The sequence below is a fragment of the Marinomonas foliarum genome, assembly GCF_003337275.1.
Classification (GTDB): Bacteria; Pseudomonadota; Gammaproteobacteria; order Pseudomonadales; family Marinomonadaceae; genus Marinomonas; species Marinomonas foliarum.
In genome coordinates this window covers 1-57,671 of record NZ_QPJQ01000008.1, presented here as the reverse complement: position 1 = coordinate 57,671, position 57,671 = coordinate 1, and the positions used below count along the sequence as shown (strand labels likewise).

Below are 57,671 nucleotides of genomic sequence, written 5' to 3'. Positions count from 1 at the left end.
TGCTGGCTTTTTACAGCCAGACTTTACCAGCCGCGCGAAAGACATCTACGCTGGGATTTTAGAAAGCCTGACAATGACGGTCACCTCGACCGTAGTGGGCATTTTGCTGTCATTGCCTTTTGGGGTGGGTGCAGCGCGTAATATTTCTCCTAAACCTGTGTACTTGTTCTGTCGCTCTTTCATCGCTTTGTCGCGCTCTATGCAAGAGATCATTGTGGCGATATTCCTTGTCGCCTTGTTTGGATTTGGTGCATTTGCCGGCTTCCTAACGCTGACTTATGCGACTATTGGCTTTCTTGGCAAGTTGCTGGCCGAAGAAATCGAAGGCATTGACCGCAAGCAGTTAGAAGCAATCAGCGCCACGGGCGCCTCTTGGTTACAGCGCGTTCACATGGCCATTTGGCCGCAAGTGATGCCACGTATGATTGGTTTGTCTTTTTATCGTTTTGATATCAACTTTCGCGAATCCGCGGTGATCGGTATTGTTGGCGCTGGCGGTATTGGCGCGACCTTAAATACAGCCATCGATCGCTACGAATACGATTCAGCTGGCGCCATTCTTCTTATCATTATTGTCATTGTTATGGCGTGCGAATACTTATCAGGATGGATTAGAAAATGGGTCAGTTAGATCAATCGACGCTTTGGCATAGCAATAATCGTCGCCACGCGCGGATCATCTGGGGGTTCTGGTTTATCACTGTGTTGCTAACGGTTTACTGCTGGCAGGTGATGAACGAAGAAACCATGTGGGTGTTTGTCTACGACGCTCCCGAACAAGGTGCAGATCTTCTAAGCAGGATGTTTCCGCCAAACTGGCTTTATATAAACCAGCTGTACGAAGCCTTGTGGGACACTCTCAACATCGCTACGTTAGGTACTTTGCTTGGAGTGATATTGGCGTTTCCGGTGGCCTTTTTAGCGGCCAGAAACACCACACCATCAACGAAGTTTGTTCGCCCTGTTGCGCTGTTCATCATTGCGGCATCGCGTTCTATCAACTCCTTGATCTGGGCATTGCTGTTGGTGTCTATCTTAGGGCCAGGGATCTTGGCTGGCATCATCGCCATCGGCTTACGTTCTATTGGTTTTGTCGCCAAGCTGCTTTATGAAAGCATAGAAGAAACCAATGGCACCAGTGTGGAAGCGATCGAATCCACTGGAGCATCACGCTTTCAGGTCATCAACTACGCAATCATCCCGCAGATATTGCCAGCCTTCTTGAGCATCGCGATATTTCGCTGGGATATTAATATTCGAGAATCGACGATTCTAGGACTCGTTGGCGCGGGCGGCATCGGCTTGTTCTTATCCTCGTCACTGAATACCTTGGCGTGGCCTCAAGTGACTCTGATCATCCTTGTGATCCTTGCCACCGTGGTCGTATCGGAATACTTCTCGGCAAAAGTACGTAGCCTGCTTATCTAAACCAAAAGCACCATTAGACCTCACGGCCTAATGGTGCAACTGGGTTCCTTCTTGTTGCTACGGTTTATTCATATCCCGGCGCAGTGCCTGTAGTTCGAGCTGCAATTGCTGCATTTGCTCCATTAACTGCTGCTGGGTGGCTTTTTCAGCGTCTAGCTCGTCTTTGTGTTCATCGTCATGCATGGTTTGTACGGCGTTGACGATGACGGCGATGAAGAGGTTGAGCATGGTGAAGGTAGCAATCAGAATGAATGGAACAAAAAACGCCCAAGCGTAAGGGAAGGCTTCCATAACAGGACGTGCGATGCCCATGGACCAGCTTTCTAAGGTCATCACTTGGAACAGGGTATACAAAGAAGCGCCTAGGCTGCCAAACCATTCAGGAAACGCCTCGCCAAATAATTTGGTCACCATGACCGCAGCCACGTAATACACCAGACCCAGCACCATAGCGATGGACAACATGCCATTCAGGGATTTGATCAAAGCACCGACTATTTTCTTCATCGATGGCACGAAAGTTAGCACGCGCAATACCCGCAAGACTCTGAGAGCACGCAGTACAGCGAAAGGCCCGCTGGCTGGTACTAAGGCAACCCCTACGACAATAAAATCGAACACATTCCAGCCGTCTTTGAAAAACGCTAAGCGATGCACAAACAAACGGATAGTGAGCTCAACCACAAACACCGCCAATATGGCTTTGTCCAAGGCAATTAAAAACGGACCAACGGCGGCCATTATATCTGATGAGGTTTCTAACCCTAGAATAACCGCATTAATTAAAATAAATGCCAGCAAAATACGCTGTACAGTGATGTTTTCAATAAACACCTTTAAGCGCTGACGAATGGAATTCTCAGGCACAACCAGTGTACTGGACATGTATCACCTCAATGTAAACAATCCCAAGTAGAGATTAAATGAAAGCCATTCTATGGCAAGACCAAATAAGATCAATCTATTTTGATGTAAAAAAATTGACCTATTAAAGGATTATAAAAACACACTGTTTGCTTGACCTTTTAATATGAAACACGCAAAAAATAACAGTAACTAGTAACAGAAATACCTGAATGATATATGATCAAAAAACATGTTTTACTAGGCTCTAAGTTGCGTCTGCCGAAGTCGCTCAACGATTGGCTGTACTGCCAAGGCCTTGTCCTAAGTTAAATCAAAATAGTGGATTACCCTTTACGAAGCTTTTTGTTACCCTGTAAAGACTCCAAACGAAAAAAGGTGTGAACATGAAGTTTCCATTATTAGTCATTGCGGTAACACTTGCATTAGCTGGCTGTGCAAATACTTGGGAAGGCGTGAAAGAAGACTCCTCAAAAGCCTACAACAGCACGAAAGAAACGATTCACGAAGCGACTGAATAAGTCGACTTTATAGGTCATGACAGTATTTTAAAGCCCACTTTTACGCCATGTAAAAGTGGGCTTTTTCACATACAAAGGTCCGCAGAAAACGCATTTTTACAAGCATCAAATAACCATTGGTAAGCTGGGCCGCGATTCGCGCCTTTTTTGGAGACCAAATCCACAGGAACGGACCAAGGCTTGTGGTCAAAAGTCACGTCGATTTTATGAATATCACCGGTTTCGATGAATGGTTGAACCAAGGATAAGGGCAAATACGCCCAACCTATTTTTTGTTGTATCAACTCTAAAACCGCGTAGTTACTTGTACACCACCATGCGTTTGGCGTCATGCTGATTAAGGCTTGCGACTCTTTTTTGAAAAAACCACGAACGGCTATTTGCCGATAGGGTGCAAGGTCTGATTCCGACAATAAGCTCAGTTCTGCCAAAGGAAAGTCGCGGTGGCATACGGCCATAAAGTCCACACCGCCCACGTAGCAGAAATCGACTTGTTTGTTCGCTTCCACCTCTGAAAACATAACCCCCATATCAATATTGCCATTCGCCACGGCTTCGGCAATATCGGGAGAAGCAAGGGATACTATGTCTAGCTGGACATAAGGAAATTGCTGAGCAAATAGCGCAAATATCGACGACACATGAGGGGCGATTAACGCATCATCAATGGCAATGGTGAGCGCACTTTCTTCGCGCCGATGAATGGATTCGGCAATTTTTTCAAACTCATGGGACTGGGCTAAAAGCGCTTTCGCACTGCGAATTAAGCGCTCCCCTTCTGATGTTAGCTTTGGACTGCGAGAGGTGCGATCAAACAGTTCAACCCCCAAGTCTATTTCTAAGCTGCTGATGCCGTGGCTCACGGCGGACTGCACCTTGCCTAGTTTTCTCGCGCACGCTGAAAAAGACCCTAATTCAGTGGATAACACCAGCATATTAATTTGTTCAAGACTTAACATATGAAAAATATCGATAGTTAATAACTTTTTATCATCATAAATATCGATACTATAAAAAGCAACTTCGCCCACATGAATGCGAATATTTTTAGTATGGAGTAATGGAAATGAGTTGGTTGTATTTGCTACTGGCAGGATTAACAGAAATCGGTTGGCCTGTTGGGCTAAAGATGGCGCAATCAGGAGGATCAAAACTGTTGGGAATTTCTATTGCCATTTTCTTTATGGCGGTCAGTGGTACCTTGCTTTGGTTGGCACAGAAAGAAATTCCGATGGGCACCGCCTATGCGGTTTGGACAGGAATCGGTGCATCTGGTACCTTTCTGCTAGGTATTTGGTTTTATGGCGATCCGACATCCTTGCTTCGCTACATGGGCGTACTGCTGATTATCCTTGGCGTGGTGGTGTTAAAGTTTGCCCATTAAGTTGGGCAATTTACCTTGCGTTATGGTGAGTAAAGCCGAAAAATAAGCTGACCACTCTTCAGCCTGTGAGCCTATCGAGATGATCTACCGTGTTAACCTAAATTTGTTGCGTTCCTTAAAGGTGTTGCTAGAGGAGCGCCATGTTAGCCACGCGGCCAATAAATTGAATCTAACGCAATCTGCGGTTAGCCGTCAGCTTAGCCAGCTTAGGTATTTATTTGCGGATCCATTGCTTATTCGCGAAGGCAATACTCTGATTCCCACACCTAAAGCGCTAATGCTGCAAACGAAGCTGACTCATTGGTTTCTAGAGTTGGATGATTTACTGGTAGAAGAGGCATTCGAACCAGCAAAATGGCATGGCGAGTTTGTGCTCTCATCCAGCGATTATGTGGCGCAGTATATTTTGCCTGATATTGTTGAGGCCTTGGCAGCACACGCGCCCAATGTATCAATGCAGTATCGTTTATGGCAGCCAGATTTATTGCCTCAGCTTGCCACCTCCGATATTCAATTGGCATCCAGCATGTCTCCGACTCAGCCAGAAGGCGTGTCTTCTGTTCAAATAGGTGAAGACTCCCCTGTTTGCGTGATGAGCCATGCTCACCCTTTGGCAAAACAAGACACTCTGAGCATTGACGATCTTCTCGCCTACGCTCATATTAAAGTGATCGGCGGTGGCGATAAAGACAGTTACGTGGATGAGGCGTTAGCCAAACTAGAAAAGCAACGCCGCTTTGCGCTGAAGGTGCCATTTTTCTATGCGGCAGCGCAATCGCTGTGTCAAAGTCAGCACCTTTTGGTGATTCCAGAACACATTGCTCGAAATTTAAAAAAACACTTCTCGCTGACCTATAAGCCCCTTCCCATCACCACACCTCGTCATAAGTACTGGCTCATTTGGCATGCAAAATACGACAACGATCCTTCTCACCTATGGGTAAGAAACCTGGTTTTGCAGACGATGTCAAAAGCGACTTATTCCATTGGCTATGATACAAAATCATAACCATAATGAGAAAATATGATTTCATATAATAATGAGGGCTTGCTAATCTGCTTCGATCATTAAGGAGCAAGCGTATGTCACTGTCTATTTGGTTTTCCCTGTTTACCATTTGTTTGCTTGGTGCTATCTCACCAGGCCCCAGTCTCGCGATGGTCATCAAACACAGTTTGGCGGGTGGTCGAGCAAACGGTTTGGCCACATCTTGGGCGCACGCAACAGGCATTGGCTTGTACGCGCTACTATCCATGCTTGGCTTGGCGGTGATTTTTCATCAGTTTCCTTTGCTATTTCATGCCATCAGTTACGCAGGGGCAGCGTATTTGGCTTACCTTGGTGTGAATGCTCTGCGTTCCAAAGGTGGCATTGCGGCCAAACTGGAATCCGGCACTCCCGTTAGCGTGTTTCAATCGGCAAAGGAAGGCTTTCTGGTGTCGATTTTAAGCCCCAAAATTGCTTTATTTTTTGCCGCGCTATTCAGCCCTTTCGTTGCCGAAGTTCATCAAATCAGTGGAAAAATGCTCATGGTAGCGACCCCTTGGCTGGTGGATGGTCTTTGGTACACCTTGATTGCGTGCCTGCTATCGAATGCGCGCTTTTTGGAAAAGTTGCGCAGCCAAGCCATGTGGATTGATCGCTTATCTGGCTTAGCATTAATTTTCTTAGCGCTGTATATTCTCACGACGATCTAAGCGAACCGTAACGGGCGCTCTGTCATTCCTTGCCCCAACGTTCAATCCGATATTGCCTTGGCGATTTCCCCAGCGCTTTTTTAAAGAAGGTGATGAAAGCGCTGACGGAGTCGTAGCCTAGCTCTTCGGAGATGGTTTGGATCGGCATGTTGATCGCTAGCTTTTGCAGAGCAAGAACAATGTGAAGCTGGCTTCGCCATTGGCCAAAAGTGAGTTGTACATGGCGCTTAATCATTCGTGCCAGTGTGCGTTCGCTCATGGCAAAGTCGCTGGCCCATTCGCCTAGAGTGCGTTTTTCGTTGGGTCTGGCAATCAGCTCAAGAGCGAGGCGATTTAGTGTCGGCTCGTCGGGAATGGGAAAATCAAACTCTTCTCGCTCAAGTTCAATAAGCTGGTCGATCAAGACATCAACCAGCCGATCTGTGGCAAGGTCGGTTTCTTCATAGCGTTGTTGCGAGTGCAGATGCAATATCAGTTCACGTACAAATGGCGTAACCGTCAAGGTACAAGCCACCTCTGGCAAAGGTAAATCACTACCATCGACAAACAACATACACACATCGGCATTGGGTGATATCTGATTGCGATGCATAACATTGCTGGGAATCCAAACCGCGCAACGTGGCGGTACAAGCCACATTTTGTCGTCGATAAAGCTGGTGACAACACCTGTTAGCGGTAAAACCAGTTGGCCTTTTTGATGTTTGTGCCAAGGCGTTTCCTCACTATGTGGTACCGATTGCGAGCGCAATACGAGAACGCGATGTGGATAATGATCCGCAAAACAAAGGTCGGTCAGTGTCTCAAAAATGCTTTTGTCTGTATTTCGCAATTTATTGTCCAAGTCGCTTAATTCAGCAAGCAGAGTAACCCATATAATAGCGAATCGACAATATCTCCCGAAAACCTCTTTTTCGAAATGGACGCCATGAAACGATTACTTAAATTAGCGCAACACGACGCGGCCTTTTTACTCTTGTTTATCTTTTTGGTAGCACTGAGTTTGCGTGGTCCCGTGACAGGTTTGCCACCCTTGTTAGATCGAATCAGTACAGATCTGCATTTAAGCAGCTCGCAATCCGGTTTGCTTACTAGCTTGCCACTGTTGGCGTTTGGCTTTTTTGCGCCTGTGGCATCTTGGTTAACTCGCCACTTTCGTATTGAGCGCATTTTGGCGTCGGGCGTGGGTTTGATTGCCATTGGTATGATTATTCGTACTTTTGGTTCGATAAGTACCTTGTATATCGGTGCGATATTTATTGGCGCCGGAATTGCCATTGGTAATGTCTTGCTGCCAAGTTTACTGAAACGCGAGTTTCCGCATTACGTGGTTCAGCTCACGGCGATTTATGTGCTGATGATGAGCATCGGCGGCTTTTTGATGTCGAGCCTTGCGGTGCCATTGAGTTTATATGCCGAACAGCCAAGCTTTGACCTGCCAATGAGTGGTTGGTCGTTTGCTCTGGCGTGTCAAAGTGTGTTGATTCTGTTGCCTTTGGTGGTGTGGTTCAGTTGCAAAATAACCCAGCATCAACCGCCGCAAACCGGTAACGTTGAAATATCTACTTCCGTTTGGCGATCCGTAACCGCATGGCAAGTAGCAGGATTTCTAGCTGTAAACTCGCTAGTGAATTATGTGGTCGTCGCTTGGGTTCCGGCTATTTTAATGAGCAACGGTTACACCGATTCAACGGCCGGCTTGTATCAAGGTTATTTGCAATTGGCTGGCGCAGTTCCTTCGTTGATTTTAGCGCCGTTTATTAATCGCTTAGGCAGCCATAGACGTTTGTGCTTGTTTGCCACAGGACTCACTACTTTGAGTCTAGTTGGCTTTTTATTCATTCCAAGTTGGTCTGGTGTTTGGTCGGTGTCTTTTGGTTTTGGCGTCAGTATGGGCTTTATTTTAGGCTTGTCTTTTGTCAGTTTACGGACCAACAGCCCAAAACAAGCGGCCGCCCTGTCTGGCATGGCACAGTTAATTGGTTATACCCTTGCAGCCATTGGCCCTGTGTTAATTGGTGCGCTTTATGATTGGCACCAATCGTGGACTGCGCCGCTTTATGTCATGCTGAGCATCGGCGTAATTTGGATGACATTAGGCTGGATGGCAAGCCCTAAGCCTAACCATTAGATTGCTCGCGAGATCGTAGACTAAGACTCTTCTTCTACGATCTTTTGCTGCAAGGGAATCGTTAACGTGAAAGTCGTTCCTACACCTACTTCTGACTTCACTTCAACCCTTCCTTGCATAAGTTTATTTACCCATTGGCTAACTAAATGAAGCCCCAGCCCTGTATGTTTTTTTGATCTTCCTGTCGTGGCAAAAGGTTCAAAGATGCGTTTCTGCATTTCAGGAGCAATTCCTCTACCATTATCACTAAGCACCAACTCTAAGTTGCCATTTTTCTCTGTCGCCTCCAGCTTTATTTCACCCTTATCAAGACGTTGAAAGCCATGCTCCAAGGCATTATCTATCAGGTTTTGAAAGATTTGTGAGAGTATGCCTGGGTAGCCTAACATTTGGATATTATCCGGAACCTCTAGCTTTAACATAATATCAGAGCGTTTTTTTAAAGCCGGCTTATAGGTAAAAGCAATATCGTTGGCGACGTCATGAAGATAGAAAGTCTGCATTTCATGAGCGGTACGATCCGACACAATACGTTTAAAACTAGATACAACATCCAATGCGCGAGAAAGGTTCTTTTCTGCAATCGCTAATGAATTAAACACTCCCTCATTCGTTTTCTGAGAAAGCGAGCTGGCTTCTTCATCCAGCCAGACTTTACAAGAAGACAAGGCCATTCTGACACCACCTAATGGCGTATGCATTTCATGCGCTAGCCCTGCAACCATCAGACCTAAGGAAGACAGCTTGCTGGTTTCTACCAGTTCATCTTGTAGATCAATTAACTTCTGGTTAGCCACGTTCAGACTTTGATTCATTTGCTCTGCTTGGTCTTTTTCTTGCTTTACCAGCTTCAGTAAGCGATAGGTCTCGAACTGAGCGGCCACCTGTCGCCATACTAACCATGCGATCACCAAAAAGCACAGGCTCGCGATACCTATAATGCGCATAATTAGCGTTCTCTGCCAGACCGTCAGCGCATTCGCATTAGATTGTGCAACCAGATACAAAGACGACGCGTGAGGTACGCCTTGGCTTTCGCTATCGTCTCCATCGATATGAAGCTCGAATAAACTCCACAATCGATTATCTTGAAAAAAACGTTCCAGTCCTTGGATGTTATTCATTTCTTGCCAGATAGCAGGAAAGTACGACTTGATATTAAACCTTGCATCGTTTGGATGAAGTATCGCACCCCATTCAAGCCTTTTGTCAGCCGCTAGAACCCAATAACCATTGGCATCCAATATTTCTAATGAAACATCATCACTGCTCAATGAACTCATTAATTCAAACAGCTGAGTCAGATCATAATTAACCACCAAAATACCTGATATCTCACCAGCCATACGTATCGCACCGCGTACCGTTGGTTGAAAAGGTCGAACAATTTCTTGGTTTTCTATATTCAAATCAAGAGGTGAAATATACACCTCTTGATTTGCTTCTTTAGGCGCATTTTTCACATAGTCTCGATTAGATTTATTCTGCAAGTGCTCTTCTGGTACTCTAGATACAAGACCCGCTTGAGCATTAACTCGCACCAATTCACGACCATCTAACGAGATCCACCTAACTTGGGAAATAAGATCCGACGTTTGGGCAAAATAACGAAACTCTTCGGCCACTTGTGCTTTCCAGTCATCAGGAAATGGCGCATTCTGCGACTGGGTCGATTGTTGTGGCGCAAGACGTGCCGTAACACTATTACGCAATAACATGGTCACACGTTTGATATAGCCCATTTCTCGGTTTACAACACTCGCGCTGCGTGACAGCATTTCCGATTCAGTCCAAGCTAACTGACTCACTTTACCATCTAAAAAATAACGATAGGTACCAAAGCTCAGCAAGGTGATAAACAAAAAAATGCCGACTAAATACATAAAAAACAATGGTTTTTTCTGTGATAAATACGTCTTTATTTGCATCGTGTTATCGGCCTTTTTGCACCCAATAAATGGTGTCGTCTATCGACATGGGCTTCGCAAATAAATAGCCCTGACCATTTTCACACCCCAACGCCAGCAAATGCGTTTTTTGTTGCTCAGTCTCAATACCTTCCGCCACCACGCTCAATCCGAGCAAGTTCCCCAACTCGATGATCATTTTCAGGATCTCCCAATCCTTTTCCGATTCCTCCATTTGCCACACAAAACTATGGTCAATTTTTAGCGTGGAGACCGCCAAAGTAGATAGATACGCCAAAGACGAATACCCCGTACCGAAATCATCAATATTCGTATTAACGCCTAGTGCTTTCAGTGCTGATAAGTGTCTGTTTATCGTGGCTTTCTCGTTAATCAATTGTGATTCTGTAATCTCTAACTCGATCAGCTCTGTTGGCGCCTGCTCTTCTTCAAGTATTGCCTTAAAAGTCGAGATGAAATCTGGGCGAATAATCTCATTGCCCGCCACATTAACAGAAATAGGCACATTGATTCCGATGCCTTTGAGCGTATGAATTGCCCGACACGACTGCCGTAAAATTTGTCGATCTAATTTAGCAATCAAACCACTGCTCTCAGCCAATGATATAAATACATCAGGGGGGATGAAGCTTCCATTTTTATGCTCCCATCGAGCTAACGCTTCAAAGCCGATTAAGGTGCTATCTTTTAAACTCACTTTAGGCTGGAAATACGCCATGATGTCATCATTTAAAATGGCTTCGCGCAAATCCTGCAGTAATTCAAAGCGGCCAAACATGGCAGAAGCCAATTCATTACTAAATGCCAAAAACGCGACATCTTCGTATTTCGCTCTTGCCAGCGTACTTTTCCCGACACTAATCAATTGCTCAGCACTGTATGAAGGGAAGTCTGACAAGGTCACTGAACTGATGGTTAAATCGAGCGAATGAGTGGCTTTTTCGACTTTAATTTTGGTATGGATAATCCGCTCCAATGACAATTCAGTGTATTCCTTATCGTCATACACCACCAACATCAGGGTATCGCGTTCGAGCATAGCAATATCAACAGACTGTCCAAAAAAGTCATTAAGGTAGTCATACAAAGATAAGATCAGCTGGTCACAATAGCTCGCGCCCAAAACCGATTCCGTGTAAGCCAAGTCATCGACGCAAACCATTAACAGCGTGGCTTTCTCCCGCTCCCAAGAAAACATGTCGCGAATATCGCGAATGAGCCAGTTTTTATTATGAATGCCTAGAGTGGGTTCTATGTACGCCAGTTCGGTTAGCTTGTTATTCAAAGCCACATTGCGAAAACCAGCGCCGATATTTTCGCAGAACACCTGAAGTAAATTGATCTCATTTGCTGCTAGTGTGCGGTTTATCTTAACCACAACCATGTAGACTCGACCGTCTAGCTCTTTGTTGGAGAAATACAGCACAGAGAAGCCATCAATAAACACATGCTTTTTTTGCTCATAAGCGTTCAAAACAGTGTCTTTCAGAACATCGTCTTCAATGGCCGGTAAAAAATATCTATTTTTGTGTACAGAAAATTCACCACTGGTCGCAACAATAGACGCGTTTGCTAGATCCTCTTTCTCTGGATGAAAGAAGCACACAATGCCGCCATTCTTCACCTTCAATAGCTGTCCAAGCTCTTCCAAGATGGAATGGGTATAATCTGAAATATCACTTTTAGAAGCGATGCGCTGACTGGCAGCAAGCAGTAACTGCATGCTATGACGAGCTTCTTTCATATCAGAAAGGTGCTCCCATGTGCGCAAATTGCTCAGTACAATCGTTTGCAGGTGCACCTGCGTAAGATCCGACTTACACCAATAATCATCAATATCATATTGGCTAATTAAATCATCTGCGGATGTCATGCCAGCTTGCCCCGTCAGCAGCACGATACGCACTAAATCATTACCGATGTCTTCACGTATAGTTCGAATTAGACGTAAGCCAGCGTGGTCTGTTTCCATAACAACATCGAGGAAAATAACCGATATATCAGGATTCTCAGCAATCACAGTCGCCGCTTCAAGAGCAGAAGACGCAGTTAAAAAGTCGACCTTTTTGTTATCGTAATTTAATGCATTCAGTCCATTCAGCAAGGCATCTTGGTAATCTTTATCGTCCTCGACAGACAATACTTTGCAATAATTTCTTGTCCTTGGCTTAAGTTTCATTGGAGGCAAATTGTCATTAAAGGATAAATCCATCTTACTTCCCATCCGTGTTATTCCGAATATGTTACGTTTATACAAATATACTGTTTACCTACTAACAGCCTAGCTGTATTTAAGAAAATAACCTCTAAATTAGAAAGTTTTTTTGTAACTCGATAATGTCCATAAGCGGCATGAAAAAACGTAATTTTTTCAATAAAAACTGATAAGCCGATAACGGACATTTAAAGTAAATGTTTGTGGTATAGTAAAACGTTGAAAAGACATCGACAGGCGGATTAAAAGAACCCTATGGACAAACATAAAGGCAATTTATTCATCTTATCGGCGCCATCTGGTGCGGGTAAATCGACCTTGTATAAGGCGCTACTAAGTCAAGACAAGAATGTGCGAATTTCTATTTCTCATACCACGCGCGAGGCCAGAAAAGGCGAAGAGCATGGTAGAGAGTACTATTTCACTGACGTCGAAGACTTTTTAGATATGATTGCCGATGACGCGTTCTTCGAACATGCTCAGGTATTTGATAACTATTACGGCACGTCAAAAACCTCTGTTTTCAGCATGCTAGAGCAAGGTTTAGATGTCATCTTAGAAATTGACTGGCAAGGCGCTCGTCAAGTTCGCCAACTTTACCCAGAAGCACTTGGAATCTTTATTCTCCCTCCTTCGTTGAATGCGCTAGAAGAACGTTTACGAGGAAGAGGCACCGACTCTGACGACGTCATTCAAAGACGTATGAGCAAAGCAGTAAACGAAATGTCACACTACGATGAGTACGATTTTGCTATCGTTAACGATGACTTTGATACAGCGCTTTCTCAATTACAGTCGATTTTCACCGCAATGCGCTCAAAAACCACAGTAATGCGTGAAAAACATGGCAATCTTATAAATGATCTCTTGTCATTATAAGAAGCCGTTAAGTAGAATTACCCTTGGAAAAATAGATAACCGAACACAGAGGTCAAAATGGCTCGAGTTACCGTAGAAGATTGTTTAGAAAACGTTGATAACCGCTTTGAACTAGTGATGGTCGCTTCAAAACGCGCTCGTCAACTTGCCACTGGCGGCGAAGACGCAAAAGTGCCTTTAGAAGGCGATAAAGTGACTGTAGTTGCACTTCGTGAAATTGCTGAAAACTTGATCAATGCGCATAATATTGATCAACAAAAGCGTCCATTACACGAGTTTTAATCTCTATGGTGTCGCTCATATCACATCTATCGCACTTCTTTTTCTGCCTAGAGAGGTGAGCGATGTATACCATTGAAGATTTAGCACTGACTCTCAGTCAGTATTTGCCATACGAGCAAATAGCCAAGGTTAAACGCGCTTACTATTACGCTGAACAAGCCCACGATGGGCAAAAGCGCAAAAGTGGCGAACCCTATGTCACCCATCCTCTCGCTGTCGCCGAAATTCTGTCGGAACTTCGAATGGATTGTGATGGACTGACAGCGGCACTACTACATGATGTTATTGAAGACACAGGCATCAGTCGTGAAGCGCTTACCGAGCAATTTGGTGAAGGCGTTGCAGGATTAGTCGATGGCGTAAGTAAGCTTACGCATTTGGAATTCAATAGCCAAGTCGAAAAGCAAGCCCATAACTTCCAAAAAATGGCCATGGCCATGGCTGATGATATTCGCGTCATTTTGGTTAAGTTGGCAGACCGTTTACATAACATGCGCACACTCGATGCCATGCCAGCCCACAAAAAACGCCGTATTGCCCGCGAAACATTAGACATTTATGCACCGATTGCGAATCGTCTAGGCATGTACAACGTTCGGGTTGCTTTAGAATCCCTTGCCTTCCAAGCTTACTACCCTATGCGTGCCCGCATGCTGCAAAAAGCTATCCATAAAAAGTATGGCCAACAGCGCATTAAAGACACCCAAAAGCTTGAAGATACTATCCGATCCGAACTGGCTGCAGATTATATAGAAGCTAGCATCAGCGTTCGAGAAAAACATATTTACAGCATCTATCAAAAGATGGACAAAAAGCGTCGCTCCTTAGATGAGATCATGGACGTGATGGGCGTACGTATCGTGACAGATCGTCATGATAGTTGTTATCGAATTCTTGGCGTTATTCACGCCATCTTCAAACCAATTGAAGGTCGTTTCAAAGACTATATTGCTGTCCCAAAATCCAATGGTTACCAATCTCTTCATACCACAGTATTAGGCACCAACGGCATACCGATGGAAGTTCAAATACGCACAGAAGAAATGGATTTGGTTGCGAATAATGGCATTGCAGCCCATTGGGCTTACAAGGTCAGCGGCACGTCTAACATGCCGAGTAACCATGATCGGGCAACGAAATGGGTGAAAAGCCTATTAGAGATTCAGCAAAAAGCGCGTAATCCCGTCGAATTTGTCGATAACGTGAAAAGTGACTTATTTCCAGACGAAGTGTATGTCTTTACACCTAACGGTCAGATTATTGAATTACCTTCCGGCGCAACACCTGTCGACTTTGCTTATGGCGTCCACACAGAAATCGGTAACACCTGCATCTCTTGCCGAATAAATCGTCGCCTTGCGCCATTAAGTACGCAATTAGAAAGCGGACAAACAGTTGAAATCATCACGGCAAAAAATGCTCAACCAAACGTCGCTTGGTTAAGTTTTGCGATTACAGGTAAAGCGCGAACGAACATTCGTCACTATTTAAAAGACAAACAACGCGAAAATGCCATATCTATTGGACATCGTCTGTTAACTCGATCTTTAAATACGTTCAAAACCAATGTTGAAGAACTCACGATAGAGCAAATTGCGCAAGTATTAGAAACTCACCAACTGGCGTCACTAGATGACTTATTAGAGTCTATCGGCAAAGGCCGCCATGTTGGCTATTTGGTGGCTCGCGAGCTCTTCCCGAACATTGATGAAGACACGCTAGTCACGCCGAAGTCCTTTAAGGTGAATGGCTCTGAAGGCATGCTTATTTCTTATGCCAAATGCTGCGCTCCTATTCCTGGTGACCCAATTGTGGGTTATGTACAAGTGGATAAAGGCATCATCATTCACCACCTTAATTGCCCGAACGTTCAAGACCATTTATCTAATCCTGAACGCTTTATTCATATGGCGTGGGGTAAAGAGATCGAAGAAGAGCTACACATTAGCCTCATTGTTACCTACATCAATGAACGTGGTGCAGTGGCTAAAATCGCCAGCTCAATCAGCGACACTGATTTCCAAGTATCGAACCTTGATATTATTGAACGAGGCCGAGTCAGTCGCTTACGGTTAAGCATCACCATTTCTAGTCGCGTAGGCTTAGCGGATGTGATGCGTCGTATTAAAGCGGTTCGTTGTGTCGAAAAAGTCACTCGCGAAACCATTGTAGGACGTTAGTCGACCTTGATTTATCTTTTGTTTATCACCGTCTAGAAAATAGGATACGTATTTATGTCAAAGCAAGTGATTCACACTGAAAACGCACCAGCCGCTATCGGCCCATATTCTCAAGCCGTACGTGCTGGCAATACAGTGTATTTGTCTGGCCAAATTCCTTTGGTTCCAGAAACTATGGAAATCATCAGCGAAGACATCGTTGAACAAACAACGCAAGTTTTCAAAAACCTACAAGCAGTATGCGAAGCCGCTGGCGGTTCTTTAGAAAACGTTGTGAAATTTAACATTTTCATGACTGACTTAGGCAACTTCGCCACAGTTAACGAAGTGATGACTCAGTTCGTAAAAGAGCCTTACCCAGCTCGCGCCGCAATGGGCGTTCGTGCTTTACCAAAAGGCGTTCAAGTAGAAATTGAAGGTATTATGGTGTTGGAAGACTAATTTCTTCGCTTTGATACTGATAAAAAAAGAGGCTACGGCCTCTTTTTTTATGTCTATTTTTTCGAGTGGTATTTATCGCAAAGTTTTAAATTCTCGCAACAATTCACTATAGCCTGTCACATAGCTTGGATACTGCAATAGCCAACCTTGTGATAAAAGATACTGGCCTTGAAGACGCTTACCTGAAGTGGGAGCAAAACCTTCACCGCCATTCACCGCTACTTTGACGCCAAGACTCGTCGCCAGCCACAACTTTACTTCCCACATGGAAACAGGCGTTTGATCCGTCACAATAACGTGCGCAGGCAATTGCTTTTCGCTTAAAGCACAGTTCGCCAGCAACACTAGTGCTGCAACCACATCGTCGCGGTGAATGCGATTGGTCCAGCTGTTCGCTCCCCAGTCACTTTCGCTTAAAACGGTTTCTAGTAACCGATAACGCCCTGAACCATAAATGCCAGAGCAACGCACTGATACGCTAGAAAATGCAGCCGCTAAAGATTGCTCAGTTTCGAGTAACACCTTAGCAGTAGCCGATGTTGGCTGTGCTAGTGTAGCTTCGTCAATCCACTCGCCTTGGCTTTGCCCATAGACGCTGGTACTTGAGATGAAAAACACCTTCGGTGGCGTAGCAACAGATTGGTAACGGCGGATCAATGTTTGGGCCGTGTCGAAGTAGGCCGTGCGATAGGCACTTTCTGTGCGGCCATTAGGTGTCATGATTAAAAACACCACATCCACATCAGGCAGCATGTCATCAGACATATCGACTAAGTCGCCCGTAATACCTTCAACGCCAGCAGGAAAGTCTGACTTAGTCCGACGAATACCAGTAACACGATGACCTTGTGCCACCAACTCAGTGGCTACACCAGAACCTAAATCCCCGCAGCCAGCGATCAAAATTTTTGCCATATCTTTTCTCCTGGGTGCTTAGACAGAATTTTTCGCTTACGAGTATACTTTATCAAATTATGTATTATCATAGTTATTAACAATGAATCAGCCAAGGTGAAAGGTGTGCTATGACATTAACGGAATTGAAATACATTGTAATGCTAGCGGATGAAAAACATTTTGGCCGTGCTGCCGATCGCTGTTATGTATCGCAACCAACGTTAAGTGTTGCTGTGAAAAAGCTCGAAGAAGAGCTCGGTACGGCGATTTTTGAACGCAGCAAAAGCTCCGTTTATATCACACCTTTAGGCGAACAGATCATCACTCAAGCTAAGCGAGTGCTAGATCAAGCCAACATGATTAAAGAGTTAGCAACATCTGGTAAAAACCAGTTGAAAGGACCTCTAAGAGTCGGCGCTATTTATACTATCGCCCCCTATTTGTTTCCCTTTATGATTCCAGCTTTGCACACTGCCGCCTCTGATATGCCATTGTCCATTGAAGAGGACCTCACCGAAAATTTACGTCCGAAACTACGTAACGGCGAGTTAGACGCCATTATTGTCGCTCTGCCCTTCCGCGAGCCAGATGTGGTCACTCAGCCGATTTACGAAGAAGAATTTGTTGTGCTGATGCCCAAAAACCACCCATGGACAAAGTTATCGCACATAGAAACCGATCAGCTTTCTACCGATAACTTACTACTACTTGGTAAAGGCCATTGTTTTAGCGAGCAGGTACTAGAAGCCTGCCCACTAGTAAACGAAGGGGAATATGGTGATGGTCGTACTATCGTTAATGGCAGCTCGTTAGAAACCATCCGTTACATGGTGGCATCAGGATTAGGGGTGACTGTATTGCCAAAATCCGCCGTGACCAATATTAATCATGATATGCTAGAAGTTCGCCCTTTCACGGAGCCAGCGCCGAAGCGTACCGTCGCTTTAGCATGGCGCGCTAGCTTCCCTCGACCGAAAGCCATTGAAGCCTTGAGCCAATCCATTCGCGATGCCAGCAAGCACCTTAAGTTATAGAGTTCCGGCATGATGGATGGATTAAACACTCAGGACGTTAGAGAGCTTAAAGGCGTTGGCGATGCCATGGCTGAAAAGCTGGCAAAACTGCATTTGAATACAGTTCAGGATTTGCTGTTTCATTTACCCATTCGCTACCAAGACAGAACCCGTGTTGTGCCAATAGGACAGCTACGCTTTGGTGACGAAGCTGTAGTCGAAGGCCAAGTCACCGGCTGTGAAGTCAAAATGGGCAAACGACGCAGTTTATTGTGCCGCATCAAAGATCATACAGGCACCCTGTGTTTGCGCTTCTTTCACTTTTCCGCCGCACAAAAGAAGCAGCTAGAATCCGGCAAGCGAGTTCGTTGTTTTGGTGAAATCCGTCGAGGCAGTACTGGCTTTGAAATTTATCACCCAGAATACAAGGTGATTGGTGACGACGAGACACAAGTAGAAACGGCTCAACTTACGCCCATCTATCCGCTCACCGACGGTTTAACCCAAACTAAAATCCGCCAACTCTGTGAGCAAGCCTTAGAACGTTTAACGCCATACAATCTACAAGAATGGCTGCCAGACGAAATCCGCACCCAATTCAGCTTGCCACCATTGAGCGATGCTATTCACTTTCTCCATCATCCATCCAAAGAAGCCAATCTAGAATTGTTGCGATCAGGAAGCCATCCCGCGCAATATCGCCTATCTTTTGAAGAGCTTATGGCGCATCAGCTTTCTCTGATTGGCAAGCGAGTGAAAGCCAAGCAAGACGCTGCAATCCAAGTGCAAACTGCAGGAGAGCTCAGCCAGCGCCTTTTACAGCAACTTCCCTTTTCACCAACGAATGCTCAGAATCGCGTTTTCCAGGAAATCCTTAAGGATCTCGGTTCAGGGCATCCTATGCTTCGCTTGGTACAAGGCGACGTAGGATCAGGGAAAACCTTGGTCGCCGCGTTAGCTGCCGCCTCTGTCGTACAGGCGGGCTATCAAGTTGCCATCATGGCGCCCACCGAAATTCTTGCCGAGCAGCACTATATAAATTTTACCCAGTGGTTTGAGCCACTCGGCTTAAGAGTCGCTTGGATGATAGGTAAGCTGAAAGGTAAAACGCGAGAAAAAGAACTCGCTGATATCGCCTCTGGTGCAGCACAAATCATTGTCGGCACCCATGCGTTATTTCAAGATACCGTCGAATTCGATCGCTTGGCTCTCGCAATTATTGATGAGCAGCACCGCTTCGGCGTGCACCAACGTATGGCATTGCGCGAAAAGGGCATGAAACACGGCTTCCAACCTCATCAGCTCATCATGACAGCCACTCCAATTCCTCGAACCTTAGCCATGTCAGCTTATGCGGATTTAGATTGCTCCATCATCGACGAGCTACCGCCTGGGCGAACACCAGTGAATACTATTGTTGTGTCGGATCAGCGTCGACAAGAAGTGATTGATCGAGTGAAAAGCGCCTGCGAAGAAGGCAAACAAGCTTATTGGGTTTGTACCTTGATCGAAGAGTCCGAAGCTCTGCAATGCCAAGCGGCGGAAGACACAGCGATTTTGCTACAGGAGCAACTTGGCGGTTTATCCATTGGCTTGGTGCATGGACGGCTTAAAGCGCAAGATAAAGCCGACATTATGGCCCGATTTAAGGCCGGTGAGATTCAGCTATTGGTTGCCACCACAGTGATTGAAGTGGGAGTAGATGTGCCTAACTCAAGTTTAATGGTGATTGAAAACCCTGAGCGCCTAGGGCTTGCACAGCTTCACCAATTACGTGGTCGTGTGGGTCGAGGTCAAACCGCCAGTCATTGCGTGTTACTTTATAAAGCGCCATTAGGGCAACAGGGCAAAGAACGTCTTTCCACCATGCGAGAAACCAGTGATGGTTTTAAAATTGCGGAAAAAGACCTTGAGTTACGTGGCCCAGGAGAGTTACTTGGCACAAGACAAACTGGACTTTGGGAGTTTAAAGTAGCGGATTTACAACGAGATAAGGGCTTACTTGATGACGTTCAAAAAGCCGCGGCGTTACTGTACCGCCACCATCCTGAGTGTGTTTCCCCACTGTTATCACGCTGGTTGCCTAACCATGACCAGTATTTGAACGTCTAAAATGTACTGATATTATCCGCATTGCCGATGAGGATAAAATTAGGGAATATTTACAACCGTAGTATTTTTGACTTCTTCCATCGCGACGTAGGTACGAGATTCACGAACGTGCGGTAGCGTCAATAATGTTTCACCGAGCAAAAGACGATACGAATCCATATTGGATACTCGCGCTTTAAGAAGGTATTCAAAATCCCCTGCAATTAAGTGACATTCCAATATTTCTGGAATTTCCGTCACGGCGGCTTTAAATTCGTTAAACCCTTCTGGAGACGTTGTCTTAAGTCGAATCTCTACAAACACGAGCAGTCCCGCGTCTACTTTTTTAGGATTAACCAAAGCACAGTAACCTGTGATGTAGCCATTACGCTCAAGCCGACGCACTCGCTCCAAACAAGGTGTCGCACTAAGCCCTACGCGACTTGCCAGTTCTACATTTGATAGACGGCCATTAATTTGTAATTCTCGAAGAATTTTTTTATCTAAGCGATCGAGTGGTTTTGCTGAGTTATCCATCTGATATGGATCTCCTTACATGACTTCAATTTATGACTAAGTCTACCATGCAGATTACAAATTATGGAAAGTGCTTTATTCATTATATTGCATGTGGGTATTCAAATTAAGCACAGTAGATTTCATTCAGGCACTAAAATGATGCGAAAAAATCATTTAGCGCAATAATTCTTTACAAAATTCCTACCGACGCCCCATAAACGAGCATAAAAATAAAGCGATAGCGATGGGAAGCCCTGAATTCTCTAGCATCGATCAGAAAAACCTGCTGTTTACATTTTTATCAATGCCATCATTTGGCACTGCAAAAGGTGTAAAAAATGAGTATCTCCTAACTGTTTTCTTACAGTTTATCCTTGACTACGCCTCAAAAGAGTAATTCTATAGGGGCATGTGATGATCTTTTAGAAGAATCATCTGCATATACCTAACAACAAGAATAATTACATGTTGGCATCAACTTTGCTTCGTTATTAACCACAGACGTAAAACTCTGAACTATAAATTTCAGCAAGATAACAACATATATAAAAACGCCTGGGAGGCTCAATATAATGAAATCGAATGTTTGTAAACTACTTTCGACTGCTGCAATCGCAGCAACCATAAGCACCGGTGCTGCTGCCGCAACACTTGATGATGTTAAGTCAAAAGGCTTTATTCAATGTGGTGTAAGTAATGGTGTTCCAGGATTCTCCAATGCCGATGATAAAGGCAACTGGTCAGGTATTGATGTGGATGCTTGTCGCGCTGTTGCTTCTGCAATCTTTGGCGATGGTCAAAAAGTAAAATTCACTCCTCTTTCTGCTAAAGAGCGTTTCACAGCGCTACAGTCTGGCGAAATTGATATTCTTGCTCGTAACACTACTTGGACTTACACACGTGATTCCTCTTTGGGCTTAGACTTCACCGCAGTCAACTTCTATGACGGTCAGGGCTTCATGGTTCGTAAAGATCTAGGTGTTACTTCTGCGTTGGATCTTGATGGTGCAACCGTTTGTACTGAGCAAGGTACAACCACAGAATTGAACATGGCGGATTTCTTCCGTAAAAACAAATTGTCTTATGTACCAGTTGTCGTACAAAAAGCAGACGAAGCACTATCTGCATACGACCAAGGCCGTTGTGACGTTTACACTACAGATAAATCTGGTCTAGCGGCTCACCGTACCAAGCTTGCAGATCCAGCTGCTCACGTAATTCTTCCAGAAACGATTTCTAAAGAACCACTTGGCCCTGTTGTTCGTCACGGCGACAACCAATGGAAAGACATCGTAACTTGGTCAATGTTTGTTCAAGTTAACGCTGAAGAAATGGACATCTCATCTAAAAACGTTGCCAAGGTCAAAAGCGAAACTAATGACCCAGGCATCAAACGTCTACTAGGTGTTGAAGGTGATATGGGGTCACAACTTGGTCTTCCTGCTGACTGGGCTTACAACATTATCGCTAACGTAGGTAACTACGGTGAAGTGTTTGAGCGCAACGTAGGTCCATCTACTCCAGTAGATCTACCACGTGGTCTTAACGCTCTATGGACTGAAGCTGGCGGCATCATGTACGCGCCACCAGTTCGTTAATACCTAAAGCAACCTGCTTGGGTATTTACCCAGCGGCGAATGCCGCTGGGTTTCTCCCCCCTTCCTTACACATCTGACGAGCATTCCATTGCCTGAACTAAGATGAGCGATAAAACAACTCCAAGCAATAACAGCTTTTTGAATGACGCAGGTAATCGCGCCCTAATTTTTCAAATTGTGCTACTAGCGATGGTGGTCTTTGCGGGTTATTACTTATTTAGTAACCTTCAGTCCAACCTCGACAACCGAGGAATTTCCACTGGTTTCTCATTTTTCAATGAACCAGCTGGCTTTCCAATTCTTATTCACCTAATTGAATACACTGAGGCAAATACATACGGGCGAGCGTTTTTTGTTGCCTTAATCAATACCTTCGTTATTTCCTTATTAGGGATTGTATTAGCCACCATTATTGGCGTAATAATGGGGCTAGCTCGACTATCTAAAAACTGGTTAGTGGCACGTTTAGCCACTGTCTACATCGAAACATTGCGTAATATTCCATTACTACTGCAAATGTTCTTTTGGTATTTTGCTGTACTTGCAGCATTACCAGCACCACGAGATAGCTATGAATTTGCCGACTTCCTATTAAACAAGCGCGGCATTTACTCACCTAACCCAATAGCTCAAGATGGATTTGGATTGGTTATTTTCGGCTTTATTTTGTCGATTGTAGCGTCTATTGGCTTGGTCATTTGGGCGAAAAAACGTCAGACTAAAACAGGCTTATGGTTCCCTGCTTACTGGTCATCTCTTGGCGTTATTGTTGGTGTGACACTCCTATTTTTAGCTGTCTCTGGGTTTCCGATAGAGTTCGACTTACCTCAGAAAAGTCGCTTTAACGTAACTGGCGGTATGGTGCTCCCTCCTGAGTTTGTTGCCGTTTTAGTGGCCTTATCAACTTATACCGGAGCATTCATTGCCGAGATCGTTCGAGCTGGCATATTGTCTGTGAACTGGGGACAAACCGAAGCGGCTCGATCTTTGGGGCTACGTGATAACCTCACTCAACGACTTATCGTATTGCCTCAAGCATTGCGCGTAATTATCCCACCGCTCACTAGCCAATATCTCAACTTGGCGAAAAACTCCTCTCTAGGGGCTGCGATTGCTTACCCTGAATTGGTTGCAGTGGTAATGGGTACGACGCTCAACCAAACAGGTCAGGCAATTGAAACCATAGGTCTTTGTATGTTGGTTTACGGTTCATTGAGTCTATCGATTTCGGTATTCATGAACTGGTACAACAGCAAAATGTCATTAATTGAGCGCTAGGAGGCAGATCATGGCTATTATCTTTAAACCATCACCAAGCCTCCCACCACCGGTTGCATCGGTTGGTGCTGTGGCATGGGTACGTCAGAATTTATTTTCGTCCCCTCTGAATATATTCCTAACTCTTTTCAGCTTGTACCTGATGTATTTGCTCATTCCACCTATCATAGAATGGGGGTTCATCAATGCAACATGGGAAGGTACTTCAAAAGCCGCTTGTACAGGTGGCGGTGCTTGTTGGGCGTTCATAGTTGTCTATTTTGACCAGTTTATGTACGGGTTATACCCTGAGGCAGAAACGTGGCGCATTAATTTAGCCGTTATTTTATTAATCGTTATGGTGGGTGCTTTTGCCATTAAAACGATTAATAAATTGCACCTTTCTCTTGCGATTATCTTTGCTTACCCCGTTGTAGCTTACTTCTTGTTCGCTGGTGGGATATTTGGCCTAGAAGTTGTAGAGACCTCTTTATGGGGCGGTTTGTTTCTTACTGTGCTGCTTGGTGTCATTGGTATCGTTGCCTCCTTCCCATTAGGGGTAGTATTGGCTCTTGGTCGACGCTCAGACATGCCAATCGCAAGATCTGTGTGTGTGGTATTCATCGAAACTATTCGTGCTGTACCATTGATCACTATTTTGTTTATGGCATCTGTAATGATCCCGTTGTTCCTGCCTGAAGGTTTGAACTTCAATAAATTATTGCGTGTTTTGATTGGTATCACCTTGTTCTCTGCAGCTTATATGGCTGAGGTGGTCCGTGGTGGTCTACAAGCGATTCCTAAAGGCCAATATGAAGCCGCTGATGCGATGGGCTTAACCTACTGGCAGTCTATGGTTCTAGTTATTTTGCCTCAGGCACTAAAACTGGTAATCCCTGGAATAGTGAACTCTTTCATTGCTTTGTTTAAAGACACGACCTTGGTTTATATCGTTGGTATGTTTGACTTCTTAGGTCGAATTCAAGCCGCTAACCATGACGCTAACTGGTTAGGAACGACAGTCGAAGGTTATGCCTTTGCAGGTTTTGTCTATTGGGCTATCTGCTTTGGTATGTCTCGTTATAGTATGGCTCTCGAGCGTAAATTAGAAACTGGGCACAAGCGAAATTAGTTAAGAATTTGAGGTCTTTATTATGACAGATACAAACATGGCTCGTGCCCAGCTAGCGCAGGGCGAAGAAGCAATCATCGAATTTAACGATGTAAACAAGTGGTACGGCGATTTTCATGTACTTAAAAACATCAATTTCAGCATAAAGAAAGGCGAACGTATTGTCGTTTGTGGCCCTTCTGGCTCAGGTAAATCAACGATGATACGTTGTATCAACCGCCTAGAAGAGCATCAGAAAGGCTCAATTTTGGTTGATGGTGTTGAGATGAACAACAACCTGAAAAACATCGAAGCGATCCGTAAAGACGTGGGCATGGTGTTTCAGCACTTTAATTTGTTCCCACATCTCACTATTTTAGAAAACCTGACGTTGGCACCAATCTGGGTACGCAAAACACCTAAGAAAGAAGCCGAAGAAATGGCGATGCATTACTTGGAGCGTGTCAAAATTGCTAACCAAGCTTTGAAATTTCCAGGTCAGTTGTCTGGTGGTCAGCAGCAACGTGTGGCTATCGCTCGTGGTTTGTGTATGCAGCCTCGCATCATGTTATTTGATGAACCAACGTCTGCACTTGACCCTGAAATGATCAAAGAAGTATTGGACGTAATGGTTCAGCTAGCCGAAGAAGGCATGACCATGGTGTGTGTAACACACGAAATGGGCTTTGCTAAAACCGTCGCTGACCGTGTTGTCTTCATGGATGCTGGTGAAATCGTTGAAGCGAATGAGCCTCACGAATTCTTCGACAATCCTCAACACGACCGTACTCAGATGTTCTTGAGTCAAATTCTGAATCACTAATCAGTTACTATTCAGAACTAGAACTTAAAATCTGTTATATTCACAAAGCCCCTTTTATAGGGGCTTTTTTTATATACGTCATTCACAACAGGAAAACACATGGACGCTTCCATCGACCTTCAAACAACTCCTAGATTACGCGTGGTACATCTAGCCGATCACACTGGTCGTTTGCAGGTTATTTTCCCTGAAAACAATATGCTTGATATTTCTGCAGTATCACGACTGACGAAACGCCGTTTTGAGCCAGTTAATCATTATCACAGCTCTGGCGACCCACTGATTAAACCAAATAGTGTGACCACAATTTTAGAAGCAAGCATGCTAAAAGAAGCTGTGTTTTCGATTCGAACTAAAGTCGATGGTGCCTATCATGACATTACCTCAGCAGAGTTAGAGGCGATGTTTTCAGGTCCTCTGAATCGCTTTGAAGCCATTTCCATTGATACATCACTCATCAATCGTCCTGTTGATAATCACGAACACGATGAAGAGCAAATTCTTCAGGCCCTTGGTCGATTCCAGTCCATTCGCCTTAAACAGCGAATTGAAGAAACATTAGAAATTCCGCCTTTGCCGGCATCATCTCATCGTATTATTCGCCTTTCTACGGACAAATCCGCGGGCACCGATGAGTTATGTGATGTCATTGCTCTCGACCCAAGTTTGGCTGCTCAAGTCATTAGCTGGGCATCCTCTCCTTACTATGGCGCACCAGGCTCTATAGAGTCTGTAGAGGATGCGATCATACGCGTTTTAGGCTATGACATGGTGATGAACTTAGCGCTTGGTTTATCAATGGGAAATGGCTTTCAAGCACCAGAAGATGGTCCACGTCACTATGAAGATTTTTGGCTCGATTCCGTATCAAATGCCGTATTAATGGAGTCTTTGGTAAAAGCCATGCCTCTGCAAAATCGCCCAAAACTTGGTCATGCTTACCTTGCTGGCTTATTACATAACTTTGGTTACTTGGGCATCAGTACGATTTTACCACCACATTTCTCCATTCTTTCACGTTACCAAGAAGCAAACGCGCACTTGCCCTCAGAACTGGTTGAGATGCAAATATTGCATTTCACCAAAGAACAGTTAGGTTCTTGGCTACTACGTTACTGGAGCCTACCGGATAACATTTGGATGGCGATTCGATACAGCAAAAAACCTCACTACTATGGGGAACACGCGATGTTAGCGAAATTACTGTTTGTCTCTAATCAGCTACGCCATAACAATCCAATAGAGCCTTCTGTGTTACTAGAAATTGGATTAACACTGGAAGAAGCGGAAGACTGCCGTAATGCGATTTATCAAAAATCCGCTGAACTGCATAAGATGGTCGCCTTAATCAATAAAATGAACACCTAACTTCAAATGACAAAGATGCATCAGGCAATAATGAATCCATCTGCCGCACAACAATTTGACTACCGCTGGTCTCCAGTACATCAAATTAATAAAATGAAAGTACCGCAAAAGCTTTGGCCTTGGTTGACCACTAAAGATTCTCTCACTGCGAAGTTACACTGCGTGGGAACATTAATTGTAGAAGTCCTCGAAGACGCCTGGGGAATTCCAACAGCAAGGGAACGAAAGCGCCTGAAGCTAGGACCAAGAGACGCAGCACGCATTCGTACTGTGCTACTCAAGGTCGATGGACAAGCCGTTATTTATGCTCGCTCGGTTATTCCTGCGAAGTCCTTGAAGGGACATTGGCGCCAAGTAAAACAATTACAAAACAAGCCATTAGGCGGCTATTTGTTCCAGCACAGAGCTCTCAAGCGAAGCGGTATCGAAGTCACACAATTACCAAAGCACATGTTCCCAAACCGACCTAATTCAGTGTGGGCACGGCGTTCTGTATTCCACCAATTTGGCCCGGGGATATTGGTTAATGAAGCTTTTTTTGATGAAATACACCAGCTAAAATCACCGTTTGGAATAGTATGAACAAGCTTAAAGACTACGCAGAATTAACACGATTCAACCGCCCTATTGGCTCTTTTTTACTAATGTGGCCAACATTATGGGCTTTATGGCTGGCGGCCGACGGCATGCCGCAATGGCATCTAGTGATTATTTTTGTCCTAGGTGTTTTTAGTATGCGTTCAGCGGGTTGCGTCATTAATGACTTCGCTGATAGAAAAGTCGACGGCCATGTTGAACGAACTAAGAACCGCCCTCTACCGTCGGGTCGAGTGTCTGAAAAAGAAGCACTTCTCCTCTTTTGCGCTTTGTCTATTTTGAGTTTCATCTTGGTACTCTTTACAGACCTAAGAACGATTCTATTGTCGTTTGCTGGCTTGGGCCTTGCTGCTCTGTATCCGTTTATGAAGCGATACACGCATCTGCCGCAGTTGTTTCTTGGTTTGGCCTTTTCTTGGGCGATTCCTATGGCTTACAGCGCACAGGGAGGAGATTTGGCAGACCCTGAGCTATGGATGTTGTTTGTCGCCAACTGTTTTTGGACAATGGCGTACGACACCTATTATGCGATGACAGACCGTCCCGACGACCTAAAAGTCGGTATTAAATCGACAGCAATCTTATTTGGTCGCTATGATTTATTTGTTATTGTTTGCCTACAGGGGCTCACCTTATCTTTATTGACTTGGATTGGCCTACTCGCTGGACTACATTGGTTATACTTTGTGTCACTTGTTGTCTGTGTTGGTTTGTTTTATCAACAATTTAAACAAGCAAAAGAGCGCGATAGACAAGCTTGCTTTCGTTCTTTTTTAGACAACAACCGCATTGGGTACTGTGTCTTTATTGGCCTAGTACTAAGCTATTTTGTGTAATATGTGGCAAAGTTGTGACAATGTAATCGAATTGTCACAATTGGTCGCTTTAATGAAACCGTTCCTGAGATGAGGATGAATCCTGTGACCGGTAAAAAAGTATTAATTATTGATGACGAATCTTCCATACGCGAAATGATAGCCATAGCCCTTGAAATGGCGGGTTACGAGTATTTGGAAGCAGAAAATATCCAGCAAGCCCATGAAATCATTGTAGATCATCGACCAGACCTAGTGCTTGTCGATTGGATGATGCCAGGGGGCAGTGGCATTGAGCTAACACGTCGCTTGAAAAAAGACACGACGACGGCGGAAATTCCCGTCATTATTTTGACAGCGAAAAGTGAAGAAGATAATAAAATACAGGGCCTAGAAGTCGGTGCTGATGATTATATTACGAAACCTTTTTCACCAAGAGAGTTAGTTGCACGCCTAAAAGCCGTATTGCGTCGCGCAACACCACAAGGTGTTGATGAGCCTATTGAAATCGAAGGCCTAACGCTTGACCCAATCAGCCAACGCGTCACCATTGGTAGCCGTCCTTTGGAAATGGGGCCAACAGAATACCGTTTGCTCAAGTTCTTAATGACCCACCAAGAGCGTGCATACTCTAGAGCACAATTATTAGATCAAGTATGGGGCGGTAACGTTTACGTTGAAGAGCGTACAGTAGACGTTCACATTCGTCGCTTACGCAAAGCCATTGGCAGTACTCATGATTTCTTGATACAAACTGTACGAGGAACAGGTTACCGCTTTTCAGCAAAAAGGTCCGTATGAAAACCATTTGGCGAAACACCATTCTGAGTTGGCTAGCAGGGTTAGTTGCCTGTGTTGTCATCGGCCTAATCGTTGGGCAATTATTAGGTGTTTTGCTGCTGTATGTTTTGGGCTCTTTGTATTGGCAACTTTATCAGCTTTATCAGTTTCATAATTGGTTACGCTATTCGGGACGCGCAGCCCCCCCAGAAGCCAGTGGTATTTGGGGTGACGTCTTTGACGCTGTCTATCGCCTACAGAAAAAGCAGCGCAAGTCTAAGCGCCGAATGCGCCAAGCCTTAACACGTATTGAAAGCTCGACCACCGCCTTGAAAGAAGGCGTGATCATGGCGGACAATCAAGGTAATTTAGAGTGGTGGAACAATTCCGCAGGGCATTTCCTTGGCTTAATTCGTCACACAGACCGTGGCCAAATCATAACCAACATCGTCCGCAACCCAGACTTCTTCCGTTACTTTAGTCAAAAGCGTTTTGGGGAACCTTTAATCATTAAGTCTCCCGCCAAAGACGGTGTCTATTTAGAAATTCAAACCACTTTATATGACAAAAATGACCACTTGATTTTTGTTCGTGATGTCACACGTTTGCACTTATTAGAGCAGATGCGCAAAGACTTTGTCGCCAATGCATCTCATGAATTAAAAACCCCACTTACCGTAATTAAAGGGTATTTAGAAACTCTCGACATGTTTCGAGACAGCTTACCTAGCAGTATGCAAAAAGGCATCGTCAATATGTCTGAGCAGTCTGAACGAATGGAACAGCTTATCGAAGATCTCTTGTTGCTTTCGCGTTTAGAAAGCAACGACAAACGTGAAGAAAATCAGTGGCATAAAATATCCAACATCATAAACTCCATCACTAATGCGATGGGACCAATCCTCAAAGATTCACACTCACTGTCTTTGCATATTCCAGAAGAGGCGCATTTATATGGCTCCTATAAAGAGCTTTACAGTGCGTTTTCGAACCTAATCGTCAACGCCATCAAGTATTCACCAGATGGTGGCGCCATTACAGTAAAGTGGGAATCAAGCGAATTTAACGGCGTGTTCTCGGTACAAGATAGTGGAATCGGGATTGACCCTCGATATATACCTAGACTCACAGAGCGTTTTTTCAGAGTGGACAAAGGTCGAGGCTCCAAAACAGGCGGCACTGGCTTAGGTCTGGCGATTGTGAAGCATGTATTATTGCATCATGAAGCTAAGTTACAGATTCGCAGCCAGCCAGGTTTTGGTAGTACTTTCTCGTGTCATTTCCCGGCTAACAGAATTAGGAATGATGCTGTAACAGCTGCTATTGCAATTACAACAGACGAAAGCAACGAGTCGCCAAGTGATTAATTAAACCCTCCTCACAGCTTCCCCCTTTACAAGGGGAGGCTGTGAGGAGGGTTTTGATAATGGAAGTTTATAAGCTTTCAAACAACTGACTAATAAAGGCCTCTTTTTCGCTGTCTTGGTCGATCAAGCTTAAAATTACCGTCAAAAAAGTCGAGTCATGTTTCTTCTCAGTCGTTGCTACGGATTGTACATAATAATTTAAGCGATTCGTTACGCCTTTATGCTCCAAATCCAATACAGCCTGCCCCAATACTTGCGGCACGACATCGTCACTCTTAATGAACATGGTCGCTTCGGTCTTACTAAACTGGATAACCATGCAACGAAACTGTTTGCCTTCGAAGCGCACTATGGTCGGGATTTTGACATCCTTTACTGACACAACGGGCGCATCGGGGTTGGTAAACTTGGTGGCTTTTACAGGAGCAGATTTACCCGCTCCCATGAGTACATCGAGTGATGCCGTGCTTACACCACCAGGAGAGGCAGATTCACGAGATTTCTGTGACGTCAGTTTCTTATCAAGCCCATGCTTCTTAGCTGCGGATATGACTTTGTTTGCTAATTGCTCACTAGAAAACGGCTTTCCAAGATAATCCGTTACGCCAGACTGAACAGCTTCCACCACATGGCTTTTATCACCACGGCTCGTAATCATCACAAAGGGCACATCTTCTTTTTTGTATTTAGGCTGCTCTCGACACCATTTAAGCAGTTCAACCCCTGTCATTTCAGGCATTTCCCAATCACACAAAACAATATCGAACTGCGTTTTGGTCAGCATTTGCTGGGCTTTACGGCCATTTACCGCTTCTTCAATCTCGACTGCAGGAAACTGCTTACGCAATGTCCGCCGAATCAAATCACGAGTAAAAGAGGCATCATCAACAACCAATATTTTTAAAGACATCACAAGGTTCCATTAGTGCGATCTAACAAGGCAGAATAATCACCATGCTGTGATCTGAAAACCGAAATCCACAACAGCGTGGCCGCTACAACAGCAATCGGCATCATAAATAAATTTAAAAACGGAATGGTCAAAGACACCATAACAATCCCGCCAAACGTCCAACATAATAAAGGCTTAGCTCGCAATGCCATTCTCATATCATGGAATTTGACCTTATTATTATCAAACGCATAATCCATATATTGCAAAGACAGCATCCAAGCAGAAAATAACAACAGTAATACAGGCGCTATAACATTAACAAGAGGAATAAAAGACAATAAAAGCAACAGAATAAAGCGTGGTAAAAAGTACAGGATTTTCTGACACTCACGCTGCAAACTACGACCAACAATGGCCATAATGACACTCGTGGTTAGCACCTCATCAAAGACTTTACCCGTTTCTTTTTCTTCCACTTTTTCTGCTAGAAACGCCATAAATGGCGCCGCTAAAATATTAACCCCAACCGAAAAGCTGTAAAACAGCAGCACACTAATAATGGCACCGAAAATAAGATAAAACAGCCAATTCAGAAACGAAACCCACTCTGGTAAATACCCCATAGCGGAGTCCATTAAGGACTGAAAATAACTAAACGCCACCATATAAAGTAGTCCCATCAGCACAAAATTTGCCAGTAGTGGAACCAATATAAACACTCTTAACTCTTTCGACAGAACCAAAGGGAATGCTTTAAAAAATGCCCCTGCGGCTTTAAATGGGTGAGTAATCACGATGGCGAATTAACCTTTTCATCTAGTTTATTTCAAGAACCACAGAGTACCACGAGGGCTTTCACGGCTCCACAACGCTATTAGCAATAAGCTCAACCCTTATGTCATTCAAGCACCTTTCGCGTTTTGTACCTCGTTTCCACAACTACTATTCAAAACTGACATTTATTAGACGCATGGGCTGATACGCAATTTCGATTGTGACCTTTTGTGAATTGGTGAACTATGAAACCGTAAGACGAATACGAACCAGTGCTGGTAAACGTCTGAATATAAAAAACGGCACACACAAAAGTTAACTCACAAGGGACACAATCAAAATGAAAAGAACCTTACTCGCCAGTGCCATCATGGCTACTTCTTTTTTCGCTCTGCAAGCTCAAGCTGCAGACGTACCTGCAGGCGTTGAATTAGCCGATAAACAAGAACTTGTTCGTGGTGGCGGTGCAGAACCTGCGACGCTTGATCCACAAAAAATGGAAGGCACACCTGGCTCTATTCGTTCAAAAGACTTGTTTGAAGGTCTATATAACCAAGATGGTGATGGCAACCAAGTTCCTGGTGTTGCCACCAGCTATGATGTAAGCGATGACAATACGCAATACACTTTCCACCTTCGTAAAGACGCAAAATGGTCTAACGGCGATCCTGTGACAGCCGAAGACTTTGTTTACGCGTTTACTCGCTCAGTTGATCCGGCACTGGCATCTCCGTACGCATGGTTCATGGAAATCCCATCCATTGTGAATGCGAGTAAAATCATTGCTGGTGAAGCAGACCCTTCAACTCTTGGCGTAAAAGCACTAGATGCCCATACATTCCAAGTGACACTTGAGCGTCCAGTGCCTTACTTTGTAAAAATGACGTCTCACCAAAACATGTTTCCTGTGCCGAAAAAAGTCGTCGAAAAATGGGGCGATGACTGGACAAAACCAGAACACATGGTATCCAACGGCGCGTACAAAATGGACGAGTGGATCGTCAACGAAAAAATGGTCTTCACTCGTAACACAAACTATTGGAACGATGCCAAAACCATCATCAACAAGGTGACTTACTTGCCAATAGAATCGCCCAACGCCGAGCTAAAACGTTTCCAAGCAGGCCAAATGGATCTTAGCTATGAGATACCAAACGACCACTACAAACAGCTAATCCGCGATATTCCAGACCAAGTTGTGGTCACACCAAAGCTGGGAACTTATTACTACCAGTTCAATACCACTAAAGCACCATACAACGACGTACGCGTTCGTAAAGCCTTGTCTTATGCCATCGACCGTAACGTGATTGCAAAATATGTAACAGGCACAGGTGAGCTACCTGCCTACTCTTTCACACCAGAAGTTGTGAATGATTTCTCACCAGCCACGCCTGAATATGCGACATGGACACAAAAAGAGCGTAACGAGAAAGCCGTAGAATTATTAGAAAAAGCGGGCTACAGCAAAAGTAACCCTTTGTCTTTCAGCTTGCTTTACAACACCAATGAAAACCACAAAAAAATCGCCATTGCGATTGCGTCAATGTGGAAAAAAACCTTGGGGGTGAACGTCACATTGGAAAACCAAGAGTGGAAAACTTACCTAGAAACGAAGAAACATCAGCAATTTGATGTGGCGCGTGCAGGTTGGATTGGTGACTACAACGAAGCCTCTACCATGTTAGACCTACTAACCACTACTCACGGTAATAACGACGGTAAATACAGCAACACAGAATACGACAAGCTGTTGCACGATGCTCGAACCATGCAGCATCCAGCCGCGAACTATAACAAAGCAGAAGAAATCGCCATTGAACAAGATATGGCCGTTGCTCCTATCTACCAATATACCGAAAAGCGTTTAGTAAAAAGCTACCTAGGCGGCTACATGCCTAACCCAGAAGACAACGTTTATGCGCGCGATATGTACATTATCAAGCACTAAGACGTTGTTTTATCACATTGAGTTTTTCCAACATGTAAAACCGATGTAAACACCATGCCCAGCGTAAAAGCGCTGGGCATTTCTTGAATTTCCTATAGGTTCCTAGCATTAGCCGTTGTTTATAGCGCCTAGTCCGGTAATTTTTATGCTGACATTTATTTCAAAACGCATTTTAGAAGCCATTCCGACATTGTTAATCTTAATTACAGTCTCGTTTTTTCTAATGCACTCTGCTCCTGGCAGTCCATTTTCAAGCGAACGTACGTTACCACCTGAAGTGTTGGCAAACATTAACGCAAAATACCATCTAGATGAGCCGGTAATTAATCAATATTTTTATTATCTTGGCGGCCTACTTCAAGGCGATTTAGGGCCTTCTTTTCGCTATAAAGATTTCACTATAAACGAGCTGATAGCGCAGAGTTTTCCTGTCTCGGCTGAAATTGGTATTTGGTCATTTCTGGTTGCCTTATTGATTGGCGTGGGTTGCGGCATTGTCGCGGCCTTAAGACAAAATTCGTGGCTAGATTACAGCGTCATGGGCTTTGCTAACCTAGGCATTGTGTTACCCAATTTCGTTTTAGCACCTTTGTGTATCCTATTTTTTTCTATTTATAACCATTGGCTGCCACCCGGCGGCTGGAATGGTGGTGCTTGGCCTTACTTGGTAATGCCAGTAATCGCTATGTCCACCAGCTACATTGCACAAATCGCCCGTATTACCCGCGGCAGCATGATAGAAACCATGCACTCCAACTTTATCCGCACCGCGCGAGCAAAGGGTTTACCGAAATATCGCATCATTTTTCAACATGCCTTACGTCCTGCTATGTTGCCCGTAATTTCTTACCTTGGGCCTGCATTCGTCGGCATTGTGACAGGCTCTGTAATTGTCGATGTGTACTTTGGTACCGGCGGTATTGGTCAGCACTTTATCAATGGCGCATTAAATCGCGACTATTCCATGGTCATGGGTGTGACTATTTTGGTCGGCACATTAACGATTCTATTCAATGCCATCGTCGATATTTTGTACGCTGTTATTGACCCGAAAATTCGCTACTAAGGCCTCGTACTATGATTACTACAAAAGACAAAATTCAGGCCGTCGAACAGTTCGCCGAAAAAGTGGTGGAAGTCGAAGGTCGCAGTTTATGGCAAGACGCACGTCGTCGCTTTTTTTCGAACCATGCCGCCGTAACTAGCTTGGTTATTCTGGCACTGATTACCGCCATCGCCTTACTTGGCCCCTTTCTAAGTCAATGGAATTACGATGATATCGACTGGGAAGCGTTATCTGATATTTCCGTATTGGGCCGCCCTAATATTGAAAACGGTCATTATTTTGGCACAGATACCCTTGGCCGCGATATTTTTGTTCGCACCATGCAAGGTGGTCAAATCTCATTATTAGTTGGCATCATGGGAAGCGCGGTTGCCATTATCATTGGTACGCTTTACGGTGCGACATCTGGTTACATCGGTGGACGCGTTGACAGTGTGATGATGCGTTTCTTGGAAATTCTTAACTCCTTTCCTTTCATGTTTTTTGTGATTATTTTGATGACTTTATTTGGTCGTCATATCTTCTTGATATTTGTTGCCATTGGCGCGATTTCGTGGCTCGACATGGCGCGGATAGTTCGCGGCCAAACCTTGAGCCTAAAAAACAAAGAGTACATCGAAGCGGCTTACGCTTGCGGTGTGTCGACTCCGAAAATCATCTTGCGCCACATAGTGCCAAACGTGCTGGGTATTGTGGTCGTTTATGCGACCTTGTTGGTACCAAATATGATCTTGCTAGAGTCTTTCATCAGCTTCTTGGGACTGGGTGTTCAAGAGCCAATGACCAGCTGGGGCGCATTGATTTCTGAAGGCGCGCAGAACATGGAAATTGCCATCTGGCAATTGGCTTGGCCACTGAGCTTCTTAGTAGTAACGCTATTTTGTTTTAACTTCCTCGGCGATGGCTTACGCGATGCGCTTGATCCAAAAGACCGCTAAGGAGAAGACATGATGAACGTATCCAAAACACAGAATTTACTAGAAGTTAATAACCTACAAGTGAATTTCAGAACGCCAGATGGTTTTGTCACGGCCGTGAATAACCTGAACTTCACTTTGGCTCAAGGCGAGACACTTGGCATCGTTGGCGAGTCTGGCTCAGGTAAAAGCCAAACCGCATTTGCTCTCATGGGCTTGTTGGCCGGCAATGGGGTCATTGAAGGAGAGGCACGCTTTAACGAGCAAAACATTCTGACCCTGAATGAAAAAGCCATGAACCGCATCCGTTCCAAAGAAATTGCGATGATTTTCCAAGATCCAATGACATCATTGAATCCATATATGAAAGTCGGCAAGCAGCTGATGGAAGTCTTGATGCTGCACAAAGGCATGAGTAAAGCCGAAGCCTTTGAAGCCTCCGTCAAAATGCTTGATGCCGTGAAAATGCCAGAAGCGCGCAAGCGCATGAATATGTATCCGCATGAGTTTTCTGGCGGCATGAGACAGCGTGTGATGATCGCTATGGCACTATTGTGCCAACCCAAGTTGTTGATCGCCGATGAGCCAACCACGGCTCTAGACGTAACTGTACAGGCTCAGATTCTGACCTTACTGAACGAGTTAAAAGATGACTTCAACACTTCCATCATTATGATTACTCATGATTTGGGCGTGGTCGCTGGTTTATGTGACAAGGTACTGGTGATGTACGCAGGACAAACCATGGAATACGGTACCGCCGAAGACGTATTTTATCGTCCAACGCATCCATATACACAAGGTTTGTTAAAAGCGATTCCGCGCCTAGATGGTGATGACGAAAAGCTATCAACGATTCCAGGCAACCCACCAAACTTGCTGCATATGCCATCAGGCTGCCCATTCCAAGCCCGTTGTGAGTTTGCCAGAGAACGCTGCGGGGAAAGCATGCCACCGCTAGAAGAATATGCACCGGGTCAGTTACGAGCTTGTCATAAATCCGTTGACGGATGGGTCGCCTAATGAACATGTCAAATAATGTATTAATGGAAGTGAACAACTTAAAAGTCCACTTCAACATCAAATCAGACAATGCCTGGCCATGGGAAAAAGGCCAAGCACTAAAAGCCGTGGATGGCGTTGATTTAACCATTTATGCGGGTGAAACCCTCGGTGTGGTGGGTGAATCTGGCTGTGGAAAATCCACCCTAGCCCGTGCTTTACTGCGCCTTGTGCCCATAACCGAAGGCAATGTGGTGTGGCTTGGACAAGATCTAACAGACTTGGACAAGAAGCAAATGCGCAGTAAACGCCAAGAGCTACAGATGATCTTTCAAGATCCTTTGGCGTCCCTTGATCCACGCATGACAGTGGGTGATATCATCGCTGAGCCACTAAAAACCTTTCGCCCAGAGCTATCAAAAGCCGAAGTGAAGGCCGAAGTACGTGCTATGATGGATCGCGTGGGGTTATTACCAAACGTGATTAACCGCTACCCACATGAATTCTCTGGTGGTCAGTGTCAGCGTATCGGCATTGCGCGCGCCTTGATTCTAAAACCTAAGTTAGTTGTCTGTGATGAACCCGTATCGGCATTGGATGTTTCGATTCAAGCACAAGTAGTGAATTTGTTGAAAGAACTACAAGCGGAAATGGGCTTGTCTTTAGTGTTTATCGCACACGATTTAAGCGTGGTAAAACACATTTCAGACCGAGTTTTGGTGATGTACTTGGGTAACGCGGTTGAACTCGCTAGCAAACGCGCGCTATACGAAAACCCTCAGCACCCATACACCAAAGCCTTGCTGTCTGCTGTGCCTGTGCCAGATCCAAAAGCAGAACGGGGTAAGAAGATCCAGTTATTAACAGGTGACTTACCCTCTCCTATCAGCCCGCCTTCTGGCTGTGTTTTTCGTACCCGTTGCCCTCATGCTAACGAAGGCTGTGCTCAGCAAAAACCCATTCTGAAAGCCATCTCTTCAGAACATCAGGTTGGCTGTTCACGTTTAGCTGAACTGCCTTAAACCAAATCACAGTCGTTTAAGTTCACCCTCTAACCCCTTTTGACTTTAATCAAAAAGGGTTAGAGGGTCCTGAACTGTAATATTCTGTTATCACGGACTGATTTTTGCCCACAGACCGACGGTTTTTGTCTATCATGGATTCTTTTACAGAATGACTTAGAGTTCCAGTATGCGTTTATTGTCTTTTATATTCCTTGTTAGTGGTTTTTGCCTTACCAGCTACGCCCTTGCTGACAATGTCCCTAATTCCCCAACAGGCAGAATCGTTTTGACTGTATCAGGAACAGCCATTGATGCAGGCCAAGTAGGCTTTGATATGGCTATGTTAGACGCCTTACCTCAACACAAGATCACAACACACACGCCTTGGACGCAAGGGCCACATACTTATCGAGGCTTTTCCGCTGTGGATTTATTAAGCTACCTAGGCAGTGATGGAAACCTACTGCAGGTCACTGCACTTAACCAATATATGACCGAAATCCCAATCAGCGATTTTATCGAAAAAGGTGCGATTTTTGCTACGCGCCAAGATGAAAGATTGATTAACGTGCGCAGTCTAGGACCAATTATGGTGATCTACCCATTTGACCAGCAAGAAGAACTCAAGTCGGAAAAAATTTATGGCCGCTCTATTTGGCAAGTTACCCATATCAAATCCATCTTGTTGGTAGACTAAATAATGCGCCTGTTTCAGAGAAAAATGTGGCTATCCATTTTCAAACAATGGGTTATGTATGGCTTTATACTTTTCATCATTACGGTGGCTTTAGCTATTTTTAGCATCATCACTTACACCAGTGATGGCTCCAAAAACAACAGCCGACGTGTTTTTGAAAGCTCCTTGTGGAACGCCCTGCAATTGCAACTGCAATCATATCGTTTTCTGAACTATCTTATTGAATTAGACCAACAAGCCCCTTCATTAAATGGTGAGGCTTTTTTCAGGTACGACGTATTAATGAGCCGAGTAGATCTGCTCAGAAAAGGTGAAATCGGTGAATTAATTCGTAATTTTGAAGGTGGTCGTACGACAAGATTGCTAAACATTATTAATGGCGAAATGGAGTTACTGAGTTTTCAGTTATCGAAAATAGAGGCTGGCGACTACAGCTATCTGCCTGCATTAGTTGAGCGGGTAAAAAGTGTCGACACACAGATCAACGAGTTCGTCACACTGGTCAACAAAGGCAGCAACGACTACATATCCGATCAACATAAAACGTTACAAAAAAACCTAGATACTATTCAGTTACTGTCGATAATACTTCTCGCGTGTTTACTGGGTCTGGGCTTTTTTACTATTAAGGGATTAGTTCAGCTTAAGCGTGTTTTTAAACTAAACAGCAACCTCAACGACAATATTCAAGCTGTTCACGAAGATAAAGCGCAGATGTTGACCTTTATCAATCAAGAAACACGACCTCCTATTAACGCGATTTTGGGTATAGCCAGCACTCTTAACAGTCCCGAGACGCCTAAGAACACCAAAGCTCTTGCTAAACATATTGAAGAGTCTGGTAACCAACTACTGCAGATTATCGAAATGCTCTCAGACTTAGCGTTAATTGACGCTAAAAAGCTGGCGCTGACCCCAACGATCGAGCCACTGAAAAGCAGTATCGAAGACTGTCTCATTCTATTTGAATCTCAAATGGCGCGTAAAAACCTACAAAGCATTGTCTATATCGATCCAAACTTACCGGCCTTTGTTTGCTTAGACCTAATCCGAACCAAAGAGATTATAGTCGCGCTTTTGCAAAACGCCATTAACCATACCCCGACAGGCAGTATCAGTTTGCAAGTTCGCCCTTCGGCGTCTGGTGCTCCGGTAATACCTTTACCAGCGGGCACCAAAGAAGTAAGCGTCATGCAAATCGCCCTAAGAGATACAGGACAAGGCATGACGGATGAGTTACAGCAAAACCTTAGAATTAACCCGTCTTTGCCGATGCAACAAGAAGGACCTCTGCCAAGCAAAGTCGGCTTGAGTTTGGCGCTGTGTCATAAGCTGGTGTATTTAATGAAAGGGGAAATGCATTTCTCATGTGCTCCACAAAAAGGCTGTGAGTTTTGGGTCGATATCCCGTTTTACGTTTCAGATACAGGCCCGATAATAGAACAACACAAACCGCCACAGTGCCCAGACAATACGCAGGCACTATTAATCGAGACGGACGCTCAACTAGCCAAAGTCATCAGCTTACAGCTCGCAACCATGAACATCAGTGTAACTGTCTCCAAAGAAGGCAGTATGCAAGACAATAGACACTGTAACCTAGTCATTTTAGGCAATACAGCAAGCTTTGAACGAGATGGTCACGATGCCCTTCAGCAGTGGAAAAATCGATCTTGTCCTGTGATGAGTTACCACCCTCTTGCAATTAACTACTCAGACTTTCAGGTCAAACCCTTACATTTTCCGATCACGCAAAGCCAACTTGAAGCACACATAATCACACTATTCGCCAACAAAAAGCCTCTCCAAGGGTCGACAAAAAATGATTGATCACGCACATCTGAATTCACTTATCCAACTCATTGGAAAAGACACTATGAACGACATACGTTTGGAGTTTATAGCCGACAGCCAAGAGAAAATGGCCCTGTTGTTTCAAGCATGGCACGACAAAGATTATGACACTTTAAAAAATATTGGTCATTCGCTCAAGTCCGCCAGTTTGAATATGGCCTTACGGATGCTTGCCGAGCAATACCAGCAAATAGAAAGGCTAGCGGCGCAACATAATAATCATGACATGCAAGCAATTATGGATCAGTTGCCAGCCCTTCATGAAGCGTCTTTGAAAGAGCTGGATAACCTCTTTATAAACGGCTTAGATTGACCAGTTCATATCCGTTGCAGCAATAAAGGTCGACACAAACGACTCTAGCCCTACTTGATCAGCTTCAGAAAAGCGGCCTACTTTGGGACTGTCCATATCAAACACGCCGATTAACTTGCCATCAACAACAACCGGGATAACCACTTCACTAGCAGACGCTGCATCACAGGCAATATGACCTTCAAATGCATGTACGTCTTCGATACGCTGTGTTTGTAAGGCGGTGGCGGCTTTGCCGCAGACGCCTCGGCCAAACGGAATACGCGTACACGCAACCTTGCCAACATAAGGCCCAAGCACCAACTCTTCACCACGGGCAAAATAAAAACCAGACCAATTCAAATCCGCCACAGTTTGCATCACGAATGCCGAAAACTGAGCCGCATTACAAATTAAGTCGCGCTCACCGCTTAACAAAGCCGCTAATTGAGTATTTAACTCACGATAAGATTCTTCAACAGAAGCGGTAGGATTGGTTTCTATGGTAAACATTGTATTTCACACCCGTTAAAACGAAAAGCAGATGATAACAAAGTCGGCTCAATAGCCCACTAATAAACAAAGAAAAGACGATGACAACAGCAGGAAAATATAGAAGGAGGAAAAGAAAATAATTGATCTCTTGGCTAGCCAATCAAATTAACCAAGAGATCAATAGTGCTGTTTATTTATCAGTTACTTGGGCAGCAAGATCATTCACATTCACGTGACGAACGTCCACGCCTTTCACCATGAAGATCAAATGCTGACAAGTATGACGAGCATGATCACCAATACGTTCTAGAGAACGTAAAACCCAAATAACATTAATAACGCGCGAAATGCTACGCGGATCTTCCATCATATAAGTCACCAAAGAGCGCATCGCCGTATTGTACTCTTGGTCAACGGCACGGTCTTGTTTAGCCACTTTAATCGCGGCCTCAATGTCTAAACGCGCGTACGCGTCTAGTGAATCGTGAATCATGCGTGCAACCATTTGGCCAATACGGTTAATCTCCACATAACCACGCGGAGACTCACCTTCATTGATCAGATTCAAGGTCAGGTTGGCAATTTTCTTTGCTTCGTCACCGATACGCTCAAGCTCACTGACCGCTTTACTGATCGACAAAATCATGCGTAAGTCAGACGCCGCAGGTTGGCGTTTCGCCAAAATACGACGACATTCTTCGTCGATCAATCCATCTAGCTGATTCACCGTCGAGTCTTGATTTTTGACGTCTTCTGCCAAAGAGCCATTTGCATCTAATAACGCTTGTACCGCATCTTGCACTTGGTTTTCTACAACACCGCCCATGGTTAAAAAGTGTTGGCGAAGCAGTTCCAGCTCGTTGTTAAACTGCTGAGAAATATGATCCGTGGTTAATTCTTTCATAATGCGTCCCCCGCCTAGCCGTAGCGGCCCGTGATGTAGTCTTCTGTTTGTTGTTTACTTGGATTCGTAAACAAGGTGTTCGTATCACCAAACTCAACTAAGTCGCCCATGTACATAAAAGCAGTATAGTCAGAAACCCGCGCTGCTTGCTGCATATTGTGTGTCACAATCGCGATAGTGAATTCGTTTTTCAGCTCATGGATCAATTCTTCAATTTTCAATGTTGAAATAGGATCCAGTGCAGAAGCTGGCTCATCCAACAACAGCACCTCAGGTTTTACCGCCACCGTACGAGCGATAACCAAACGCTGTTGCTGACCACCTGACATGCCCAAGGCACTTTCGTGTAGACGGTCTTTTACTTCGTCCCATAAAGCCGCTGAACGCAATGCCCACTCAACGGTTTCATCAAGCAAACGCTTTTTATTAATCCCTTGAATACGAAGGCCGTAAGCCACGTTTTCATAAATACTTTTCGGGAACGGGTTCGGCTTCTGGAACACCATACCAACGCGACGACGTAGCTCTGCCACGTCAGTGCCTTTCGCGTAGATATTCTGATCACGCAAGTTGATCTCACCCGTAATACGGCACCCATCAACTAAATCATTCATGCGGTTAAAACAACGCAATAGCGTCGATTTACCACAACCAGAAGGCCCGATAAACGCAGTCACCTTTTTCTCTGGAATGATCATGTTCACGCCTTTCAGCGCTTCTTTTTCACCGTAATACAGGTGCAAATCGTTTACAGATAGGCAAACGGTTTCATCTTCAATACGCAAAGCCTGTTGGCTACGCTGCATTGCTGAAATATCAATTGAGTGTGTTTTAACGTCGCTCATAATAATCTCTTCTCCGCCGCTTACATTTCCAGCGATTTGTATTTTTCACGTAAATGATTTCGGATCGTCACTGCAGACAAGTTTAATAGCGCAATCACAATCACAAGCAATAAGGCTGTTGCATACACCAATGGTCGCGCGGCTTCTACGTTTGGACTTTGAAAGCCTACATCGTAAATATGGAAGCCTAAGTGCATAAATTTCTGATCCAAATGGATATAAGGGTAATTACCATCCAATGGTAACGATGGCGCCAATTTAACCACGCCCACCAACATCAACGGTGCTACTTCACCCGCCGCTCGCGCTACCGCCAAGATAACACCAGTCATAATAGCTGGACTGGCCATTGGCAGAACAACACGCCATAAGGTTTCAAATTTCGTTGCACCCAATGCCAAGCTGCCTTCACGTACATTGCGAGGAATACGTGACAAACCTTCTTCGGTTGCCACGATCACCACAGGCACAGTCAATAAGGCTAGCGTGATAGACGCCCACATCAAACCACCGGTACCAAAGGTCGGAGATGGCAAGGCTTCTGGGAAGAAAGCTTGGTCAATGCCAGACCCTAGGAAGTAAATAAAGAAGCCTAAACCAAATACACCGTAAACGATGGAAGGTACGCCTGCTAAGTTGTTCACTGCGATACGAATAGTACGAGTAACCCAACCTTGCGCCGCGTATTCACGCAGATAAACAGCAGCAACGACACCAAATGGCGTTACCAGAACCGTCATCAGCAACACCATCATGACTGTACCGAAGATAGCTGGAAACACACCGCCTTCGGTATTGGCTTCACGTGGTTCGTCAGATAGGAATTCCCACACTTTTGTGAAGTAGAATCCCATCTTCTGCCCGACGCTCATCGCATTAGGGCGGAAGGCATGAACAATTTTTGCCACTGGCATTTCATGCTCTGTGCCGTCCATCACTTGAACAATGAAGGTATCACGATTTATCTGAGCATAAAGGTCGATCAGGCTTTGCTGTAAGCCTTTATACTCTTCATCGTATTGGCTACGCTCTGCTGCCAAGTCAGCTTCCGCGGCGGGTGTTAGCTTACCTTCTAGCTCTAAACGACGTTGCTCAAGGCGAATTCGTTCAAGTGCGTAGTTGATTTTGCCAATATCTTTTTTCTCAATGACATGAATTTCATCGAAAATTCTCGCCGCACGTTCAATGCTTTTTTCGAACGCATTCCATGTCGCCAAGGCAGAATCTGTAGGCTCTAGATCAGCGGTTTCAGAAACGATTGTGCCATCTTCTTTAACGGCTTTTAGGTAACCATATAAGTTGCCCCATTCACGACGTTCTGCCGTAAACATCATTTCTGGGCGCTTAGTTTCAGTTAAATACTCATCGATCACCCAACGAAAATCCGAACCGTACACATCACGGTTACCGGTTTTCATCAGAGTACGTTGCATTAGTTGGTGATTGTCAGGAATAGCGATCCCTGCTTCACGCAACTGAGCCGCAGGTACTTCAACGCTTTCAACACGTTCTGCAACCAGGTTGTATTCAGGCTCACCAGGCAAAGCGTAATGAGATTCCACCACGTCTGCTGGCCAAAAATGCCCTAGACCACGCACTGCAATTAAAAGTAACAACCCCACCACCATGATGACAGAAATCGCCACAGCACCAGCGTTCAGCCACACCCATGGATCACCAGATTTCACCCATTCGGATACGGACTTTTTCTTCATTTTCATTTCAGTACTCATTATAGCGACCCGTATTTTTTGCGTAGGTGCTGACGCACGGTTTCAGCGATTGTGTTCACCACAAAGGTGAAGATAAAGAGCACAAATGCCGCCAAGAACAAGATACGATAGTGAGAACTTCCCACTTCTGACTCAGGCACTTCCACCGCCAAGTTGGCAGCAAGCGTTCGCATACCTTCAAAGATGTTGAAGTCCATAATTGGTGTATTACCTGTTGCCATCAATACGATCATGGTTTCACCAACCGCACGACCCATACCAATCATGACAGCCGAGAAAATACCTGGGCTTGCAGTCGGTAATACGACACGCGTCATGGTCTGCCAGTACGTCGCACCCAATGCCAATGAACCTTGAGTTAAGACTTTTGGCACACTAAAGATGGCGTCTTCGGTAATAGAGAAGATAGTAGGAATAACCGCAAAGCCCATGGCAAATCCCACAACCAGCGCGTTGCGTTGGTCAAAAGTGATACCAAGATCATTGGTAATCCAGCCGCGAATGTTGCCGTCAAAGAAGCTCAGCTCGATGATTGGACTCATCGCCAAACAAAACCAAGCCAAGAAGACGATGACAGGAATCAACAACAATGGTTGCCAACCTTCAGGCACCATCCAGCGAATTTGCTGAGGCAGACGCGACCAAAGATAAGCAAACAATAAAATGCCAACCGGAAGTACAACGAAAATACTGAAGGTCGCCGCTAGATTTTCTTCTAAAAAAGGCGCGAAGAACAAACCGGCTAAGAAGCCCAAAATTACTGTCGGCAAGGCTTCCATTAATTCGATGACAGGTTTGATCTTACGACGCAGAGCTGGAGCCATGAAGTAAGCCGTATAGATTGCACCGCAAATAGCCAACGGTACCGCCATTAACATAGCGTAAAAAGCCGCTTTTAAAGTACCAAACGCCAATGGCATCAAACTGTATTTAGGCTCAAAATCATTGTTCGCTGCAGAAGACTGCCAAGTATAAGTCGGCTCTTGATACCCTTCGTACCAAACCTGCCCCCACAAAGAAGACCAAGACACTTCAGGGTGCTCGTTATCTACGTAGAAGAAGTGCAATCCCTTGTCATCTTCTAGAAGTAGGCCGTTTGCTCGCGGTGCAAAACTGATTAGACGAGCATTGTCATCACTCAATTTTTCGTTTAGCACTTGGCGAGTCGAAGTGGCATTATAAATAGCAACCAAGCCACGCTCATCCAGTGTGGCAAAGCCTTTACGACGTTGTTCCATTGCCAAATCCACTAAAGCAACGGGTTGTTTTACGTCTCGGATGAAGGTGAGTTTTTCTTCATTCGTGTCATCGTTACGTACATTGAACCACTGGCTCACTCGGCCAGAAGTGTCCGCCACCATGATGGATGATTTGCCTAGCAGATACGTCATCGATACCAGCTTGGTATCGGCCTCTTTGATTAAAGCGATCTCGTCTTTTAATTCAATATTATCAAAGTCACGCAGGTCAAACTCGCTCATCGCGCCAGATCGCGTTGCAACATAGAGATAACGTTGATCACCACTCAGCAGCATACTAGCTACATCAGGAACAAATGGTAACGGCTCGCTTTGCTCACTCAATTCCACTTCTTCGGTAATGAAGTTAACGTCTTTCGTTACCTTAGTAATCGAGCTGCTTGAGTCGCCAATCGCAGCGATAGTTAAGCTGTCACTGCCGTCGCGCACTGTTAATTTGTTGATAGTAAAATCCGCAACATCAATGGGATCTTCACCGTAAGGGTATTCAACTATAGGAGTGATCTTACGTGTGCCATCAGGATAAGAAATTTTGTAATTATGCTTTACGATTAACGCTTTGCCATCTTCATAACCAAACGCTATTAAACGACTGGTATCCGATTCAACTGCAAAGGCGGTGACTTTTTCAGAACGAATGTTCTTGATGTTGTCGATTACACTGCCATCAGCAACAGAGAAGAAGACAATGCTACCATTACTCGTCACTCGCATCCCGACTTCAGATTGCTCTTCAGTGGTTAAATAAAGACTTTTACCTTGATCTTCTGCAGGCAAAGAATAACTCGCCTCAAGATCAACACTGGCGCTAGAGAACAAAGGCGCCACTTCATAAAGTAAATAGAAGCAAATCAGCAGCACAGCTAAAATAACACTGCTGCCCCCTACGGCAATCCCCATTCCGGCCATCCGGTCTTTTAGGGCGCGAATTTTACGATGACGCTTTAAAGCTGGCGTATTGAAATCCAGTTCAGGCATCTGATGGTCAGTTGATTTAGTCATCCGCATTCATCTTTGTTGTGTGACGTTTTTATGTGACAGTAGTATGACAGCCTACGAAGAAAGAAAAGTAGGAGAGCGTTTCGGCCCTCCTACTTTAAGCATTTCATCCGTAGCTCGCTACAGCGTTACTTAGTTAATACCTAGATCTTTCAAGTACTTACTAGCTACTTTCGCTGGAAGAGGAACATAACCGTCTTTTACAACAACCTCTTGACCCATTTTAGAAAGTACCATTTTAACGAATTCACGTTGTAGTGGTTCGAGCGGCTTATTAGGCGCTTTGTTTACATAAACGTAAAGGAAACGAGACAATGGGTATGCGCCAGTTGCTGCGTTTTCAATCGTTGCATCGATGAACTTACCACCTTCTTTCTTCGTCAAAGGAACAGCGCGTACAGAAGAAGTTTTGTAACCGATACCAGAGTAACCAATACCGTTAAGAGACGTAGAAACAGACTGAACAACAGACGCAGAACCTGGTTGCTCGTTTACAGAGTTTTTGAAGTCACCTTTGAAAAGAGCATGCTCTTTAAAGTAACCATAAGTACCAGATACAGAGTTACGACCAAATAGCTGAACATCACGATTTGCCCAAGCGCCAGTTAAACCAGCTTTACCCCAGTTAGTGATGTCTTCACTGTGTCCACCCTTACGAGTAGAAGAAAAAATGGCATCTACTTCTGGAAGAGACAAACCTTTGATTGGGTTATCTTTGTGTACGAAAACTGCTAGAGCATCGATTGCCACTGGAACCGCTGTTGGCTTGTAGCCGTATTTTTTCTCAAACGCTGCGATCTCTTTGTCTTTCATTTGACGAGACATAGGGCCGAAGTTTGACGTACCTTCAGTTAGTGCTGGTGGCGCAGTAGAAGAGCCAGCCGCTTGAATTTGGATGTTCACATTTGGGTACAGGCGTTTAAAGTCTTCCGCCCACAATGTCATCAAGTTTGCTAGGGTGTCAGAGCCAACACTTGAAATATTGCCAGATACGCCACTTGCTTTGCTGTAAGACATCAAATTTGAATCAACATCAGCAAAAGCGTTAACAGAAACGCCTACCGCTGCTGTCATTGCTAAACTTGCAACTAGTTTTTTCATCACATAAACCTCAGTGGTTGTAGTCAAATATTAATGAGCAACTGCCCATAGCTCGTTCGATGTTTTGTACTATAGGAAAGTTATGTGACAGAAATGTTAAACAATGAAATATTTCAAAATTAATTTAATGACCTCACAAAGCGACAACTTTCAGATCGTCAATTTTTCTCGTTCAAACATCAGTTTCATCCTATTACATCGATGTTTGCCAGTGAAAATCATCTAATTTCTTATAAATAGCTTCTAACTTGCCTTTCAAGCCTCCTGTCATATTCCCAAGCATGACGTTATCCAATAGACTAACCATCCGGATTTTTTGGGTAAAATTGCCTGAGTAGATATCCGATAAAAATGATTAAAAAACTGTGGGTACTTTAATGTTAAATAAATTGGTCAGTTCCGCTGAGACCATCTCCCATTATCTGGGGAAATGTGTTGCTTGGTTAACATTGGCGATGATGCTACTTACCTGTCTCATCGTATTGTTGCGTTATGGCTTTGATATTGGTTCGATCGCATTGCAAGAGTCTGTTCTATATCTGCATGCTATGGTTTTTATGTTGGGCGCGGCCTACACCTTTAAGGACGATGAACACGTACGTGTGGATGTCTTTTACCGCGAGTTCTCTGCCACTAAAAAAGCTTGGGTCAATATCATTGGCGGCATCTTCTTTTTGCTGCCTTTTACTCTTTATACCGCCTATTTAAGCTTAGATTATGTTAGCGCAGCTTGGCGGGTATTAGAAACTTCTCCAGAACCAGGTGGTTTGCCTTTCGTTTATCTGCTGAAAACTCTCATCCCTATTATGATGGTGACTCTTATCATTCAAGGTGTTGCTGATATTCTCAAAAACATTGGTGTTATAACGGCTAAAAACGCGAAAGGACAAAACTAATGGTTGAATTTATCCCCTTATGGCTCTTTGCTGGCGTTTGTGTCTGCTTGTTATTTGGTTACCCAGTGGCATTCTCACTTGGCGGTACAGCCTTAATTTTCGCGGCTGTTGGCTCTGTCTTTGGTACGTTTGATGGCGTTTTCCTGGAAGCCCTACCAAACCGTTTATTCGGTATTATTGGTAACGAGACGCTGATTGCTGTCCCGCTTTTTGTATTAATGGGCGTGTTATTAGAAAAGTCCAAATTGGCGGAAAAACTGCTGGATTCTATGGCCATGCTGTTTGGCTCTATGCGCGGCGGTTTGGGTATTTCGGTTATTTTGGTTGGCATGTTACTGGCTGCGAGTACCGGTATTGTTGGTGCTACTGTAGTAACAATGGGGATGATATCGCTACCTACTATGCTACGTCGTGGTTATGACCCTGCGCTCGCCACAGGCACAATTTGTGCGACGGGAACATTAGGGCAAATCATTCCACCTTCGATCGCCTTAGTTTTATTGGGCGATGTCATGTCAAATGCGTTTCAAAAAGCGCAGCTAGAAATGGGTATTTTCTCACCGAAAACCATCTCTGTTGGCGACTTGTTTGTCGGTGCTTTGATTCCAGGCTTGATACTTGTCGGCCTGTATATTCTTTATGTCATTATGGTTGCTTGGTTACAGCCTCACAAAGCCCCTGCGGTTCCTCGCGAAGAGTTGCGCAATGGTTCTACTGAGCCGTTAGCCATCCAGCTGATCAAAGGTCTACTGCCGCCTTTAATATTAATTTTTGCGGTTCTTGGTTCAATCCTAAGCGGGATTGCAACACCGACAGAAGCTGCTGGTGTTGGTGCTCTTGGTGCAGCACTATTGGCTTGGGGCAGCGGTAAACTAAGCTTTCCAACGCTAAAAGATGCCGTGTACTCAACCACAAAAGTCACCTGTATGGTGTTCATGATTCTAATTGGTGCCTCTTTATTTTCATTGGTGTTCCGCGGCTTTGGTGGCGAAGAGTTAATTCAAGACTTCTTCTCTCAGCTACCTGGCGGTGTGGTGGGTGCCATGATTGTTGTGATGTTGCTAATGTTCTTTCTTGGCTTCATTCTAGACTTTATTGAGATCACCTTTGTGGTGGTACCCATCGTGGCGCCTGTGCTATTGGCCATGGGTCTGGATCCGGTTTGGTTGGGCATAATGATGGCGATCAACTTACAAACGTCATTCCTAACGCCACCGTTTGGCTTCGCGCTGTTTTATTTACGTGGCGTAGCGCCCCCAGAGGTTAAAACTCAGTCTATCTACAAAGGGGTGTTACCTTTTATCCTAATCCAGGTATTTGTATTAATAATGTTGTCAGTGTGGCCAGAGTTAGCGACGTGGTTACCAGAACAGGTTTACGCGGATTAATACGAATACATTTGAACAACTTATGAAAAACAAAAATGCTCATTAAGTTAGGACAAAAACATGAAAGCAATGCAAATGAAAGACTACGGTCCTGCCAGCGATTTATCGCTGGCAGAGGCCAATAAACCAAGCATTACCGAAGATCAAATTCTTGTGAAGGTAGGCGCAGCAGGTGTTAATCCAGTGGATACTTATATCCGCTCTGGTACCAACAATTATTCTGCTACTTTCCCTCATACTCCGGGGTCAGATGGTGCCGGTACGATTGTTGAGTTAGGTGCTAACGTCACTGGCTTAGAGATTGGTCAACGTGTTTACTTCAGCCGTAATCTAACAGGATCTTCTGCCGAATTTACAGCATGTGCAGCCACTCACACTTACCCGTTAGCCGAAGCTTTGTCTTTTGAAGAAGGGGCTTGCCTTGGCATTCCTTATACTACAGCACACCGTGCCTTGTTTGGCCGTGCCAATGGCAAAGCAGGCGATAAAGTATTAGTACATGGCGCAACAGGCGCGGTAGGCATTGCCACAGTGCAATTAGCTCTAGCTGCGGGAATGGATGTGGTTGCCAGTTCAGGCACGACAGAAGGCGCAGAGTTGCTGCGCCAGCAAGGTGTGAAAACCGTTATTATGCACAATGAAGCGGATCACCTTGCGCCTTTTCAATCACTAGAAGCAGGCTTCGATATCGTTATCGAGATGCTAGCAAACCACAACTTAGATCAAGACTTAAAAGCCTTGGCCTTTGGCGGTTGCGTCGCTGTCGTAGGGAACCGTGGCACGGTTGAGATCAACCCTAGAGATTTAATGGCGCGTGATGCGTCTGTCGTTGGTGTAGCCTTGGCAAACACTAAACCTGCCGAGCTTTCCTTGATTGCGAAAGCCTTACGTCCTTTGTTTGAAAAAGGCGTTCTAAAGCCTGTTATTCGTCACAGCTATGCGCTAACAGAGTTAGCTCAAGCCCATGAAGATGTATTGAAATCTGGTGCCCTAGGCAACTTGGTTATTCGTATCAGCTAACATTAGCGAATATGACTCAAGCACAGCGCTTTATTCGTTCTCTATGGGATAAAGTGCTGTGTTTACTATTTTCTTCACGTATTCATTTATACTGCGTTAAAACGCAATTCATGCGGTAAAATCCGATATCTTCACAAAAATCCGCTACTAAAGAGCCCTTAAGGCCGCTATACTTTCTCACTTATGTTTATTCCAAAGGCGCACTTTGACTCAGTCTGATTCCGATGTTTTCAGCCTACCTGCCGAAGCGGACACACACGATCACGACTATCACCAACTAGTGGTAGTACTGGATGGCAACACCGATTTCGACATCCAAGGTAAAGGCAAACAGCTACATACAGGCGAAGGTTGTATCCTTCCGTCTGCGAATAGCCACGCCTTTGCAGGGTTAGGTGAAAACCGCATCATGGTGGTCAATCTGCCCATTCCGCCGCAAAAAAGCATTACTGACGAAGAATACGAAGTAGTTTCTCGCTTATTTGATCAAGCGGCTTATTTTCAACTTAACCCCCGTTTGCAGATTCTAGCATCCGCCCTATCCGGTGAATTGCAGCAATATCCGAATGACCTGATGTTAGCCCGCGCCTGCGGTAACACTCTGCTAAGCGCCATACGCCATCAAATCAATAACAAAGATGTCCGCACCCGTGGTAACCAACTGGATATCGACAAATTAGACCAATTTATCGAATTAAACCTGTCTCGCCGTGTGCATATAGACCAACTGGCTAACTTTTGCTTTTTGAGTGTCAGTCAGTTTCACGAACGTTTCAAAGATCGCACCGGCATGACGCCGCACCAGTACCTAATGCGCAAACGCCTAGAGCGAGCACAAAGTTTACTGGCCGAAGGTTTTCCACCTATTCAAGTGGCAGAAATGTGTGGCTTTTCAAGCCAAAGCGCCATGACCAACGTGTTTTCTCAAACCCTTGGCATTACGCCATTAAAATACCAAAAACAATTCAGTAACCGCTGATTTTTGGTCTTAATTCATTAAGCACAACAACCCTGCCTCATTTGTAAGTATTACCATCACCTCCTCACAACTTCTGCATGATAATAAATTACTGCTATGCTTATTCTTGTCCAGTCGGACTTTCTTATAAAAAAAAACGACTTTTTCGAAAGACAATTTATCCCTTCTGTCACTAAAGTGTCAGCATTATCCAGACATGCATTTTTTTGATTCAGCAGAGTGAAAAGCAGTCAAAAAAACGCTTAATGCTCTATAACAATATGCGGCCTTAATAAAACACCAAGCGGTTTTTTATATTAACGCGGGAGAATCCAACCATGTTTAAAGCGATTGAGGTGTTACAACCTAACTTCATTCAGCGTCCACTCAATGAATTGTGGCAGCTTATTTCCCCTCTTTACAATATGGATGAAGAGAAGTGGTTAAAGGAATTGCTACCTTTAGCAAAACCATCTGAAGGTGAGCTAGAAAACCAAACCAATGCAGCCGCAAATTTAATTGCCGACGTGCGCCAAGACGACGACAGCATGTCGATGATTGACGCCTTGTTGCTAGAGTACAGCCTAGACACCAAAGAAGGCATTTTGTTGATGTGTTTAGCTGAAGCACTCATGCGTGTACCAGACAAAGAAACGGCCGACGCTTTTATCAAAGACCGTTTGAGCGTTGCCGATTGGGCATCTCACGCAAAAAATTCAGATTCCTTCTTCGTTAATGCCTCCACTTGGGGCTTATTGTTAACGGGCAAAATCGTCACTATGGACGAGAAAAAAGATGGAACACCAGCTAATTTAGTGAACCGCATGGTAAACCGTGTTTCTGAGCCGGTGATTCGTAAAGCGATGAACCAAGCAATGAAAATCATGGGGCATCAGTTTGTACTAGGTCGCAGCATTGAAGAAGCCTTGTCCCGTGGTAAAAGCTACCGTGACAAAGGTTACACATACTCGTTCGACATGCTTGGTGAAGCCGCACTGACCGCTGCTGACGCTGACAAATACCTAACGTCTTATATGAAAGCGGTCGAATCTGTTGGCAAAGATACCTACAGTCAAAAGCACCGCCCAACTATTTCTATCAAGTTATCAGCCCTTCACCCGCGTTATGAAGTGGGCTGTGAAGAACGTGTAATGACAGAATTGTTCGACAGTGTTAAAGGCTTAATCACCAAAGCTCGCTCGTTGAATGTTGGCATCACAATCGATGCAGAAGAAGCAGACCGTCTAGAGTTGTCTTTGCATTTGTTCGAAAAACTTTATCGTGACGAATGCACTAAAGGCTGGGGCTTATTTGGCCTTGTTGTGCAAGCCTATTCAAAACGTGCGCTACCGGTTTTAGTTTGGTTGGCAGCACTGTCTAAAGAACAAGGCGATCGCATTCCTGTGCGCCTGGTGAAAGGCGCTTACTGGGATTCTGAGATCAAGCTTTGCCAACAACGCGGCATCAATGGTTACCCAGTGTACACTCGCAAAGAATCTACAGACGTGTCTTACTTGGCGTGTGCGAACTTCCTATTAAGCGAACACGCTCGTGCAAACATATTTCCCCAGTTTGCTAGCCATAACGCACACACCATTGCGACCATCAGCTGCATCGCCAAACAATTAGGCGCCAGCGCTGACGAATACGAATTCCAGCGTTTGCACGGTATGGGGGATGCCCTATACAACCGATTGATCAAAGACAGCGACATCTGCGTACGTATTTACGCGCCAGTGGGCAGCCATAAAGACTTACTACCTTACTTGGTTCGTCGTCTGCTTGAAAACGGCGCTAACAGTTCATTCGTTCACCGCCTGATTGACGCCAGCTACCCAATTGCAGATTTGATCGACCACCCAGTGACAACGCTTGAAAGCCGTAAATCATTAGCTAATCCGCATATCAACTTGCCAGCTAACTTGTTTGACGACCGCAAAAACTCGTTTGGCCCAAACATCGAAATTGATTCTGATTGGACCCCTTTCAAAGCCAAAATCGACGTTTTCATGGGACAAGACACTCAATGGCGCGCTTTCCCTATCGTTGGTGGTGAAAAAGTAGCCACTGGACAGTCGCATTCAATCAAGAGCCCATATGATCACAGCCAAACAGCGGGACAAATCGATTGGGCAGACGCAGCGACCGTTACCAAGGCAATTAATCTTGCTGAAGCGGCATTCCCTGCTTGGTCAGCACGTCCAGCAACAGAACGTGCTGATTGCCTAGATAAAATGGCAGATTTGATGGAAGAAAACTACGCGGAACTAATGGCTCTTTGCCACCGTGAAGCAGGTAAAACCATTCAGGACAGCATCGACGAAGTTCGTGAAGCAGTGGATTTCTGTCGCTACTACGCGCAACAAGCTCGTAGCCATTTTGCAGACCCAACAAGCTACACAGATTTCTTAGGCAGTGAAAAACAAACCAAGCTAAACGGCCGTGGCGTATTTACTTGTATCAGCCCATGGAACTTCCCATTGGCCATCTTTACAGGCCAAGTAGTTGCCGCCCTTGTAGTCGGTAACACTGTGGTTGCGAAACCGGCTGAGCAAACCAGCTTAATCGCTTTCCGTGCCATCGAAATGCTACACCAAGCAGGCGTTCCAACTGACGTACTTCACCTATTACCAGGCGATGGCGCGACTGTTGGTGCTCCGTTGACGAGCGACAAACGCATTGCCGGCCTTGCCTTCACAGGTTCTACTGGCACAGCACAATTGATCAACCGTACTCTAGCAGCTCGTGGCGTTGCACCAGTGCCAGTAATTGCCGAAACAGGTGGCCAAAACGCTATGTTAATCGACTCCACGTCATTGCCTGAGCAAGTGGTTCGTGACGCGGTTCGTTCAGCGTTTGCTTCTGCAGGGCAGCGTTGTTCTGCATTGCGAGTCATGTTCGTACAAGCGGACATTGCAGACCGTGTCATTCCAATGATCAAAGGTGCCATGCAAGAGCAAACTGTTGGTCTACCTTACCTGCACAGCACTGACGTGGGTCCGGTTATCGACAAGAAAGCCCAAGACATGTTGCTTGAGCACATCAAACACATGACCAAAGAAAGCAAGCTGATTGCCCAAGCAGAGCTTCCAGACTTCGCAAAAAACGGTACGTTCGTTGCACCAACGGCATTTGAAATCAGCAGCATTGACCAGCTAACGGATGAGAAATTTGGACCTATCCTTCATGTTGTACGCTACAAAGCTCGCGACTTGGATAAGATCATTGACACCATCAATAACTCAGGCTTTGGTTTAACCATGGGTGTGCACAGCCGTAACGAAACCACATGTGCTCGCATCGCGAGTCGCGCTCGTGTTGGTAACCTTTATATCAACCGTGACCAAGTCGGTGCTGTGGTTGGCGTTCAGCCATTTGGCGGACAAGGCTTATCTGGCACAGGACCAAAAGCCGGTGGCCCACATTACCTTCAACGCTTCGCTATTGAGCAAGACCTTTAAGGGGAGACATTACTATGACAATCGTACAACCTATCCAAATTCAGGTCGCTCAAAAAGTCTTCGAAGCATGGGATAAGCTTGGTGTGAATGGACGTGCAGAAGCACTAAAAAAAGCCCTTAATACCTTCCCAGATGCACAAAGAAAAATGGCTGCATGGCAAATAGACAATGCCGAAAAATCCATCGCAGAAACCCGCGTAATGCCTGGGCCAACTGGTGAGCGTAACGAACTTTCAAATCAAGGCCGTGGTGTATTTCTTTGCTCGTCTTTTATCGAAGGCGATAACGCAAAAGTTGGCTTAGTTGGTCAAGTGTTTACTGCGCTTATTGCAGGTAACCCTGTCATTACAGTCGGCCCAACGGGTCAAGAAGTCATGGATATGATTGCGCCATTCGTAGCGGAAGGTGTGGTACAAAATATTGCCGAATCTGCGCAAGATTCGTTGATAGAAGCAGATCATCTTGCAGGTATTGCAACACTTTGCGACCCTGCGCAAGCACAGCTGTTTAGCCAGCGCCTTGCAGCAAAAAGCGGCCTAATCTGTCAATTGGTTGAAGAAACCGATGCAGAGAACCTGAGCAGCATTGCCAAGCCTCATTACTTGTTGCGCTTCGTTACCGAACGCACCGTGTCTAACAACACAACCGCAATCGGTGGCAACGCGACACTGCTTGAATTGGGTAGCATGAACGACTAATTCCTCGTTCGATAAATCGATATGCTATAGAACGAAATAGCCCTTCTACAAGAAGGGCTATTTTTTTTATCTATTGATCAGTACTTAACAAGTCTTACTCAAGCTCACGAGCATTGATGTAAGCACGCTCAGACACTTCGTGCCACGCTCTGACTTTACTATTAAATGCTTTGAAAGAGTCATACACTTTTTGACTCATTGGGTCAGCTGCCGCCACTTCCTCTAAGGTTTCTGCAGACGCATTTTTCAAAGCAATTAAGACTTCTCTTGGGAAGGCTTTAAAAACAACGTTGTGCTCATTCACCAGTGTTTCTAGTGCTGTATTATTACGTGCCGTAAATTCATCCAGCATGTCAGCATTCACTTGGCGAGTTGCCGCTCGTACAATCAATTGCAGATCTTCAGGTAAGGCTTCAAACGCGTCTTTATTATAAAGCGCTTCCATAGTGGAGCCCGGCTCATGCCAGCCAGGGTAATAGTAGAATTTAGCCGCTTTGTACAAGCCAAACGCTAGATCATTGTATGGACCTACCCATTCTGTCGCATCAATAGTCCCAGTTTGCAGTGCTGTAAATATCTCACTACCAGGCAAGTTAACGGGTGTTCCACCGACTTTTTTCAGCACTTCACCACCTAAACCTGGCAGACGCATTTTCAAGCCTTGGAAATCAGCAAGAGAGTTAATCTCTTTATTGAACCAACCTCCCATTTGTACCCCAGTATTACCTGCTGCCATCGGGATAAGATTAAAAGGCGCGTATGTTTCTTCCCATAGTTTTAAGCCACCACCGTAGTGAAGCCAAGAGTTCATTTCTTGTGCGGTAAAGCCAAAAGGAACCGCAGAGAAAAACTGTGCCGCTGGTGCTTTGCCTTTCCAGTAAAAAGCACCGCCATGACCCATTTGTGCTGTGCCACGAGAAACCGCATCGAACACTTCCAATGCGGGAACCAATTCGCCTGCTGCATACACTTTAACCGTTAAGCGACCATTGGACATGGCAGTAATATTTTTCGCTAGATCTTCTGCTGCGGTGCCTAAACCGGGAAAGTTCTTTGGCCATGTAGTGACCATTTTCCAATTAATAACATCGGCCGTTGTTTCTGCCTTTGCTGTTGTTTTTTCTTCTTCAGATCCACCACAAGCAACCAAGGTTGCTGCCGTCAAGCCAACTAATGCTAAGGAACATACGAACAAGTAAGACAATTTTTAGCTGACTTTCAGCTTGTGACAGTATTTCCTCAGAAGCGACATTTAATCACCACTTAACCCACTTG

Annotated in this window: 52 protein-coding genes (1 of these 52 running past the window's edge); 36 read left to right on the top strand and 16 right to left on the bottom strand. The window is 44.9% G+C overall.

Annotation, left to right across the window (positions count from 1 at the left end):
* Positions 1 to 631, top strand: the 3' portion of a protein-coding gene (phnE, locus tag DFP77_RS06185; protein ID WP_114411408.1) for a phosphonate ABC transporter, permease protein PhnE. Its footprint begins 158 nt before the window's first position; the window shows 631 of its 789 coding nt (coding positions 159-789); its start codon lies off the left edge, out of view; its stop codon occupies positions 629 to 631.
* Positions 619 to 1,428: a phosphonate ABC transporter, permease protein PhnE gene (gene phnE, locus DFP77_RS06180; protein ID WP_114411407.1), complete on the top strand. Its 810-nt coding sequence runs from the start codon at positions 619 to 621 to the stop codon at positions 1,426 to 1,428. Before phnE (DFP77_RS06185) ends, phnE (DFP77_RS06180) begins: the two co-directional genes overlap by 13 nt.
* Positions 1,429 to 1,485: 57 nt before the next feature.
* Here the strand turns inward: phnE (DFP77_RS06180) and DFP77_RS06175 are convergent, their stop codons facing one another.
* A complete protein-coding gene (locus tag DFP77_RS06175) occupies positions 1,486 to 2,313 on the bottom strand; it encodes an ion transporter (protein ID WP_114411406.1) in 828 nt (275 codons plus the stop codon).
* A 365-nt stretch (positions 2,314 to 2,678) separates the two neighbouring features.
* On the opposite strand from DFP77_RS06175, the gene DFP77_RS19770 reads away from it, so the two are divergent.
* Positions 2,679 to 2,813, top strand: a complete 135-nt coding sequence (locus DFP77_RS19770; RefSeq protein WP_110577088.1) for an entericidin EcnAB — start codon at positions 2,679 to 2,681, stop codon at positions 2,811 to 2,813.
* 65 nt (positions 2,814 to 2,878) lie between these two features.
* On the opposite strand, the gene DFP77_RS06165 is transcribed toward DFP77_RS19770, so the two are convergent.
* The gene (locus DFP77_RS06165) at positions 2,879 to 3,772 is read right to left on the bottom strand and encodes a LysR family transcriptional regulator (protein ID WP_114411464.1); all 894 of its coding nucleotides are present in this window, start codon (positions 3,770 to 3,772) and stop codon (positions 2,879 to 2,881) included.
* A gap of 107 nt (positions 3,773 to 3,879) precedes the next feature.
* Between DFP77_RS06165 and DFP77_RS06160 the strand changes: the two genes are divergently transcribed.
* The 3 genes from DFP77_RS06160 to DFP77_RS06150 all read left to right on the top strand — a co-directional run bounded on the left by DFP77_RS06160 (position 3,880) and on the right by DFP77_RS06150 (position 5,895).
* On the top strand, positions 3,880 to 4,197 hold the full coding sequence (locus tag DFP77_RS06160; protein ID WP_110577089.1) for a DMT family transporter: 318 nt from the start codon (positions 3,880 to 3,882) through the stop codon (positions 4,195 to 4,197).
* A 79-nt stretch (positions 4,198 to 4,276) separates the two neighbouring features.
* A complete protein-coding gene (locus DFP77_RS06155) occupies positions 4,277 to 5,206 on the top strand; it encodes a LysR family transcriptional regulator (protein WP_114411405.1) in 930 nt (309 codons plus the stop codon).
* 74 nt (positions 5,207 to 5,280) lie between these two features.
* Entirely contained in the window at positions 5,281 to 5,895 is a 615-nt protein-coding gene (locus DFP77_RS06150; RefSeq protein WP_114411404.1) for a LysE family translocator, read from the top strand.
* 22 nt (positions 5,896 to 5,917) lie between these two features.
* On the opposite strand, the gene DFP77_RS06145 is transcribed toward DFP77_RS06150, so the two are convergent.
* Positions 5,918 to 6,727 (bottom strand): AraC family transcriptional regulator, encoded by an 810-nt coding sequence (locus DFP77_RS06145; RefSeq protein WP_258861079.1) that lies wholly within the window; start codon positions 6,725 to 6,727, stop codon positions 5,918 to 5,920.
* A 96-nt stretch (positions 6,728 to 6,823) separates the two neighbouring features.
* On the opposite strand from DFP77_RS06145, the gene DFP77_RS06140 reads away from it, so the two are divergent.
* Positions 6,824 to 8,026: an MFS transporter gene (locus DFP77_RS06140; protein ID WP_258861078.1), complete on the top strand. Its 1,203-nt coding sequence runs from the start codon at positions 6,824 to 6,826 to the stop codon at positions 8,024 to 8,026.
* A gap of 20 nt (positions 8,027 to 8,046) precedes the next feature.
* On the opposite strand, the gene DFP77_RS06135 is transcribed toward DFP77_RS06140, so the two are convergent.
* The gene (locus tag DFP77_RS06135; RefSeq protein WP_114411401.1) at positions 8,047 to 9,954 is read right to left on the bottom strand and encodes a sensor histidine kinase; all 1,908 of its coding nucleotides are present in this window, start codon (positions 9,952 to 9,954) and stop codon (positions 8,047 to 8,049) included.
* A 4-nt stretch (positions 9,955 to 9,958) separates the two neighbouring features.
* A complete protein-coding gene (locus DFP77_RS06130) occupies positions 9,959 to 12,166 on the bottom strand; it encodes an EAL domain-containing protein (RefSeq protein ID WP_258861077.1) in 2,208 nt (735 codons plus the stop codon).
* Between the two features lie 258 nt (positions 12,167 to 12,424).
* On the opposite strand from DFP77_RS06130, the gene gmk reads away from it, so the two are divergent.
* The 4 genes from gmk (at position 12,425) to ridA (ending at position 15,951) form a co-directional block, all read left to right on the top strand.
* A complete protein-coding gene (gmk, locus tag DFP77_RS06125; RefSeq protein ID WP_114411400.1) occupies positions 12,425 to 13,048 on the top strand; it encodes a guanylate kinase in 624 nt (207 codons plus the stop codon).
* 57 nt (positions 13,049 to 13,105) lie between these two features.
* Complete coding sequence (gene rpoZ / locus DFP77_RS06120; RefSeq protein WP_114411399.1) at positions 13,106 to 13,330, top strand: DNA-directed RNA polymerase subunit omega; 225 nt, start codon at positions 13,106 to 13,108, stop codon at positions 13,328 to 13,330.
* Between the two features lie 62 nt (positions 13,331 to 13,392).
* A complete protein-coding gene (locus DFP77_RS06115; RefSeq protein ID WP_114411398.1) occupies positions 13,393 to 15,510 on the top strand; it encodes a RelA/SpoT family protein in 2,118 nt (705 codons plus the stop codon).
* Between the two features lie 54 nt (positions 15,511 to 15,564).
* A complete protein-coding gene (ridA, locus tag DFP77_RS06110; protein WP_114411397.1) occupies positions 15,565 to 15,951 on the top strand; it encodes a deaminase RidA in 387 nt (128 codons plus the stop codon).
* A gap of 72 nt (positions 15,952 to 16,023) precedes the next feature.
* Here ridA and DFP77_RS06105 read toward each other — a convergent pair whose 3' ends face one another.
* Positions 16,024 to 16,866, bottom strand: a complete 843-nt coding sequence (locus DFP77_RS06105; RefSeq protein WP_114411396.1) for an NAD-dependent epimerase/dehydratase family protein — start codon at positions 16,864 to 16,866, stop codon at positions 16,024 to 16,026.
* 110 nt (positions 16,867 to 16,976) lie between these two features.
* On the opposite strand from DFP77_RS06105, the gene DFP77_RS06100 reads away from it, so the two are divergent.
* A complete protein-coding gene (locus DFP77_RS06100) occupies positions 16,977 to 17,882 on the top strand; it encodes a hydrogen peroxide-inducible genes activator (protein WP_114411395.1) in 906 nt (301 codons plus the stop codon).
* A gap of 9 nt (positions 17,883 to 17,891) precedes the next feature.
* The gene (recG, locus tag DFP77_RS06095; RefSeq protein WP_114411394.1) at positions 17,892 to 19,973 is read left to right on the top strand and encodes an ATP-dependent DNA helicase RecG; all 2,082 of its coding nucleotides are present in this window, start codon (positions 17,892 to 17,894) and stop codon (positions 19,971 to 19,973) included.
* Between the two features lie 39 nt (positions 19,974 to 20,012).
* Here recG and lrp read toward each other — a convergent pair whose 3' ends face one another.
* On the bottom strand, positions 20,013 to 20,489 hold the full coding sequence (gene lrp / locus DFP77_RS06090) for a leucine-responsive transcriptional regulator Lrp (RefSeq protein ID WP_110577100.1): 477 nt from the start codon (positions 20,487 to 20,489) through the stop codon (positions 20,013 to 20,015).
* Positions 20,490 to 21,043: 554 nt separating this feature from the next.
* Between lrp and DFP77_RS06085 the strand changes: the two genes are divergently transcribed.
* The 9 genes from DFP77_RS06085 to phoR all read left to right on the top strand — a co-directional run bounded on the left by DFP77_RS06085 (position 21,044) and on the right by phoR (position 30,187).
* Positions 21,044 to 22,069, top strand: coding sequence for an amino acid ABC transporter substrate-binding protein (locus tag DFP77_RS06085; protein ID WP_114411393.1), 1,026 nt, complete (start codon positions 21,044 to 21,046; stop codon positions 22,067 to 22,069).
* Between the two features lie 102 nt (positions 22,070 to 22,171).
* Positions 22,172 to 23,347, top strand: coding sequence for an amino acid ABC transporter permease (locus tag DFP77_RS06080; RefSeq protein ID WP_114411392.1), 1,176 nt, complete (start codon positions 22,172 to 22,174; stop codon positions 23,345 to 23,347).
* 10 nt (positions 23,348 to 23,357) lie between these two features.
* On the top strand, positions 23,358 to 24,458 hold the full coding sequence (locus DFP77_RS06075) for an amino acid ABC transporter permease (RefSeq protein ID WP_114411391.1): 1,101 nt from the start codon (positions 23,358 to 23,360) through the stop codon (positions 24,456 to 24,458).
* A 22-nt stretch (positions 24,459 to 24,480) separates the two neighbouring features.
* On the top strand, positions 24,481 to 25,260 hold the full coding sequence (locus DFP77_RS06070; protein WP_114411390.1) for an amino acid ABC transporter ATP-binding protein: 780 nt from the start codon (positions 24,481 to 24,483) through the stop codon (positions 25,258 to 25,260).
* A gap of 99 nt (positions 25,261 to 25,359) precedes the next feature.
* Positions 25,360 to 26,628: an HDOD domain-containing protein gene (locus DFP77_RS06065; protein ID WP_114411389.1), complete on the top strand. Its 1,269-nt coding sequence runs from the start codon at positions 25,360 to 25,362 to the stop codon at positions 26,626 to 26,628.
* A 6-nt stretch (positions 26,629 to 26,634) separates the two neighbouring features.
* Positions 26,635 to 27,210 carry a chorismate--pyruvate lyase family protein gene (locus DFP77_RS06060; RefSeq protein WP_239544473.1) on the top strand — a complete coding sequence of 192 codons (576 nt, stop codon included), beginning with the start codon at positions 26,635 to 26,637 and terminating at the stop codon, positions 27,208 to 27,210.
* Complete coding sequence (ubiA, locus tag DFP77_RS06055; protein ID WP_114411388.1) at positions 27,207 to 28,061, top strand: 4-hydroxybenzoate octaprenyltransferase; 855 nt, start codon at positions 27,207 to 27,209, stop codon at positions 28,059 to 28,061. The genes DFP77_RS06060 and ubiA overlap by 4 nt, the downstream gene beginning before the upstream one ends.
* Positions 28,062 to 28,145: 84 nt before the next feature.
* The gene (phoB, locus tag DFP77_RS06050) at positions 28,146 to 28,841 is read left to right on the top strand and encodes a phosphate regulon transcriptional regulator PhoB (RefSeq protein ID WP_114411387.1); all 696 of its coding nucleotides are present in this window, start codon (positions 28,146 to 28,148) and stop codon (positions 28,839 to 28,841) included.
* Complete coding sequence (gene phoR, locus DFP77_RS06045; protein WP_114411386.1) at positions 28,838 to 30,187, top strand: phosphate regulon sensor histidine kinase PhoR; 1,350 nt, start codon at positions 28,838 to 28,840, stop codon at positions 30,185 to 30,187. Before phoB ends, phoR begins: the two co-directional genes overlap by 4 nt.
* A 67-nt stretch (positions 30,188 to 30,254) precedes the next feature.
* Here the strand turns inward: phoR and DFP77_RS06040 are convergent, their stop codons facing one another.
* Both DFP77_RS06040 and cysZ read right to left on the bottom strand, forming a co-directional pair.
* Positions 30,255 to 31,097, bottom strand: coding sequence for a response regulator (locus DFP77_RS06040; RefSeq protein WP_114411385.1), 843 nt, complete (start codon positions 31,095 to 31,097; stop codon positions 30,255 to 30,257).
* On the bottom strand, positions 31,097 to 31,876 hold the full coding sequence (gene cysZ, locus DFP77_RS06035) for a sulfate transporter CysZ (RefSeq protein WP_114411384.1): 780 nt from the start codon (positions 31,874 to 31,876) through the stop codon (positions 31,097 to 31,099). Before cysZ ends, DFP77_RS06040 begins: the two co-directional genes overlap by 1 nt.
* A gap of 320 nt (positions 31,877 to 32,196) precedes the next feature.
* Between cysZ and DFP77_RS06030 the strand changes: the two genes are divergently transcribed.
* The 8 genes from DFP77_RS06030 (at position 32,197) to DFP77_RS05995 (ending at position 40,660) form a co-directional block, all read left to right on the top strand.
* Positions 32,197 to 33,807, top strand: coding sequence for a peptide ABC transporter substrate-binding protein (locus tag DFP77_RS06030; protein ID WP_114411383.1), 1,611 nt, complete (start codon positions 32,197 to 32,199; stop codon positions 33,805 to 33,807).
* A gap of 145 nt (positions 33,808 to 33,952) precedes the next feature.
* Complete coding sequence (gene oppB / locus DFP77_RS06025) at positions 33,953 to 34,873, top strand: oligopeptide ABC transporter permease OppB (RefSeq protein WP_114411382.1); 921 nt, start codon at positions 33,953 to 33,955, stop codon at positions 34,871 to 34,873.
* Between the two features lie 11 nt (positions 34,874 to 34,884).
* Positions 34,885 to 35,811, top strand: a complete 927-nt coding sequence (oppC, locus tag DFP77_RS06020) for an oligopeptide ABC transporter permease OppC (RefSeq protein ID WP_114411381.1) — start codon at positions 34,885 to 34,887, stop codon at positions 35,809 to 35,811.
* Positions 35,812 to 35,820: 9 nt separating this feature from the next.
* A complete protein-coding gene (locus tag DFP77_RS06015; protein ID WP_374058255.1) occupies positions 35,821 to 36,813 on the top strand; it encodes an ABC transporter ATP-binding protein in 993 nt (330 codons plus the stop codon).
* A complete protein-coding gene (gene oppF / locus DFP77_RS06010) occupies positions 36,813 to 37,814 on the top strand; it encodes a murein tripeptide/oligopeptide ABC transporter ATP binding protein OppF (RefSeq protein ID WP_114411380.1) in 1,002 nt (333 codons plus the stop codon). Before DFP77_RS06015 ends, oppF begins: the two co-directional genes overlap by 1 nt.
* Positions 37,815 to 37,983: 169 nt before the next feature.
* The gene (locus DFP77_RS06005; RefSeq protein WP_114411379.1) at positions 37,984 to 38,493 is read left to right on the top strand and encodes a putative pterin-binding protein; all 510 of its coding nucleotides are present in this window, start codon (positions 37,984 to 37,986) and stop codon (positions 38,491 to 38,493) included.
* A 24-nt stretch (positions 38,494 to 38,517) separates the two neighbouring features.
* Positions 38,518 to 40,323 carry a sensor histidine kinase gene (locus DFP77_RS06000; protein ID WP_239544476.1) on the top strand — a complete coding sequence of 602 codons (1,806 nt, stop codon included), beginning with the start codon at positions 38,518 to 38,520 and terminating at the stop codon, positions 40,321 to 40,323.
* Entirely contained in the window at positions 40,316 to 40,660 is a 345-nt protein-coding gene (locus tag DFP77_RS05995) for an Hpt domain-containing protein (protein WP_114411377.1), read from the top strand. Before DFP77_RS06000 ends, DFP77_RS05995 begins: the two co-directional genes overlap by 8 nt.
* Here the strand turns inward: DFP77_RS05995 and msrC are convergent.
* The 6 genes from msrC to DFP77_RS05965 form a co-directional block, all read right to left on the bottom strand.
* Positions 40,652 to 41,152 carry a free L-methionine (R)-S-oxide reductase MsrC gene (gene msrC / locus DFP77_RS05990; protein ID WP_114411376.1) on the bottom strand — a complete coding sequence of 167 codons (501 nt, stop codon included), beginning with the start codon at positions 41,150 to 41,152 and terminating at the stop codon, positions 40,652 to 40,654. The two genes, DFP77_RS05995 and msrC, sit on opposite strands and share 9 nt — an antisense overlap.
* A 172-nt stretch (positions 41,153 to 41,324) precedes the next feature.
* Positions 41,325 to 42,038: a phosphate signaling complex protein PhoU gene (phoU, locus tag DFP77_RS05985; RefSeq protein WP_114411375.1), complete on the bottom strand. Its 714-nt coding sequence runs from the start codon at positions 42,036 to 42,038 to the stop codon at positions 41,325 to 41,327.
* A 14-nt stretch (positions 42,039 to 42,052) separates the two neighbouring features.
* On the bottom strand, positions 42,053 to 42,883 hold the full coding sequence (gene pstB / locus DFP77_RS05980; protein ID WP_114411374.1) for a phosphate ABC transporter ATP-binding protein PstB: 831 nt from the start codon (positions 42,881 to 42,883) through the stop codon (positions 42,053 to 42,055).
* A gap of 20 nt (positions 42,884 to 42,903) precedes the next feature.
* The gene (gene pstA, locus DFP77_RS05975) at positions 42,904 to 44,604 is read right to left on the bottom strand and encodes a phosphate ABC transporter permease PstA (RefSeq protein WP_114411373.1); all 1,701 of its coding nucleotides are present in this window, start codon (positions 44,602 to 44,604) and stop codon (positions 42,904 to 42,906) included.
* Between the two features lie 11 nt (positions 44,605 to 44,615).
* Positions 44,616 to 46,877, bottom strand: a complete 2,262-nt coding sequence (locus tag DFP77_RS05970; protein ID WP_114411372.1) for an ABC transporter permease subunit — start codon at positions 46,875 to 46,877, stop codon at positions 44,616 to 44,618.
* A 129-nt stretch (positions 46,878 to 47,006) separates the two neighbouring features.
* A complete protein-coding gene (locus DFP77_RS05965) occupies positions 47,007 to 47,975 on the bottom strand; it encodes a PstS family phosphate ABC transporter substrate-binding protein (RefSeq protein ID WP_114411371.1) in 969 nt (322 codons plus the stop codon).
* Between the two features lie 377 nt (positions 47,976 to 48,352).
* On the opposite strand from DFP77_RS05965, the gene DFP77_RS05960 reads away from it, so the two are divergent.
* From DFP77_RS05960 to DFP77_RS05935, 6 genes are all read left to right on the top strand, one after another.
* Positions 48,353 to 48,871, top strand: coding sequence for a TRAP transporter small permease subunit (locus tag DFP77_RS05960; protein ID WP_114411370.1), 519 nt, complete (start codon positions 48,353 to 48,355; stop codon positions 48,869 to 48,871).
* Entirely contained in the window at positions 48,871 to 50,259 is a 1,389-nt protein-coding gene (locus DFP77_RS05955; protein ID WP_114411369.1) for a TRAP transporter large permease, read from the top strand. Before DFP77_RS05960 ends, DFP77_RS05955 begins: the two co-directional genes overlap by 1 nt.
* A 60-nt stretch (positions 50,260 to 50,319) precedes the next feature.
* A complete protein-coding gene (locus tag DFP77_RS05950) occupies positions 50,320 to 51,279 on the top strand; it encodes an NADPH:quinone reductase (protein WP_114411368.1) in 960 nt (319 codons plus the stop codon).
* Positions 51,280 to 51,484: 205 nt separating this feature from the next.
* The gene (locus tag DFP77_RS05945; protein ID WP_114411367.1) at positions 51,485 to 52,258 is read left to right on the top strand and encodes an AraC family transcriptional regulator; all 774 of its coding nucleotides are present in this window, start codon (positions 51,485 to 51,487) and stop codon (positions 52,256 to 52,258) included.
* A 317-nt stretch (positions 52,259 to 52,575) separates the two neighbouring features.
* Entirely contained in the window at positions 52,576 to 55,698 is a 3,123-nt protein-coding gene (gene putA / locus DFP77_RS05940; protein ID WP_114411366.1) for a bifunctional proline dehydrogenase/L-glutamate gamma-semialdehyde dehydrogenase PutA, read from the top strand.
* A gap of 14 nt (positions 55,699 to 55,712) precedes the next feature.
* A complete protein-coding gene (locus tag DFP77_RS05935) occupies positions 55,713 to 56,396 on the top strand; it encodes a 1-pyrroline-5-carboxylate dehydrogenase (protein WP_114411365.1) in 684 nt (227 codons plus the stop codon).
* Positions 56,397 to 56,490: 94 nt separating this feature from the next.
* Here DFP77_RS05935 and DFP77_RS05930 read toward each other — a convergent pair whose 3' ends face one another.
* A complete protein-coding gene (locus tag DFP77_RS05930; protein WP_258861076.1) occupies positions 56,491 to 57,561 on the bottom strand; it encodes a TRAP transporter substrate-binding protein in 1,071 nt (356 codons plus the stop codon).
* Positions 57,562 to 57,671: the final 110 nt, after the last annotated feature.

Excerpts from the sequence above, each read along its gene's own strand:
- phnE (WP_114411407.1), top strand. The coding sequence starts at position 619 with ATGGGTCAGTTAGATCAATCGACGCTTTGGCATAGCAATAATCGTCGC.
- DFP77_RS06175 (WP_114411406.1), bottom strand. The coding sequence starts at position 2,313 with ATGTCCAGTACACTGGTTGTGCCTGAGAATTCCATTCGTCAGCGCTTA.
- DFP77_RS19770 (WP_110577088.1), top strand. The coding sequence starts at position 2,679 with ATGAAGTTTCCATTATTAGTCATTGCGGTAACACTTGCATTAGCTGGC.
- DFP77_RS06165 (WP_114411464.1), bottom strand. The coding sequence starts at position 3,772 with ATGTTAAGTCTTGAACAAATTAATATGCTGGTGTTATCCACTGAATTA.
- DFP77_RS06160 (WP_110577089.1), top strand. The coding sequence starts at position 3,880 with ATGAGTTGGTTGTATTTGCTACTGGCAGGATTAACAGAAATCGGTTGG.
- DFP77_RS06155 (WP_114411405.1), top strand. The coding sequence starts at position 4,277 with ATGATCTACCGTGTTAACCTAAATTTGTTGCGTTCCTTAAAGGTGTTG.
- DFP77_RS06150 (WP_114411404.1), top strand. The coding sequence starts at position 5,281 with ATGTCACTGTCTATTTGGTTTTCCCTGTTTACCATTTGTTTGCTTGGT.
- DFP77_RS06140 (WP_258861078.1), top strand. The coding sequence starts at position 6,824 with ATGAAACGATTACTTAAATTAGCGCAACACGACGCGGCCTTTTTACTC.
- DFP77_RS06135 (WP_114411401.1), bottom strand. The coding sequence starts at position 9,954 with ATGCAAATAAAGACGTATTTATCACAGAAAAAACCATTGTTTTTTATG.
- DFP77_RS06130 (WP_258861077.1), bottom strand. The coding sequence starts at position 12,166 with ATGGATTTATCCTTTAATGACAATTTGCCTCCAATGAAACTTAAGCCA.
- gmk (WP_114411400.1), top strand. The coding sequence starts at position 12,425 with ATGGACAAACATAAAGGCAATTTATTCATCTTATCGGCGCCATCTGGT.
- rpoZ (WP_114411399.1), top strand. The coding sequence starts at position 13,106 with ATGGCTCGAGTTACCGTAGAAGATTGTTTAGAAAACGTTGATAACCGC.
- DFP77_RS06115 (WP_114411398.1), top strand. The coding sequence starts at position 13,393 with ATGTATACCATTGAAGATTTAGCACTGACTCTCAGTCAGTATTTGCCA.
- ridA (WP_114411397.1), top strand. The coding sequence starts at position 15,565 with ATGTCAAAGCAAGTGATTCACACTGAAAACGCACCAGCCGCTATCGGC.
- DFP77_RS06105 (WP_114411396.1), bottom strand. The coding sequence starts at position 16,866 with ATGGCAAAAATTTTGATCGCTGGCTGCGGGGATTTAGGTTCTGGTGTA.
- DFP77_RS06100 (WP_114411395.1), top strand. The coding sequence starts at position 16,977 with ATGACATTAACGGAATTGAAATACATTGTAATGCTAGCGGATGAAAAA.
- recG (WP_114411394.1), top strand. The coding sequence starts at position 17,892 with ATGATGGATGGATTAAACACTCAGGACGTTAGAGAGCTTAAAGGCGTT.
- lrp (WP_110577100.1), bottom strand. The coding sequence starts at position 20,489 with ATGGATAACTCAGCAAAACCACTCGATCGCTTAGATAAAAAAATTCTT.
- DFP77_RS06085 (WP_114411393.1), top strand. The coding sequence starts at position 21,044 with ATGAAATCGAATGTTTGTAAACTACTTTCGACTGCTGCAATCGCAGCA.
- DFP77_RS06080 (WP_114411392.1), top strand. The coding sequence starts at position 22,172 with ATGAGCGATAAAACAACTCCAAGCAATAACAGCTTTTTGAATGACGCA.
- DFP77_RS06075 (WP_114411391.1), top strand. The coding sequence starts at position 23,358 with ATGGCTATTATCTTTAAACCATCACCAAGCCTCCCACCACCGGTTGCA.
- DFP77_RS06070 (WP_114411390.1), top strand. The coding sequence starts at position 24,481 with ATGACAGATACAAACATGGCTCGTGCCCAGCTAGCGCAGGGCGAAGAA.
- DFP77_RS06065 (WP_114411389.1), top strand. The coding sequence starts at position 25,360 with ATGGACGCTTCCATCGACCTTCAAACAACTCCTAGATTACGCGTGGTA.
- DFP77_RS06060 (WP_239544473.1), top strand. The coding sequence starts at position 26,635 with ATGACAAAGATGCATCAGGCAATAATGAATCCATCTGCCGCACAACAA.
- ubiA (WP_114411388.1), top strand. The coding sequence starts at position 27,207 with ATGAACAAGCTTAAAGACTACGCAGAATTAACACGATTCAACCGCCCT.
- phoR (WP_114411386.1), top strand. The coding sequence starts at position 28,838 with ATGAAAACCATTTGGCGAAACACCATTCTGAGTTGGCTAGCAGGGTTA.
- DFP77_RS06040 (WP_114411385.1), bottom strand. The coding sequence starts at position 31,097 with ATGTCTTTAAAAATATTGGTTGTTGATGATGCCTCTTTTACTCGTGAT.
- DFP77_RS06030 (WP_114411383.1), top strand. The coding sequence starts at position 32,197 with ATGAAAAGAACCTTACTCGCCAGTGCCATCATGGCTACTTCTTTTTTC.
- oppB (WP_114411382.1), top strand. The coding sequence starts at position 33,953 with ATGCTGACATTTATTTCAAAACGCATTTTAGAAGCCATTCCGACATTG.
- oppC (WP_114411381.1), top strand. The coding sequence starts at position 34,885 with ATGATTACTACAAAAGACAAAATTCAGGCCGTCGAACAGTTCGCCGAA.
- DFP77_RS06015 (WP_374058255.1), top strand. The coding sequence starts at position 35,821 with ATGATGAACGTATCCAAAACACAGAATTTACTAGAAGTTAATAACCTA.
- oppF (WP_114411380.1), top strand. The coding sequence starts at position 36,813 with ATGAACATGTCAAATAATGTATTAATGGAAGTGAACAACTTAAAAGTC.
- DFP77_RS06005 (WP_114411379.1), top strand. The coding sequence starts at position 37,984 with ATGCGTTTATTGTCTTTTATATTCCTTGTTAGTGGTTTTTGCCTTACC.
- DFP77_RS06000 (WP_239544476.1), top strand. The coding sequence starts at position 38,518 with ATGTGGCTATCCATTTTCAAACAATGGGTTATGTATGGCTTTATACTT.
- DFP77_RS05995 (WP_114411377.1), top strand. The coding sequence starts at position 40,316 with ATGATTGATCACGCACATCTGAATTCACTTATCCAACTCATTGGAAAA.
- msrC (WP_114411376.1), bottom strand. The coding sequence starts at position 41,152 with ATGTTTACCATAGAAACCAATCCTACCGCTTCTGTTGAAGAATCTTAT.
- phoU (WP_114411375.1), bottom strand. The coding sequence starts at position 42,038 with ATGAAAGAATTAACCACGGATCATATTTCTCAGCAGTTTAACAACGAG.
- pstB (WP_114411374.1), bottom strand. The coding sequence starts at position 42,883 with ATGAGCGACGTTAAAACACACTCAATTGATATTTCAGCAATGCAGCGT.
- pstA (WP_114411373.1), bottom strand. The coding sequence starts at position 44,604 with ATGAAAATGAAGAAAAAGTCCGTATCCGAATGGGTGAAATCTGGTGAT.
- DFP77_RS05970 (WP_114411372.1), bottom strand. The coding sequence starts at position 46,877 with ATGACTAAATCAACTGACCATCAGATGCCTGAACTGGATTTCAATACG.
- DFP77_RS05965 (WP_114411371.1), bottom strand. The coding sequence starts at position 47,975 with ATGAAAAAACTAGTTGCAAGTTTAGCAATGACAGCAGCGGTAGGCGTT.
- DFP77_RS05960 (WP_114411370.1), top strand. The coding sequence starts at position 48,353 with ATGTTAAATAAATTGGTCAGTTCCGCTGAGACCATCTCCCATTATCTG.
- DFP77_RS05955 (WP_114411369.1), top strand. The coding sequence starts at position 48,871 with ATGGTTGAATTTATCCCCTTATGGCTCTTTGCTGGCGTTTGTGTCTGC.
- DFP77_RS05950 (WP_114411368.1), top strand. The coding sequence starts at position 50,320 with ATGAAAGCAATGCAAATGAAAGACTACGGTCCTGCCAGCGATTTATCG.
- putA (WP_114411366.1), top strand. The coding sequence starts at position 52,576 with ATGTTTAAAGCGATTGAGGTGTTACAACCTAACTTCATTCAGCGTCCA.
- DFP77_RS05935 (WP_114411365.1), top strand. The coding sequence starts at position 55,713 with ATGACAATCGTACAACCTATCCAAATTCAGGTCGCTCAAAAAGTCTTC.